The following is a 54,091-nucleotide window of genomic DNA, read 5'->3' as shown; positions in this document are numbered from 1 at the left end:
TGACCTTCGGCGAGTTGAGCACCTCGGCGAACGCGTGGTTGAGTTTGGTCACGCGGTCGGCCGGCGTGCCGGCCGGCGCGACGATGCCGAAGAACACGCTCACGTCGTAGGGCTTGTGCAGCTGCTCGGTGATGGTCGGCACCTCGGGCAGCGCCTGCGAGCGGGCCGAGGTGGCCACGCCGAGCGCGCGCAGCTTGCCGGCCTTGACGTAGGGCAGCGCGGTGAGGATGTCGGTGAAGGTCATGCTGACCTGGTTGCCCAGCAGGTCGTTGAGCGCGGGCCCCGTGCCCTTGTAGGGCACGTGCAGCAGGTCGGTGCCGGCCACCGAGTTGAACAGCACGCCCGCCAGGTGCGACGAGGCGCCGTTGCCCGACGAGGCGTAGCTCAGCTTGCCCGGGTTGGCCTTGGCGTAGGCGACCAGCTCGGCCACGTTCTTCACCGGCAGGGCCGGGTTCACCACCAGGATGTTCGGCAGGTAGCCGACCTGGATCACGGGCGCGAAGCTCTTGGTCGGGTCGTAGCTGATCTTGCGGTACAGGCTCACGTTGATGGCCAGCGGGCCCGAGGTGCCGAACAGCAACGTGTGGCCGTCGGCCTCGGCGCGTGCCACGTAGTCGGCACCGATGTTGCCGCCCGCGCCCGCGCGGTTCTCCACGATCATGGGCTGGCCGAGCTTGTCGCGCAGCTCGGCGGCCAGCGTGCGTGCCATCGCGTCGGTCGGGCCGCCGGGCGGGAAGGGCACGACCAGCGTCATGGGCTTGGTCGGGAAGGCGCCGGGCTGGGCCTGCGCGGTGGGCGTGGCCGCCAGCAGCAGTGCGGCGCAGGCGGTGCCGAGGATGAGGCTGAGTCGTTGTCGCATGGGTGGTTGTCTCCGTTGTTCTCGAAAAGGGGCTCAGGCGGCCGTGCGCACCAGGGCGGCGTGCCAGTCGGCGGGCAGCGCGTCGGGCGCCAGCGGGTCGCGCGGCAGCACGCGGTGCAGCAGCACCAGCTGGGCCCAGCGCAGGCGCGCGGCGGAGCCGCCGGCCGAGGCCTCCCAGGCCATCGCGGCGGCGCTGGTGCAGTGGTACAGGGCCGAGGCGGCCTGGCGCGCGAGCACGTCGCCGCCTTCGCGCGCGGCGGTCTCGGCCAGGGCGCAGGCGCGCGCCATGGTGTCGCGCAGCGCGGCGGCAAAGGCCGGTGTGAGCGTGGTGGCGTCGCTGATGAGCTTCTCGACGTGCGCGCGCAGCACGGGCAGCGAGCCTTCGCGCTTCACGGCGCGGATCACGTCCAGCGCCACGATGTTGCTGGTGCCTTCCCAGATCGAGCCCAGGTGCGCGTCGCGCACGAGGCGCGGATCGCTCCACTCCTCGATGTAGCCGCAGCCGCCGCGCACTTCCATCGCGTCGCCCGTGACCTGGCGCGCATCGCGGCAGGCGCGGAACTTGATGAGCGGCGTGAGGATGCGCAGCAGCGCGTAGGCATCGGGCTCGCCGGCGTCGGAGCGCGCCAGCGCCTGCGCGGTCTGGCAGACCATGGTGCGGGCCTGCTCGGACGGCACGCGCAGCTTGTCGAGCTGGCGCTGCATCAGCGGCATCTGCTCGAGCGCGCGGCCGAAGGCGCGGCGCTCGGAGGCGATGTACTCGGCCTCGGCCACCGCGCGGCGCATCAGGCCGGCGGAACGCACGCCGTTGGACAGGCGCGAGTTGTTGACCATGTCGGCCATCTGCTGGAAGCCGCGGCCTTCCTCGCCCACGAGGTAGGCCACCGCGCCTTCGAGGCGGATCTCGCCGCTGGCCATCGAGCGCGTGCCCAGCTTGTCCTTCAGGCGGATGATGCGGTAGTGGTTGAGGCTGCCGTCGTCGAGTTCGCGCGGCAGCAGGAACAGCGACACGCCCTTCATGCCCGCGGGCGCGTCGTCGGCGCGCGCCAGCACCATCGCAAAGCCGGCGTCGGGGTTGGAGCAGAACCACTTGTCGCCGGCCAGGCGCCAGCTGCCGTCGGCCTGGCGCTGCGCGGTGGTGGCGGTGGCGGCGATGTCGGAGCCGGCGGCCTGCTCGGTCATGAACATCGCGCCCTGCGCGAGCTCGTCGAAGTCCAGCGAGGTCAGGCGCGGCAGGTACTTGGCGACCAGCTCGGGCGCGCCGAACTTCTTCAGCGTGCGCGTGAGCGAGTCGGTCATCGAGACCGGGCAGCACAGGCCGAACTCGGCCTGCACGAAGAGGTAGGTCAGCACGTACTTGACCAGCGGCGGCATCTTGCCGCTCCAGCCCAGCGTCTCGTCGCGGTGCGAGATGGCGGCCAGGCCGAACTCGCTGAGCGCCAGGCGCTCCATCTCGACGTAGGCCGGGTGCTTGATGACCTTCTGCTCGTCGATGCCGGTGCGCGTGCGCTGCTTCAGCGTGGGCGGGTTGCGGTCGGCGGTGCCGGCCAGGTCGTCCAGCAGGCCGCCCGCCAGGCCGCCCAGGCGCTCGAAGTGCGGGCGCATGTGCGTGCGCAGGGCCTCGGGCAGGTACAGCGCGAGCAGCGTGTGCAGCTCGGTGTCGGTGGTGAAGAGGTTCTGGCCGTGGCGATCGGGGATCGGGTGCGCGGCGGCTGTGGCAGCGGAAGCAGCGGGTGTGGGCATGCGGGCGTCTCCTGGTTCGCCGCATTGTTGAGTTGGCAATGATCCGTGTCTAATATTGATTTGGTCTTGTACGATTTGATCTAACTATTCATGGAACTGCGGCACCTGCGCTACTTCTCCGTGCTCGCCGAAGAGCTGCACTTCGGGCGCGCCGCGCGGCGGCTGGCCATTTCGCAGCCGCCGCTGTCGGTGGCGATCCGCCAGCTCGAAGACTCGGTGGGCGCGCGCCTGTTCGAGCGCAACAGCAAGGAAGTGCGGCTCACGCCCGCGGGCGAGGCGCTGCGCGTGTCGGCGCGGCGCGTGCTGTTGCAGGCCGAGGAGGCCGCGCTGGAGGCGCGCGACGTGGCCACCGGCTCGGCGGGCCGGCTGCGCATCGGCTTCGTGGGCGCCATGCTCTACCGCGGCCTGCCGCCCGCGCTGCGCGCGTTCCAGGCGCGGCATCCGGCGGTGCGCATCACGCTGAGCGAACTCAACTCCGGCGTGCAGATTGCCGAGCTGCTGCACGACCGGCTCGACCTGGGCTTTGTCCACACCAGCCGCATGCCGGCCGAGCTGCAGCACCGGCTGCTGCTGTCGGAGCCCTTCGTGGCCTGCCTGCCCGCGGGCCATGCGCTGGCGCGCAAGCGCGTGCTGGCGCCGGCCGACCTGCGCGATCAGCCCTTCGTGCTGTTCTCGCGCGAAGCCTCACCCGATTACCACGAGCGCATCCTGTCGATCTGCGCCGAGGCGGGCTTCCTGCCCGAGGTGCGCCACGAGGTGCGGCACTGGCTGGCCGTGGTGTCGCTGGTGTCGCAGGGCATGGGCGTGGCGCTGGTGCCGCAGGCGATGCGGCACTCGGCGCTGCGCGGGGCGGTGTTCCGCCCGCTCGACCGCGCGGTGGCGCAGTCGGAGGCTCACGGCGTGTGGCGCGCCGGGCCGGTCAATGTGCTGGTCGAGCGGCTGCTCGAAGGCGTGGCGCAGAGCCTGGCCGCGAACGCCGCTCAGTGATCACGCGTAGAGCGGCTCTTCGGCCATCTGCTCGCACTGGTCTTCCAGCACGAGGATCTGGCCTTTCCAGTAGTCGCTGGAGCCGAACCACGGGAAGTTGATCGGGAAGATCGGGTCTTCCCAGCGCCTTGCCAGCCAGGCGCTGTAGTGGATGAGCCGCAAGGTGCGCAGCGGCTCGATGAGTGCCAGCTCGCGGCGGTCGAATTCGCGGAACTGCTCGTAGCCGTCGAGCAGGCCCGACAGCTGCGCCGTGCGCTGCGCGCGGTCGCCCGACAGCAGCATCCACAGGTCTTGCACCGCGAAGCCCGTGCGCGCGTCGTCCAGGTCGACGAAGTGCGGGCCGCCGCCGGGGCGGTCGGTGGGCGTCCACAGGATGTTGCCGGGGTGCACGTCGCCGTGCAGGCGCAGCTTGCGGGGCTTGAAGTCGGAGGCCGGCGGCTGCAGCGCCAGGGCGGTCGCGCGGACCATGTCCAGCGCCTCGTTGCAGATTTTTTCCCAGTCGCGCTGCATGTCGAGCGGGATCTTGTCGTTCTCCAGCAGCCAGTCGCGCGAATCGAGGCCGAAGGTCTGCAGGTCGAGCGCGGGGCGGGCCTCGAAGGGCTTGGCGCTGCCCACCGTGTGGATGCGCGCCAGGAAGCGGCCCACCCATTCGAGCACCTCGAAGTTGTCCAGCTCGGGCGCGCGCCCGCCACGGTAGGGGCTCACGCTGAAGGCAAAGCCCGCGTGGTGGTGCAGCGTCTTGCCGTCGAAGGCCAGCGGCGGCACGGCCGGCACCTCGCCGGCGGCCAGTTCGAGCGAAAAGGCGTGCTCTTCGAGGATCTCGGCCTCGCTCCAGCGGCCGGGGCGGTAGAACTTGAGCACCACCGCGGGATGGGGATTCGGGTCTTCCAGGTAGACCTGGTAGACCCGGTTTTCATAGGAGTTCAGGCCGGTGAGGCGGCCGTCGCCGTGCAGGCCGAGTGTCGCGAGCGCGTCGAGCACCACGTCGGGCGTGAGGCTCTCGTAAGGATGGGTGTTCGCGGGCGCGACAGAAGAAGGGGTCATGCGGCGATTGTCGCCACATGGGCCCCGCGCGGGTCAGCGAGCGCCCGCTTGTTTGTAAAGCGAAAGGATATGGCCGGTGCGCGGGTCGCCCTTGCCCGCCAGCACCTGCGCGTAGGCGGCCTGCACCGCTTCGCCGCCATGGTGGTGCTCGGTGTGCAGCCAGGGGTTGCTGGCGTCGGTCACCGTGGCCAGGAAGCGGTGCCACGCGGCCACCATGCGCCGGCCGAACTCGTCGGCGCCCCATTCGGTGGTGCGCTTCTTGATCTGCGCCGGCGCGAAGAACAGCGTGGCGCGCGGGCCGGTCAGGCTCTTGCCCGCGCCCTTGGCGGCGAGCTGCTCCACGTGCGTGCCGCCGATCGAGCTGCTGTACTTGAGGTTGGTGAAGCGCTCGTGGATCGCAGTGCGCAGCTCGCCGTTGCCGGCGAAGTCGATGTACACGCACGGGGTGTCGGCCGCGATGGTGTCCAGCGCGTCGTAGGTCACCACGCGGTCGTAGCAGCCCAGGCTCTGGCAGAAGGCCACGTTGGCGGGCGAGGTGAGCCCGACCACCTCGATGCCGTCGCGCTGGTGCAGTTGGAAGGCCGTGCCGTAGGCCGTCTTGCTCGAGGCGCTCGACAGCAGCATGGTGGTGGCGCCGAAGAAGTCGTTGTCGGCCATGAAGTCGTCGATGAGCCACGAGGTGATGAACAGCGGGCGTAGCAGCGCCTGCAGGTCTTCGGTGTCGGTGGTGTACAGCGGGTCGGCGTTGCAGCGGAAGTACTGGTTGTAGACCGCGGGCAGCTCGGCGCGGTGCGCCGCCGCGTCGGTGAAGCGCGAGGGCGAGAGCCGGTCGGGGCTGAGCACCGCGCTCGTGGACATCGGCCAGTAGCCGTAGATCCGTTCGCCCACGGCCACGCCCGGGTGCTGCGACTGCACCACGCTGGCAAAGCCCCACACCGGGATGCTGCCCCAGCCTTCTTCCTCGGAGGGAAAGAACTGCCAGTAGCTCATCGCATCGCCGAAGGCGGCGTAGGTGATGTTGTTGGAGGTGAGCGCAAAGCTGTCGATGCGCACGCGCACCTGGCCGTCGGCCAGCGGCCGGTCGGTGGTGTCGGTGTGCAGGCGCGTGGTGGCCAGCTGGTCTTTGCGGATCAGGAGGTGGGTGGTGCTCATGGGGTCGATCTCCACGGGTGTGTGTTGAAGACGGGGGGCGGGACGGGCGAGACGTGCGGCCACATTAGCCAAGCTTGGTGAAAGGCGCTATCTCGGCGTGCGTTTCGGCGTCACCCGTGAGACAGACATGAAAAAAGCGCCCGGGCTTGGGGCCGGGGCGCTTTTTTTTGTGAAACCGTCAGAGCGGAATCAGACGATGGTCAGTTCCACGTCGATGTTGCCGCGCGTTGCGTTCGAGTAGGGGCAGACCTGGTGGGCGGTGTCGACCAGCAGCTTCTTCTGTGCGTCGTCGAGGCCGGGCAGCGAGATCGCCAGTTGCACCGAGATGCCGTAGGCCGCGCCGCCGTTCGTCGGGCCGAGGGAGACCTTCGAGTCGATGGCGACTTCTTCCGGCACCTTGACGCTGATCTTCGGGCCGACGGCCTTCATGGCGCCGATGAAGCAGGCGGCGTAGCCGACCGCGAACAGCTGCTCGGGGTTGGTGCCGGGCTTGCCCGAGCCTGGCGAGCTCAGCTTGACGTCGATGGCGCCGTCGCTGGACTTGCCGGCGCCGTCACGGCCGCCGACGGTGTGGGCTTCTGCGGTGTAGAGAACTTTGTCGAGCTTGGTGGTCATGGTGATTTCCTTTGGTCAGGGGAGTGGTGATGAAAGGGCTTCTTCTCACGAAGCCGGGGAGAACTCTGGATGGGTTGTGTGTCAGGCGGCTTTGCGGATGCGGTCGCGCAGGGTTTGTATTTGCTGCGTGAGGGCGATCAGCTCGGGGACGGAGCATTCGGCGGCGGCCATGAGGCATTCGGGGACGTTGGCGGCACGGGACTTGAGCTTGCGGCCTGCGGTGGTGAGCGTGATGTGGACGCGACGCTCGTCTGCTACGTCGCGGACTCGGGATACGTAGCCGTTGGCTTCGAGGCGCTTGAGGAGCGGGGTGAGGGTGCCGGAATCTAGCGAGAGACGCTCGCCGAGGGCGGAGACGGTGGGGCCGTCTTGCTCCCAGAGGGCGAGCATCACGAGGTATTGGGGGTAGGTGAGCTGGAGCTTTTCTAGCAACGGCTTGTAGAGACGGGTCATTGCCAAGGAGGCGGAGTAGACGGCGAAGCAGAGCTGGTTGTCTAGCTTGAGCAGGTCGTCTGTGTTGGGTTTCGTTGGCATGGGTTGAATTGTAGTTCGCAATTGAATTGTGTGCAATGTAGTTGTTTTGGGTGACTTGGGATGGTGGTCGTTTTGCTTCCCGAGGCCGGGACTCGCCCCGGCGGGCGACTCACTTTCTTTTGCTTCGCCAAAAGAAAGTAAGCAAAGAAAAGGCGACCCCACTGTCTGCGACCCTGCGCTTCGCTACGGGCAACCTGCGGTGCTCACGTTTCGCGGGGTCTCGCAGAACTCGCTTCGCTCAAACAGCTGCGAGCCCTGATCCGCGAAACGCTCCGCTCCTCGGCGCAGCCAGAGGGGCTTTGATACCGGGCGGGCCGTCGCTTCGCTCGGCCTGGGAACTACCAACAGCCGAAGCCTGCGTTTGTGCTCGTGGTGGTGGTGGTGGTGGTGGTCGCAGGCACATCCGCATCTGTATGAACGCACACGCATGCGCTCATGCAAGGACCAACGCCATGACCAATCCTCGCCGCAGCAGGCGCGAAGCGCCTGCTGCGGCCCACTGGCCGAGCGAAGCGATGGCCCGCTGGTATCCAAAGCCCTTCTGGCTGCGCCGAGGAGCGCAGCGTTTCGCGGATCAGGGCTCGCCCTTGTTTGAGCGAAGCGAGTTTGGGCGAGACCCCGCGAAACGTGAGCACCGCAGGTTGCCCGCAGCGAAGCGGAGGGACGCAGACAGCAGGGTCGCCTTTCTTTTGCCTACGTTTCTTTGGCGAAGCAAAGAAAAGTAGGTCGCCCGCCGGGGCGAGACCCGGCCTCGGGAAGCAAACCAGACAACGCCCTAAACATCACCCCCGAAACCTCTTCCGAGTCAACGCCAAAGCAATCCAGAAAGCCACAACCGCATACACAACCAAAACACCCGCATGCACCCACCACCCCTCAGGCCACCGATCCATAAACAGCGGTCGCACCAAAGCAACAGCATTCGTCAACGGCAACCAAGCCGCAACAGAACGCACAACAGAAGGCAACTGCTCCAGCGGAAAAAACACCCCACTCAAAAACATCATCGGCGTCATGAACAGCGTGAAGTAATAGGTAAAAAAGTCATACCCCTTAGCCAACGCATTGAAGATCAACGCCACAGAAGAAAACGTGATCCCACACCCAATCAACACCATCCAGGCCACGATCAACTTCGGGCTGTGACTGATCCCCAACCCCAACATCACAAACAAGATCGCAGTCACAGTAAAAATCGACTTGAACGCCGCCCACAGCATCTCCGCGAGCACGATGTCATCCAGCCCCACCGGCGCATTCATGATCCCGTCCCAAGTCTTCTGCACATGCATCCGAGAAAACGCCGAATACAGCGCCTCGAAGCTCGCCGCATTCATCGCACTCATGCAGATCGACCCACTCGCCAGGAACAGGATGTACGGCACCTGCGTGCCATCCACCGTCACCTGCCCGACGAGAGCGCCCATCCCGTAGCCAAACGCCACCAGCCAGATCAGCGGCTCCGCGATGTTCCCGATCAGGCTCGGCAGCGCCAGCTTGCGCCACACCAGCAGGTTGCGCAAAAACACCGGCCACCATCGCATCGACAGCTCGGGCGCGCGCCACACGGAGGGCGAAGGCGGCACAGGTGTCTCGGGAGAAACGGCAGAAGAAGCTGTGGTTGTGTTCATAGAAAGAAGGCCTAGCCATCTTGGCGAATCTGCCGACCGGTGAGCTTGAGGAAAAGATCTTCCAGATTGGCCGGCCGATGGAAAGTGCGCAGCCCGCCGTGCTGCGTGAGCGCATCGAGCAGACGCCGCGCGTCCTGCGTGTAAAAGAACACCGTCTCCCCGCTCACCTCCACGCGCGCAGCCAGCGCCTGCAGCTCGGCCGATCCGGCCAGCGACAGCGCCCCATTGCCATACACCTCGACCACATCAGGCTCCAGGTGCTCGGCGATCAGGTCGCGCGGCCGGCCCTCGGCGATCTTGCGGCCGTGGTCGAGCACCAGCAGCCGCGAGCACAGGCGCTCGGCCTCGTCCATGAAGTGCGTGGTCAGCAGGATCGACTTGCCCTGCTGCAACAGCACCTGCAACCGTTCCCACATCAGGTGCCGCGCCTGCGGGTCGAGCCCGGTGGTGGGCTCGTCGAGCAGCAACAACTTGGGGTCGTTCACCAGCGCGCGCGCCAGCGACAGGCGCCGGCGCATGCCGCCCGACAGCTCGCCGGGCTTGGCGTCGGCCTTGTGCGAGAGCGCGGCGAACTCCAGCAGCTGGGGCACGCGTGCACGCACATGCGCCTTGCTGAAGCCGAAGTAGCGGCCGTACACCACGAGGTTCTCGGCGCAGCTGAAGTCGGGATCGAGGGTGTCGAACTGCGACACCACGCCCAACTGCGCCTTGATGGCCAGCGCGTCGCGCGGCATCTGCAGGCCCAGCGCCTCGATGCTGCCGCCGTCGGGCGCGGTGAGGCCCAGGCACATGCGGATGGTGGTGGTCTTGCCCGCGCCGTTCGGCCCGATCACGCCCAGGCACTCGCCGGGCGCGATCTCGAACGAGAGATCGTCGACGACCGTGGTCTCGCCGTAGCGCTTGCGCAGCCCACGGACCTGGAACAACGGGGAAGAAGACGAAGAAGAAGGCGAGGAGGGGGTGGTGTGGGATGGCACGCGGCCATTCTGACGCAGCCGGCCGATTGGCGCAGCAGCTACATGCGCAGCCCGCTGAACTCGCTTTTCATCCACTCGATGAAGGCCCGCGTGCGCGCCGGCAGCAGCCGCGCATTCGGGTAGATCACGCTCACGGGCCGGGGCGCGGGCTCGTAGTCTTCGAGCACGAGCTGCAGCCGGCCCTGCGCCACATGCGGCAGCACCTGGTAAGAGAAGAAGGTGCCGAAGCCCATGCCCGCGGCGCAGGCCTCGATGGCGGGCGCGAGGTGGTTGAACTCCAGGCGGTTGTCGGGCGTCACGTGCACGGTCTTGCCGCCGTCGCGGAACGCCCATTGGGCCGGCGCATCGATGCGCCCGCGCACACAGGGCGCACCCGCCAGGTCGCGCGGATGGCGCGGCACGCCGTGCTGCGCGAGGAAGGCGGGGCTGGCCACCACCACACGGCGGATGGTGCCCAGGGTCTGCGCCACCAGCGACGAGTCTTCGAGCGGGCTGATGCGGATGCCGACATCGATGCCCTCCTCGAGCAGGTTCACCGTGCGGTCGTGCAGCCGCACGCTGCAGCGCACCTTCTCGTGGCGCTGCATGAAGCGCACGATGGCGGGCGCCACGTACATGTGGCCGAACAGCACCGGCGCGGTGATGACCAGCTGCCCGGCGGGCTCGCGCGCCTCGGCCTTCAGCGCCTGGTCGGCGGCGTCGGCCGCGAGCAGCACTTCGCGCGCGCTCGGCAGGTAGTGGCGGCCTTCCTCGGTGAGCGAGAGGCGCCGCGTCGTGCGGTGAAAAAGGCGCACGCCCAGGTGCGCCTCGAGCGCGGCGAGCGCGCGCACCACGGCGGGCAGCGAACTGCCGAGCGCCTCGGCGGCGCGGGTCAGGCTGCCCTGGTCGGCAATCTGCACGAAGGTCTGCATGGCTTTGAAGCGATCCATGGCGCGATTAAACCGGAAAACGCAGCAGTCAAATCCGGAAAAGGCTATTCATTCATTTGGTGGAAGAGAGAAGAATCGAGGCCATACCCACCCGAAGGACTCTTCATGACCGAGAACAGCACCAACACCCGCCAGCCCGCCCAGCCCATCCAGCTCTTCGGCAGCGCCATCTCGGGCCACGTGCACCGCGTGCGCTTCTTCCTCTCGGTGCTGGGCCTGCCCTTCGAGATCGTCGAGCTCAACCTGCGCCAGCGTGAGCACCGCACGCCGGAGTTCCTGGCGCGCAACCCCTTCGGCCAGGTGCCGGTGATCGAGGACGGCGAGGTCACGCTGGCCGACTCCAACGCCATCCTCGTGTACCTCAACGAACGCTACGCCCCCGACCCGGCGCGCTGGATGCCGCGCGACCCGGTGGGCGCGGCGCGCGTGCAGCGCTGGTTCTCGGTGGCAGCCGGCCCGCTGGCCTACGGCCCGGCGGCGGCGCGCATCATGGTGCTGTTCGGCGTGGACGCCGACCGCACCGAGACCGTCAAGCGTTCGCACGCGCTGCTCGCGGTGATGGAAACCTGCCTGTCCGAGCAGCCCTTCCTCGCGGGCCCGTCGGCCACGCTGGCCGACATCGCGAACTACGCCTACGTGGCGCATGCACCCGAGGGCAGCGTGTCGCTCGATGCCTACCCGCAGCTGCGCGCCTGGCTGGCGCGCGTGGAAGCCTTGCCCGGGTTCGTGCCGATGGTGCGTTCGCCGGTCGGCCTGGCGGTGGCGTCATGATCGCCGCGCCCTTCCACGCCGGCGAGCGCGCGCTGCAGTCGCTCGTGGGCTCGCGCGAGCAGATGGAGGCGGTGGGCCCGCGCGTGATCCGCGACTACATGCCCGACCAGCACCGCGAGTTCTTCGCACTGCTGCCGTTCCTCGTGGTCGGCAGCCTCGACGCCGACCTGCAGCCGTGGGCCAGCATGCTCGCCGCGCCCGCCGGCTTTGCGCACTCGCCCGACGCGACGCACCTGCGCATCGATGCACTGCCGGGCGCCGGCGATCCGCTCGTCGGCCAGCTCGCGCCCGGTGCCATGCTGGGGCTGCTGGGCATCCAGCCGCACACGCGGCGGCGCAACCGCATGAACGGCACGGTCGAGGCGCTCGACGCGACGGGCTTCATGGTCGAGGTGCAGCAAAGCTTCGGCAACTGTCCGCGCTACATCCAGGCGCGCGAGCCGGTGTTCGCCGCACCGCCGGTCAACGAGCCGGCCGTGCAGTGGCTCGACACGCTCGACCTCGCGGCCGAACGGCTCATCGGTGCGTCCGACACGCTGTTCATCGCCACGGCGTATCCCGACGCGGTGGCGGTGGGCGACGCGGCCGATGCACGCTCGCACGGCGTCGACGTGTCGCACCGCGGCGGACGGCCGGGCTTCGTGCGCGTCGATGCGGGCGGCGTGCTCACGGTGCCCGACTTCAACGGCAACCGCTTCTTCAACACGCTCGGCAACCTGCAGGCGCATCCGCGCGCGGGCCTGCTGTTCGTCGATTTCGACACAGGTGAGTTGTTGCACCTGAGTGCCACGGCAGAGATCGTCACGGACGGCCCCGAGGTGGCGGCGTTCGAGGGCGCGGAGCGGCTCATGCGCTTTCACGTCACGCGCGCACTGCGCCGCCCGGCCGCGCTGCCGCTGCGCTGGGGCGAGGCCGCGTTGTCGCCGCACCTGGCGGGCACGGGGCGCTGGGCTGCGCACTGACTCAGTCGAAGACGGGAATGCGTCCGTTGACTGACGGGCGATAGTGCCAACTGAGCGCATCGAGATCGGGTGCGCTTCGCTGGCTCAGCAGCGCTTCGAGGCCCGCCGCAGCCAGCGTGCAGGCCAGCGCCTGTCCCGGGCACGCATGCAGGCCATGGCCGAAGCCAAGCACGCGGCGCCGCGCGCGCACGGGCATGAAGCGGTCGGGCTCGGGGTTGAATGCCGGATCGCGGTGCGCCGAGGCCAGCAGCACCAGCACCGCATCGCCCGCCGCCAGCGAGGTGCCGGCGATCTCGAGGGGCTCGATCGCGAAGCGGCGCGTGTTCTGCACCGACGGATCGTGGCGCGACGTCTCCTCGACGATGGCGAGCAGCCCGTCGCGCGTGCGCGCCAGCGGGCGCAGCGCGGGCTCGCGCACCAGTGCGATCAGGCTGTTGCCCAGCAGGCCCGCCGTCGCGTCGCAGGTCTGCGAGAGCAGGCCCACGAGGTTCGCCAGCAGCGCGCGCGAGAGCGGCGCGCTCGCCGTGCTTTCGGCCAGCACCGCCGCCAGCAGCGTGCCGTCGCGCGGCGAGGCGTTCGCGCTCAGGGCTTCGAAGCGGTTCATCAGCGCGCCGGCCGCCACGCTCGCCGCCTGCAGCTGGTCGGCGTTCGACAGCGGCGAGAGGCAGGCGACGAAGTCGCGCATCCAGCGGTCCACCTGCGGCAAGGTCGCACCGTCGAAGCCGAGCAGGTGCGCCATCGCCCGCACGGGCAGCGAAAACAACGCCTCGGACAGCAGCGCCTGCGCAGGCAGCTGCCGCGCCACGTCGAGCGCGGCGGCGTGCGCCGCCTGCAGGTCGAGCCCGGCCAGCGCGCGCTGCAAGGCCGGCCGGTGCGCCTGGTGCGCGGGGCCGTCATTCATGCGCACGAGGTGGCCGAACACCTCGCCCGCCGGGCTGCCCACGATCGCGCGCGGCACGGGCTCGGCGGCGGGGCGCACGCGCAGCGGGCCGTGCGCCTGCAGCACCTGCATGACGACATCGGCACGGCTTGCGACCCACACGCGCAAGCCGGCGTGCCACGCGAGCGGCGGGCCGTCGCGCAGCGTGGCGTAGTACGGGTACGGGTCGGCATGCGTGGCGGCGGCGACCGGGTCGGCGGGGTGGTGGGTGAGGGTGGCGGTGTTCATGGCGCGCAGTGTGCGTTCGCGGCCGCCGGCACACTTCGGTCGCGAACGAAGTGTGGGATGCGGCATCGCCTTAGGATGCCCGCATGGACGACACCACCGCTTCCGACTTCCAGCTCGCCCGCCTCGCCGGCGCCATCGCCGAGCCGGCGCGTGCCCGCATGCTGAACTGCCTGATGGACGGCCACGCCCGCACCGCCACCGAGCTCGCCACGGTGGCCGAGGTGGCCGCCTCGACCGCGAGCGCGCACCTCGCGCGCCTGAAGGAGGAGCGGCTGGTCGAGGTGCTCGTGCAAGGCAAGCACCGCTACTTCCGCCTGGCCAGCGACGACGTGGCTGCCGCGCTCGAAAGCCTCATGGTGGTGGCCGGCGCGCCGCGCCCTGCGGCCACCGCCTTCCAGCCCAACACGCCGAGCCGCCTGCGCAGCGCGCGCACCTGCTATGACCACATGGCCGGCACCGCGGGCGTCGCGCTGCACGACCGGCTGCATGCGCAGGGCTGGCTCAGCGGCCTTGCGAGCGGCTCGTACGAACTCACGCCCGACGGCGCGATCGCGCTGGAGAGCCTGGGCGTCGAGGTCGACGCCGTGCGCCGCTCGCGCCGCCGCTTCGCCTGCGCCTGCCTCGACTGGAGCGAACGCCGCCCGCACCTGGGCGGCGCGCTCGGGGCCGCGTGGCTGCAGCTGTCGCTGCGGCGCGGCTGGGTGCGGCAGGAACTCGACGGGCGCGCGCTCACGCTCACGCCGAAGGCGCAGCGCGAGATGCCGGAGTTATTTGCCTGAGGGCGAAGGCGCTCAGGCCTTGAGTTTGAGCAGATAGATCAGCGGGCCCGCCATGGCGGTGTCGAGTTCGAGAAAGCTCTCGAAGTCTTTCCCCGCCATCCAGTACGGGTCCCAGTTGTTGCGCTTGATGGTCTTCTGCCAGAGGTCGTGCGTGGTGGCGCGTTGCACCGCCTCGAGCAGCTGGCCGCGGCGGTAGGGCGGCACCTTCTTGCCGGTCATCACGCCGCGCCAGTTGGCCAGGTCGGCGTCCACGCCCTGCTGGCGCACCGAGGCGATCCCCTGGAACGGGTGCTTGGACGACACGCCGATGGCGCGCAGCTTGCCGTTGGCGATGTTCTCGGCGAACTCGCTGTAGCCCGAGATGCCGACCGCCGCCTTGCCCGTTTCGAGCGCCTCGACCACCTGCGCGCCGCCCGGGTGCGGCTGGTAGTTCAGCGACGCCGAGGCGCCGGCCACGCGCGCCAGCATGCCGGCGAACATGTGGTCCACGCCGCCGGCCGAGCCGCCCGCGATGACCGTGTTGGCGGCATCGGCGCGCAGCTGGGCGACGAGGTCCTTGGGGGTCTTGATGGGCGAGTCGGCCTTGACGGCGACCACCTCGTAGTCGCTGGTCAGGCGCGCCACGGGCGACACATGCGCCAGCGTGACGGCGGGCTTTTGCAGCGCCACCGCGCCGACCATCACCATGCCGCTGACCAGCAGCGCCTCGGGGTCGGCGTCGTACTTCTCGACGTACTTGGCCAGCCCGATGGTGCCGCCCTTGCCGCCGATGTTCTCGTAGGTGACGGTGCCCACGGCGCCCGAGGCCAGCAGGGCGGCGCCGAGGGCGCGGCCGGTCTGGTCCCAGCCGCCGCCTTCGTTGGCGGGAATGACGATGCGCAGCTTGCTGCTCAGTGGCGCGTCGGCCGCGCGGGCGTTGCCGGCCCACAGCGCGGCCTGGCCCGCACCGGCGGCAGCGGCCGAGGCTGCCAGCCAGGTGCCGAAGCGGCGGCGGGACAGGGGAAGGGCGGCGGCAGCAGGCGGCGAAGACGGGCGCATCGTGTTTCCAGTTGTGTACGTGACAGCCAATGATGTCCGCGAAACAAGGCAAACACGCCCTCGCCCGCACAGGGAGAAACCCTGAGGGGCGCGGAGGGGGAAAAGGCGTCGGAGCCTACTGGAAAGCCACTTCCGCGAAGCTTCGCAGCTTGCGGCTGTGCAGCCGGGTGGTGCCTTCCTGGCGCAGGATCTCGATGGCGCGCATGCCGATGCGCAGGTGCTGTTCCACGCGCTCGCGGTAGAAGTGGTTGGCCATGCCGGGCAGCTTGATCTCGCCGTGCAGCGGCTTGTCGCTCACGCACAGCAGCGTGCCGTAGGGCACCCGGAAGCGGAAGCCGTTGGCCGCGATGGTCGCGCTTTCCATGTCCAGCGCCACGGCGCGGCTCTGGCTGAAGCGGCGCTGCGGCTGGTTGCCGGGCAACAGCTCCCAGTTGCGGTTGTCGGTGCTGGCCACGGTGCCGGTGCGCATGATCGTCTTCAGGTCGGGGCCCTCGCACTTCGTGACGTCGGCCACCGCCTGCTCGAGCGCCAGCTGGATCTCCGACAGCGCCGGGATCGGCACCCACAGCGGCAGCTCTTCGTCGAGCACGTGGTCCTCGCGCACGTAGGCGTGGGCCAGCACGTAGTCACCCAGCTGCTGCGTGTTGCGAAGGCCCGCGCAGTGGCCCAGCATCATCCAGGCGTGCGGGCGCAGCACGGCGATGTGGTCGGTGATGGTCTTGGCGTTGGCCGGGCCGACGCCGATGTTGGTCATGGTGATGCCGCTGTAGTCCTCGCGCACCAGGTGGTAGGCCGGCATCTGCGGCAGGCGCGGCGGCGCGGTGCCCTGGCTGCCGTCCAGCAGGTGGGCGAAGGTGTCGCTGTGGCCCGCGGCCAGCCCGCGCCGGCGCGTGATCACGTTGCCGGGCTCGATGAAGGCGATGTACTCGCTGTTCTCGTCGGCCATGGCCTCGTGGCCCAGGCGCACGAACTCGTCGATGTAGAACTGGTAGTTGGTGAACAGCACGAAGTTCTGGAACCACTCGGGCGCCGTGCCCGTGTAGTGGCGCAGGCGGTGCAGCGAGTAGTCGACACGCGCCGCCGTGAACAGCGACAGCGGCTGCGGCTCGCCGGGCAGCGCCTCGAAGGTGCCGTTGGCGATGCCGTCGTCCATGGCGCCCAGGTCGGGCAGGTCGAACACGTCGCGCATGAGGGCGCGGCGCTCGGCGCTCATCGTGCCTTCGATGTGGTCGTTCTCGGCGAACGAGAAGTGGATCGGAATGGGCTGCGTGCTGGTGCCCACCTCGATCTCGACCTGGTGGTTTTCCAGCAGCAGGCGGAACTGGTCCAGGTAGTAGCGCGAGAACAGGTCGGGCCGCGTCAGCGTGGTCTCGTAGCGGCCGGGGCCGGCCACGAAGCCGTAGCTCAGGCCGGCGTTGGCCGGCGGCGTGTGGCGCGAGACGGTGTGCGTGTGCACCCGCACGAACGGGTAGCAGGCCCGCACCCGGCCCGGCAGCGCCTCGCCGGCGACGAAGCGCAGCATCGATTCGCGCAGGTGGGCCAGGCCGCCCTGGTAGATGGCTTTGACCTGGTCGAGCGCCTCGGCGGCGTCGGTGAAGCGGGCGGGAGCAACGAAGGTGGGCATGTAGGGCATGCCGTCATTGTGCAATGCGCCCGTGTCGATGGGGAGGCCGGAAACAGGGTGAGCAGGCCTCAGTCCAGCAGGCAGGCCAGCACCTTGGCCAGCATGTCGTCCACGTCCGTGGCCTGCACCGCGCCGGGCAGGGCGACGTCGCCGTGCATCACGAACACCGGCTTGCCCCATTTCAGCCCCATCGCCATCTCCGACAGCGTGCCCATGTTGCCGCCGATGGCGACCAGGCACACGCCGCTGCGCGCGATGATGCCGTTGCGCATCTCGCCCATGCCGGTGGGAATGGCCACGCTGAGCCATTCGTTGGCATGGCGGTCGTCGTCCTCGGGCAGGATGCCCACGGCGATGCCGCCGGCTTCCACCGCGCCGCGCGAGGCCGCGGCCATCACGCCGCCGCGCCCGCCGCAGACCACCGCCATGCCCGCGCCGGCCAGCGCATGCGCCACCGCGTAGGCGGCCTCGCATTCGGCCGGGCCGCCGTCGCCCGGGCCGAGCATCGCCACCGGCTGGCGGTGGCGCTGCGGCCCCCACTGCCGTTGCGCCAGGCGCGTCAGCGCCTCAGTGACCGGTGCCGACAGCACCGCGCTCGCGCCTTCGTGTAAAGACATCGCCCACTCCCATCACGACCACACACACCACCATCAGCACCAGCGACAGGGCCGCCGCCACCGCGAAATCGGACCCGCCGTCGCCCACCTGCGCGAGCAGCATCAGCGGCAGGATGTTCAGCTGCGTGCCCACCAGCGCCAGCGCCGTGCCGTAGGTGCCCATGGCAATCGCGGCCACCATGCAGGCGTTCGACAGCACCGAGGGCAGCACCTCGGGCAGCACCGTGTCCCGGAAGGCGCGCGCCTTCGAGGCGCCCAGCGTGCGCGCCGCCTGCGCCGGGCGCAGGTCGAGGTTGGCGAACACCGGGTACAGCGACAGCGCCACGCGCGGGATCAGGTAGTAGGCATACGCCAGCCCCAGGCCCGACACGCTGTAGATCCAACTGCCGATCACGGCCGGGTCGGCGCCCAGCCCCGCGAGCAGCTGCGTCACGAAGCCCGCGCGCCCGAACGCGAGGATGAAGCCGTAGGCGATCACCAGCCCCGAGAACGCGAGCGGCAGGCCCAGCAGGGTCATCATCCATTGGCGACGGCCCTCGGGCTGGCGCGCCAGTTCGATGGCGATGCAGGTGCCCACCAGCGCCGAGATCGCGCCCGCCGCCAGGCCCAGGCCCAGCGTGTTGCGCAGCGCGCCCAGGAACAGCGGGTTGCCGAACAGCCGCCCGAAGGCACTGCCGCCCTCGCCGAAGGCCTCGGGCAGCAGCGCCGCCAGCGGCACCGCGAAGAACAGCGCCATGAAGGCCCAGGCGGGCCAGGCGCCAAAGCGTCGCATCACGGCCTCTTACTTGCCCAGCGCGGCCTGCGCCCAGAGCTTGTCGACCTCGGCCTTGCGCTCCGAGGCCTTCACCACGTCGAGCGGCTTGATTTGCGGCGCGGCCGGCATCTTGGCCGCGACGTCGGCCGAGAGCGGCGTGCCCGGCACGGCAGGGCGCACGAAGCCCTGCGCGAACAGCGACTGGCCGGCCTCGCTCATGATGAAGTTGAGCCACAGCTTGCCGGCGTTCGGGTTCGGGCCGTTCTTCACGAGGCTGATGGCGTACGGCGCGGCCACGCTGGCTTCCTTCGGGATCACGACCTCGACCGCGTCGCCCATGCCGTCGACATGCTTGGCCTTGAGGCCGTCGTTCTCGTAGCTGATCCACACCGGGATCTCGCCCTTCAAAAACTTGGCATACGGCGTGGTGCCTTCCACGCGCAGCACATTGCCGGCCGCATGCAGCTTGCCCAGGTAGTCGGTGCCGGGCTGCACGTTGTCGACGCTGCCGCCGTTGGCGTAGGCCGCGGCGAAGGTCAGCACCTGGCCGATGCCGGTGGAGCGCGGGTCGAGGTAGACCACCGTGCTCTTGAACTCGGGCTTGAGCAGGTCGGCCCAGCCGGTGGGCACGTGCTTCACCAGCTTCTTGTTCACGAGGAACGCGATGTTGAGCGTGTGGATGGTGAACCAGCGGCCCTCGGCCTCGCGGAACACGGCCGGCAGCTTGTCGAAGTTGACGGGCTTGAAGGGCGCGACCACGTCCTTCTTCGCGGCATCGACGGCGGAGGCCGCGAAGTAGTAGGCGGTGTCGGCTTGCGGGCGGCGCTTGGTTTTTTCGAGCGCGACCACGGTGGCCGCCGAGCCGATGTCGTTGTAGGTCAGCTCGATCTCCGGGTAGCGCTTCTTGAAGTCGCGGAACAGCGACTTCCAGTTGGCCCACTCGGGGCCGGTGTCGAAGGAGACGCACAGGCCTTCCTTCTGCGCTTCGGCGTACAGCGCCTTCTCGCCCGCGTAGAGCTCGGGGCCGTCGAAGGCGAAAGCGGTGCGCGCGAGCGACAGCACGGGCAATGCGCCGGCGGCCTGGATCAGATGTCTGCGTTGCATGGGGGCTCCTTGAGAGGAAAGGTCAGTGGTCGAGCAGGCGAAGGTGTTCGGGGGCGATGGCGATCGCTTCGCCCGCCGGCGCGGCCGACTCGGCGAGGAAGGGCTTGCCCGCGCCCGCCACGTCGAAGTCGTAGCGCGTGAGCGCGCCCAGGTAGCGCTGCGCGCCGGTGCGGCCGGCCAGGCGGTTCACGCTGTCGGGCGTCGGGTCGGGGCGGATGTGTTCGGGCCGCACCAGCACGTGCACCGGCGTGCCGAAGGGGCGGTTGCCGGTCTCGGCGAAGAGTTCGGCAAAGCCCATGTCGAGCCGGCCCGGCGACGCCACCTTGGCGGGCAGGATCGTCGAGAGCCCGACGAACTCGGCCACCGCGCGGCTCGCGGGGTGCTCGTAGATCTCGCGCGGCGTGGCGATCTGCAGCAGGCGGCCGTCTTTCAGCATCGCCACGCGGTCGGCCATCACCAGCGCTTCTTCCTGGTCGTGCGTGACCAGCAGCGTGGTCGCGTTGAAGCGCTGCTGGATCGACCGGATCTGGTCGCGCAGGTGGCCGCGCACGCTGGCGTCGAGCGCCGACAGCGGCTCGTCGAGCAGCAGCGCACGCGGATCGATGGCGAGTGCGCGGGCCAGGGCCACGCGCTGCTGCTGGCCGCCCGAGAGCTGCGCCACGGCGCGCTGCGCGTGGTCGCCCAGCCCGACGATGTCGAGCAGCTCCTGCGCGCGCTGGCGGCGCGGGGCCGTGTCCACCTTGCGCAGCTTGAGCCCGTAGGCCACGTTGTCGAGCACGCTCAGATGCGGAAAGAGCGCATAGCTCTGGAACACCATGCCGATGTGGCGCTGATGCACCGGCGTGCGCGACATGTCGTCGCCGCCGAGCACGATGCGGCCCGTGTGGCCGGTCTCCAGCCCTGCCACCAGCTTGAGCAGCGTCGACTTGCCCGAGCCGCTGGGCCCGATCACCGCGACGAGCTCGCCCGTGCGCACGTCGAGCGACACGTCGTGCAGGCCGTGCGCGCTGCCGGGGTAGTTGTAGCTGACGTTGTCCAGGAGGAGGCTCATAAGGATTACGCGCGCTGCTTCACGAGGGAGGAAGAAAGAAGGGCCGACGCGCTCGCCAGCACGAGAAGGATGACGGTCGCCGCGCAGGCAAAGCCCGTCGCGCCGTAGAAGGCCTGCAGCAGCACCACCGGGTAGGTGCGGTTCTGGAAGCTCGTGAGCAGGTTCGACAGCCCGAACTCGCCCACCGAGATGGCCGCCACCATCACCAGCCCGCTGATCAGGCTCTGGCGCAGGCTGGGCAGCACGATGCCGGTGAACTGCTGCCAGCCCGAGGCGCCGAGCGTGGCGGCCGCCTGCTCGAGCCGCCCGAGGTCCAGGTGGCGCAGGTCGGTGAGCAGCGTGTTCGTGAGGTAGGGCAGCGTGAGGATCGCGTGCGCGGCGATCAGCAGCGGCATCGAGCCCAGCCACGGTGCGAGGTCGGTGTTGAACACGATCATGTAGCCGAAGGCCAGCGTGATGGTCGGCACCGCGACCGGCGTGGCGCTCACGATGCGCGCCGCGATGCTGCTGCCGCGCCGCGCGCCGTGGTACAGCGCATAGGCCAGCGGCAGCGCCAGCACCGTGTTGATCGCGCAGGCCGCCATCGCCACCACGAGGCTGCTCACGAAGGCCTTGCGGAACGAGGTGTCCAGCCACAGGTCGACATACCACTGCCCGGTGACGCCCGTGGGCAGCAGCGTGTTGGTCCAGTTGCCGCCGAAGCTGCCGATCGCCAGCAGGGCGATGGGCAGCAGCAGGTACAGGCCGTAGACGAGCGAGATGCCGCGAATCAAGGGGGTGTCTCCGAAGGTCTTGCGCACCCGGCATACTTTCCGGATGCTCTACTTTTTGCCCACGGCGGATTGCCGCGTTCTAGCGAATTCTAGGAAGCAGATGCACACTTATGGGTGAAAGTTGGATGACGACACTTGAGCAATCGGCAAGTGTTTTTCACACGACTTTCATCAACCGGAGCCAGGCATGAAACGCGACTGCCCCACCATCCAGGAACTGCTGGCCTTCGACGCCGTGGCGCGCCAGCAGAGCATCACGCTCGCGGCCGGTGCGCTGTGCATCACCGTGAGCGCCGTCAGCAAGCAGATCGCGGGGCTCGAGGCTTTCCTCGGCCGCGAGCTGCTGCAGAAGAACGGCCGCGGCGTGCAGCTCACGCCGCAGGGGCGCGTGTACTGGCAGAAGATCTCGGGCGGCTTGCGCGCCATCGAGACCGCGACCTTCGAGGCGCGCTCGGGCGATGCCGGCGCCGGCCTGCTCACGCTGGCCAGCGTGCCCACCTTCCTCACCAAATGGCTCATTCCGCGCCTGCCGGCCTTCAGCCAGAAAAGCCGCCACGTGATGCTGAGCTTCAGCCGCCACCTGGAGCCCAGCGACGGCATCCCGGCCGGCGTCGATGCCGCCATCCGCTACGGCCCCGACGGCTGGCCCGGCGTGGTCTCCGAATACATCGCGGGGCGCGAGTTCGTGCTGATCGTGGCGCGCGCGCTGGTCGAGGGGCGGCATCGCATCGTGCAGCCCGTCGACATCGTCGGCCACACCTTGCTGCACCACGAGGGCGCGCCCACCGCCTGGCGCCAGTGGGCCGCGCAGCACGGCGTGCCCGAGGTGCAGACCGTGGCCGGCCCGCGCTTCGCGCAGTACTCGGCGCTGATCCAGGCGGCGCTCAACGGGCTGGGCATCGGCCTCGTGCCCAAGCTGCTGGTGCAGGAAGAGCTGGCCGAAGGCGCGCTGCTGAACCCCTGCGGCACGCCGGTGCGCGTGGACCAGGGCCACTACCTGTGCTACCGGCCCGACCGCCTCGACCTGCCGGCCTTCGCGGCGTTTCGCGAATGGATCATGGACGAAGGGCAGAAGTCGCGCGGCGTGGAGACCGAGGCATGAAACGGCCGTCTTCGCTACGCTCTGCCCACGGAACAACCAAGGAATCGAATCGATGAAAGTCGCAGTCATGGGTGCCGGCGCGGTCGGCTGTTACTACGGCGCCATGCTGGCGCGCGCGGGCCACGCGGTGGTGCTGATCGGCCGGCCTTCGCATGTGGAGGCGGTGCGCGCGAACGGGCTGCGGCTGGAGACCAAGGCCTTCGATGAACAGGTGCGCCTCGAGGCCAGCACCGAGGCAGGCGCCGTGCAGGGCGCCGACCTCGTGCTGTTCTGCGTGAAGTCCACCGACACCGAGTCGGCCGCCGCGCAGATCGGGCCGCACCTGGCGCCCGACGCGCTGGTGCTCACGCTGCAGAACGGCGTCGACAACGACGCGCGCGTGCGCGCGGCGCTGCCGTCGCACGACGTGGCCGCCGCCGTGGTCTACGTGGCGACCGAGATGGCGGGGCCGGGCCATGTGAAACACCACGGCCGCGGCGAACTGGTGATCGCGCCCTCGCGCCGCAGCGACGAGGTCGCGCAGGCACTGATCGCGGCCGGCGTGCCTACGCAGATTTCCGACAACGTGCGCGGCGCGCTGTGGGCCAAGCTGGTGCTCAACTGCGCCTACAACGCGCTGTCGGCCGTGTCGCAGCTGCCCTACGGCGAGCTCGTGCAGGGCACGGGCGTGACCGACGTGATCCGCGACGTGGTCGCCGAATGCCTTGCGGTGGCGAAGGCCGAGGGCGTGGTGATTCCGGGCGATGTCGACGCGGCGGTGCGCGGCATCGCGCAGTCGATGCCCTCGCAGTATTCGTCGACCGCGCAGGACCTCGCACGCGGCAAGCGCAGCGAGATCGACCACCTCAACGGGCTGGTCGTGCGACGCGGCGAGGCGCTGGGCGTGCCGACGCCGGCGAACCGGGTGTTGTTCGTGATGGTGAAGCTGCTCGAAGGCAAGCAGCCTCAGGCCGGCGCCTAGCCGGGCATCGGCTCGCGCATCGTCACGAACTCTTCAGCGGCGGTGGGGTGGATACCGATGGTGCTGTCGAACAGCGCCTTCGTCGCACCCGCCCGCATCGCCACCGCGAAGCCCTGCACCACCTCGCCCGCGTCCGCGCCCACCATGTGCAGGCCCACCACGCGGTCGCTCTTCTTGTCGACCACGAGTTTCATGAAGGTGCGCTCGCTGCGGCCCGAGAGCGTGTGGCGCAGCGACTTGAACTCGCTGGAGAACACGGTGACCTCGCCGAACTTCGCGCGCGCGTCGATCTCGCTGTAGCCGCAGGTGCCGATGTTGGGGTGGGTGAACACGGCGGTGGGAATGAACTCGTAGTCCATGCCGCGCTTGCCCTTGCCGAACAGCGCATCGACCACCACCATCGCCTCGGCCAGCGCCACGGGCGTGAGCTGCACGCGGGTCGACACGTCGCCCACCGCGTAGATCGACGGCACCGAGGTGCGGTAGTGCGCATCGACCGCGATGGCGCCCTTGGCGTCGAGCTTCACGCCTGCCGCCTCCAGGCCGAGCCCTTGTGTGTTGGGCACGCGGCCGGTGGCGAAGAGCACGGTGTCGGCCTCGATCTGCTGGCCGCGCGCGAGCGTGACCACGAGGCCGTCGGGCCCGCGCGCGATCGACGAGGCTTCGCAGTTCAGCCGCACGTCGACGCCGGCCTTGCCCATCTCGTTCGCGAGGAACTGGCGCACGTCGTCGTCGAAGCCGGTGAGCAGGTGGGCGCGGCGGTGCAGCTGCGTCACCTTGGAACCCAGGCCGTTGAAGATCGAGGCGAACTCGCAGGCGATGTAGCCGCCACCCACCACCAGCAGGCGCTTGGGGAACGGGTCGAGGTCGAACATCGCGTCGGAGGTCACGATGTGTTCGCGGCCTGGAATCTCGGGCACGAAGGGCGTGCCGCCGGTGGCCACCAGCAGGTGGCGCGCGGTGTGGCGCTTGCCTTCGATTTCCACGGTGTGGGCATCGACCAGCTGGGCCCAGCCGGTGACGAGCGTGACGCCCGAATTTTTCAGCAGCGAGCCGTAGATGCCGTTGAGCCGGCTGATCTCCTTGGCGCGCTGGGCCTTGAGGTGCGCCCAGTCGAACTGCGGCGCCGCGGGCAGCTTCCAGCCGTAGCCTTCGGCTTCCTCGAAAGACTCGGCATAGCCGGCCGCATAGCTGTAGAGCTTCTTCGGGATGCAGCCCACGTTGACGCAGGTGCCGCCGAGCTCGGCGGCCTCGGCCAGCGCGACGCGTGCGCCGGTCTGCGCCGCCATGCGCGCGGCGCGCACGCCGCCGCTGCCGCCGCCAATGACGAAGAGGTCGAAATCGAATGGTTGCATGAGAAAGACGCTCCTTGCGGCCGACTGTAGCGGCGGGCCAGCGTCGGCGCTTTCGGCATGCGCATGGCCGTGAAGCACCGCGGCCTGCGAGGGTCTTTGCCGGGGGGGCGCTTGACCCTGAAGCTGCTTCAGGGAATCCACTGCAGTCAGGCCCGCGGGAATTCATCGCCACCGGCGACGTTGCCACCGGCCTGTTGCACGACGCAAGGGAGAAACACATGGGCATGCTGGAACGACTCTTCGGTGGACATGGCGGCGCGCGCCACGGCGGCGGTGGCGGGCACCACGGTTCGCAAGGCGGTTATGGATACGGCCGCGACGCACCGCCGCCACCCGGCGGCAGTGCCTGCCCGGCCTGCCGCGCGATGAACGCAGCCGGCGCGCGCTTCTGCCAGCAATGCGGCACGTCGATGCTGCCCGCGGCCTGCCGGCAGTGCGGCACGGCGATGGCGCCCGGCGCGAAGTTCTGCGCGCAATGCGGCCAGTCGACGCAGGCGACGTAGCGCGGCTGACGCGCGAAAAAAGGGGCGGGCCGCCAGCGAGAATTCGCGCTTGTCGGCAATGAGGGAGGGGCCCCATGAAGAACGATTCCAACAGGCAGAAGAAAAAGGACGGCGCGGCACTGGCGTGGCTGCCGGTCCTGGCGCTGTGCGCGACGGCCGTCGCGCCGGCCGGCGCGCAGCTCGCGCGCAAGCCGTCGTACTACCAGCAACAGAACCAGTCGCAGCCCGAAGGGCCCGCCGCGCAACTCGTGCCGCGCCCCGCCGTGCCCGCCTCGCTGCCGGCACTGCGCAGCCAGGGCGATTTCGACACGCTGGCGCGCGTCTACGACGCCGGCACGCCGATGCAGCTGGCCCATGTGCTGTTCGCGATCGACCGGCAGGCCAAACCGGCGCGCATGCACTACATCGACACGCCGCGCTTCCAGCTGCATGTGCGCTTTTTGCGCGACACGCGGCTCACGCCGAACACGGTCAAGCGCGAGATCGACCGCAACTACCTTGTGCCCGACCGCCGCTTCCTGTTCGGCACGCTGAGCTGGCAACAGAACATCGGCACCTTCACCTACGAGTTCTGGGAAGGCGACCGGCTCACGGTGCCGCTGCTGCGCGGGGCCGAGGCGCAGGTGAAGGCCAGCTTCTTCGCGCCGGTGAAGTTTAAGACGAACTCCACGCTGCACGAGCGCATCGCGAAGGAGGCCGGCATCGACTTCGTGAGCCAGGAGGCGCTGATCCGCGAACAGCCCTTCCTGCCGATGAACCTGGGCACGGCCACGGGCCGCGTGCGCATCGTGAACGACGCCTCGGGCCTGAATGCGCTGCTGCCCGACGACATTGCCGTGCTGCGCGAGGTGCCGATCAACCTGCCACCGGTGGCCGGCGTGCTGACCGAGCGGCCGTCCACGGCGCTGTCGCACGTCAACCTGCTGGCCAAGGGCTGGGGCATTCCGAACGCCTACGTGCGCGATGCCGCCACGGTGCTGAAGGCGCACGCGGGTCAGTGGGTGGCGCTGAAGGTGGCGGCCTCGGGCTACCAGCTGCGCCGCCTCACGGCGGAAGAAATCGCCGCGCTGCCGCCGCGCGCCGTGCGTGCCGCCGCCACCAGCGCGCTGCCCGGCAGCAAGGCCGCGAAGCCGGACCTGCGCGAAACGCGCCTGCTGCCGCTGGCCTCGCTGCGCGCGCGCCACAGCGTGCAATGCGGCTCGAAGGCGGCCAACCTCGGCGCGGTGCTGGCCGCGCGCATTCCCTCGACCACCGTGCCCGACGGCTTCTGCATACCGTTCGCGCACTACGACCGCTTCATGCGGTCGAACGGGCTGGCCGAGCGCATCGCGCGCATGCAGCAGCAGCCCGGCTTCGCGGGCGACCCGCAGGTGCGGCAGAAGGCGCTGGCGCAGCTGCGCGACGAGATCGTGCAATGGCCCGTCGAGCCCGCCACTGCGGCGGCCTGGCGCGCGGCGTGGCAGGCGCAGTTGGGCGGGGGCGGCGTGTTCGTGCGCAGCTCGTCCAACTCGGAAGACCTGCCGGGCTTCAGCGGCGCGGGGCTCTACACGACGGTGCCCAACGTGAAGACCGGCGACGCGCTCGAGCTCGCGGTGAAGAAAGTGTGGGCCTCGGTGTTCAACCCCGAGGCCTGGGAGGCGCGCAGCGCCGCGGGCTTCGGTGCCGAATCGGTGCTGATGGGCGTGTTCGTGCAGACCGCCATCGACTCGACCAACGCTGGCGTGATGATCACGCGCGACCCCTTCGACGCGGGCCACCCGCACGTCACCTACATCTCGGCCAAGCGCGGCATCGGCATCCGCGTGGTCGAGGGCAAGCGCGTGGCGGAGCAGGTGATGTACTCGAGCTGGTCGAAAGCCATCCAGGTGCTCAGCCGCTCGGCCGAAGAGACGGCGCTGCAGCTGGACAAGGACGGCGGCGTGAAGGAAGTGCCCGTGGAAGTCGGCCGCCACGTGCTGACCGACGAGCTGGTGGTGCGGCTCGCCGCCGTGGGCGCGGCGGTGAAGCGCACGTTCAACGCGGTCGACCAGGACATCGAGTGGGCGACGGTGGGCGACAAGATCGTGCTGCTGCAGGCGCGGCCGTATGTGGAGCGGCGGCGCTAGTTCACGCAGGCCTCAGCCCGGCGCGGCACGCGGGCGGTGGCCCGGCAGTGTGTTCAGCGGAATGCGCAGGTAGGCCACGCCGTTGTCGTCGGGTGGCGGCAGGCGGCCGCCGCGCACGTTGACCTGCATCGACGGCAGGATCAGCGTCGGCACTTCGAGCGTGGCGTCGCGCGCGGTGCGCATGCGCACGAACTCCTCTTCGCCGATGCCGTCGCGCACGTGGATGTTGTGGGCACGCTGCTGCGCCACCGTGCTCTGCCAGCGCGGCTCGCGCGTGGCGGGTGGGTAGTCGTGGCAGACGTACAGCGTGGTCTCGGGCGGTAGCGCGAGCAGCCGGCGCATCGAGCGGTAGAGCTCGCGCGCGTCGCCGCCCGGAAAGTCGGCGCGCGCGCTGCCCAGGTCGGGCATGAAGAGCGTGTCGCCGACGAAGACCGCATCGTCCACGAGGTAGGCCATGTCGGCCGGCGTGTGGCCGGGCACGCGCAGGGCCTGCGCCTCGATCTCGCCGATGTGAAAGCGCTCGCCGTCCCGGAACAGGTGGTCGAACTGGCTGCCGTCGGGCAGGAAGTCGCGTTCCAGGTTGTAGAGGCTGCGGAAGGTGGCCTGCACCGTGCGGATGTGCTCGCCGATGGCGATGCGCCCGCCGGCCTGCGACTGCACATGGCGCGCGCCCGAGAGGTGGTCGGCGTGCGCGTGGGTCTCCAGGATCCAGTCGACCTGCAGGGCCTGCGCGCGCACGTACGCCAGCAGGCGGTCGGCCGATGCGGTGTCGGTGTGGCCGGAGCGGAAGTCGTAGTCGAGCACGGGGTCGATGACGGCGGCGCGCTTCGTCGCACGGTCCCAGACCACGTAGGACACCGTGCCCGTCGCGGGATCGAAGAAGGCCTGGGTGGTGGCGCGTGGGGGCATGGGGGTCGGGGTCATCGGCGCTCCTTCTGCGGTGCCTGGAGGCCAGGCACTCATTCAATCAATCAAGCGACAAATATTATATGAATTAATATAATGTTATTTCGCGAACTGTCATCCCCCCATGAAGACCTCGACCCACGCCATCGACCCCCAACTGCTGCGCAGCGCCGCCGGCCAGGCCGTCGCCGTGCTCAAGCTGCTGGCCCACGAGGCCCGGCTGCTGCTGCTGTGCCAGCTCTCGCAGGGCGAGATGTGCGTGAGCGACCTCGAGAGCACGCTGGGCATCCGCCAGCCCACCCTGTCGCAGCAGCTGTCGGTGCTGCGCACCGAAGGCGTGGTGGACACCCGCCGCGAGGGCAAGAACATCTACTACCGCGTGGCCGACCCGGCCCTGCTCGAGATCCTGGCGGTGCTGTACCGCCTCTACTGCCCGAAGGAGAACTGAAGATGCCCACCATCGACTGGCCTCATTTCACGCCCTGGGCCGCACTGGCCGGCGGCGTGCTCATCGGTCTTTCCGCCGCGATGTTCGTGCTGCTCAACGGCCGCATCGCCGGCGTCAGCGGCGTGCTGGGCGGCTTGCTGCGCCCCATGAAGGGCGACATGGCCTGGCGCGCGGCCTTCGTGCTCGGGCTGGTCGGCGCACCGCTCGTGTATGGGCTGTTCGCCGTGCTGCCTGCGGCGCAGATCGACGCGGGCTACGGCACGCTCGCGCTGGCCGGCCTGCTGGTGGGCGTGGGCACGCGCTACGGCGCGGGCTGCACCAGCGGCCACGGCGTGTGCGGGCTGGCGCGGCGCTCGCCGCGTTCGCTGGCCGCCACGCTGGCTTTCATCGCCGCAGGGGTCGCCACGGTGTTCGTGATGCGCCACCTGCTCAACCTGTCGTGAACCGGGAGACCTGCCATGTGGACCGCCATTGCTTCCTTGCTCGCCGGCCTTGTCTTCGGGCTCGGCCTCATCGTCTCCGGCATGGCCAACCCGGCCAAGATCCTGGGTTTTCTTGACGTGGGCGGGGCCTGGGACCCGTCGCTCGCCTTCGTGATGGCCGGCGCGGTGGCGGTGAGCACCGTCGGCTTCCTGCTGGCCGGCCGTCGCAAGGAGTCGCTGCTCGGTGGGCCGCTCGCGCTGCCCAGCCTGCGCCACATCGACCGCCGCCTGGTCGGCGGCAGCCTGCTGTTCGGCGTCGGCTGGGGCATCGCGGGCTTCTGCCCCGGGCCCGCGCTGGTCTCGCTCGGCACGGGCGAGGTCAAGGCGCTGGTCTTCGTGGGCGCCATGCTGCTGGGCATGGGCCTGTTCGAGCTGCTCGAGCGCCGCCGCTTCGCGCGGCGCCCGGCCTCAGCCTGAGAAGGCGCGCGCGTTCAGCCGTACAGGTACTGCGGCAGCCACAGCGTCAGCCCCGGCCAGATGTACATGAACACCATGCACAGGATGACGATCAGCATGTACGGCATCATCCCCGCGAAGATCTGGTTGATCGTCACGTGCGGCGGCGACACCCCCTTCAGGTAGAAGGCCGACATCGCCACCGGCGGCGACAGGAACGCCGCCTGCAGGTTCACGAACACCAGCACGCCGAACAGCAGCGGATCGATCTGGAAGTGCGCCAGCAGCGGCAGGAAGATGGGCACGAAGATCACGATGATCTCGGTCCACTCCAGCGGCCAGCCCAGCACGAAGATGATCGCCTGCGACAGCAGCAGGAACTGCAGCGGGCTGAGGTTCATGCTCAGCACCCACTCCTCGACGATGCGCTGGCCGCCCAGCAGCGCGAACACCGCCGAGAACAGCGCCGAGCCCACGAACAGCCAGCAGACCATCGAGGTGGTCTTGAGCGTGAGGAACACCGCCTCCTTGATCTTCTTGAAGTTCAGCGTGCCGGCCTGCCACGCCATCAGGAAGGCGCCGGCCGCGCCGACCGCCGCCGACTCGGTGGCGGTGGTGATGCCGAACAGGATCACGCCCAGCACCACCAGCGTGAGCGTGGCCAGCGGCATCACCGACGACACCAGCATGCGCAAAATTTCGAACTGCTCCGCGTCCATGCGCCAGTAGTACCAGCCCAGCAGCGCGAGCGTGAAGAGGCAGGCCACCCAGAAGCCGGTGTAGAAGGCATCGGGCACCGCGGCGGTCTTGGGTGCCTCGACCGCGTCGCCCAGCTGCTGCAGGCCGCCTTCACTGGCAGGGGCTGCGGCGGGCTCGCTGCCCGGAGGCTCCTCGACGCCGCCGGGGGGCTCCTGCAGGCCGCTGCTTTCGGTGGTGTTCGCGGGTTCGTCGGTGCTCGGCGGCTCGGCCAGACCGGTGCCGGACGGCTCGGCGACGGCCGGCGCGGCGGCTGCGGGCTCGCCGGTCTTCTGCGTCGCCTGCTGCGTGGCCACCGGGGCGGCCGCGTTGTTGTCCTTCTGCGAGTAGATGGTCACGTACCACCACACCGAGCCCAGCGTGACCGCGGCCAGCGCCAGCGGCACCAGCGCGCTGAGCAGGCCTCGCAGCAGCATCCACCAGCTCAGGCGCACGCCTTCGACCGCGCCGCGCAAGGCACGCCCCGGCGCCACCACGGCCGCGGCGAGCGCGGGCAGCATGCGCGGGGAGTAGCTGGCGGCGAGATGGGCCACCCACGGCGTGATCGGTGCGCGTTGCTGGTCGATCGGCATCTTGGGCGCCACCTTCGGTTGCAGCACGGCCCAGCCGATCACGTAGATCAGGTACAGCAGGGCGAGGAAGAAGCCCGGGAACATCGCCGCCGCATAGAGCTTGACCACCGACTGCCCGGCCACGGCCGCGTACACGATGATCATCACCGAGGGCGGAATGAGAATGCCCAGCGTGCCGCCGGCCGTGATCACGCCGGCTGCCAGGCGCGTGTCGTAGCCTGCGTTGAGCATCGGGCGCATCGCGATCACGCCCATCAGCACCACCACGGCGCCCACCAGGCCGCTCGCGATGCCCCAGAAGGTGCACACGATGAGCGTGGTCACCGCCAGCGAGCCTGGCACGCGGCGGAAGGCGAGCTGCACGCTGTGGAACATCTTGTCGACCAGCGCGCCGCGCTCCATCACGTAGCCCATGAGCACGAAGAGCGGAATGGACAGCAGCGTCTCGTTGGTCATGGCCCCGAAGGCGCGCTGCACCATCAGGTCGAAGACCTTGTTGTCGAGCCAGGGCGAGGCGGGGTCGTAGAAGGCGATGAAGCCGAAGAACATGCCCAGGCCCATCAGCGTGAACGCCGTGGGAAAGCCGAGCATGATCACGAAGACGATCAGGCCCAGCATCAGCAGGCCGAGTGCCGGTTCGCTCATGCCGCGCCTCCCGTCGTGTCGCTCTTGCGCTGCTGCGCGGCCTGTTCGATGGCGTGGGCCTTCTCGATCACCTCGCGCTTGTCGGCTTCGTTCACGTAGCTGCTGCTGGCAAGCTGGTCGCCGACCACGTCCATTTCTTCGGCGTCTTTCAGGCGCGGCGTCCACACGCCGGTCTTCAGGCACAGCACGCAGCGCACCATCTCGGCGAGGCCCTGCACCAGCAGCACCGCGCCGGCCACGGGAATCACGAACTTGAAGGGGTACACCGGAATCGGGTCGGCGTTGAAGGTCTGTTCACGCATCGCGAGCGATTCACCGAAGTAGGTCCAGCCCGACCAGGTGAGTGCCACCACGCCGGGCAGGAAGAAAACCGCGAACAGCACGAGGTCGAGCGCGGCCTGCGTGCGCGGCTTCATGCTGCCGTAGAAGAAATCGCCGCGCACATGGCCGGCCTGCGAGAGCGTGTAGGCGCCACCCATCATGAACAGCGTGCCGTACAGCATGTTGTTGGCATCGAAGATCCAGGCCGTGGGCGCGTTCAGCGCATAGCGCTTGAACACCTCGCCGCACACCAGCAGCATCAGCGCGACGATGAGCCACGAGAAGGTCTTGCCCACCAGCATGCTGAACCGGTCGACGGCGTGGAGGAGGCGTTGGATGGTCATGTTGTGATGGGCGGGGCCCATTCCAGAAACACCGTGGAACCGGCTTTGCCGGGCCACAGGTGTTGCCCCCTGAAAGGGGGTTGGCGAAGCGACACGAAGTGCGCGAAGACTGGGGGTTAGCTTTTCTTCTTGCCGAAGTAGTGGTTGTAGGCCATCTTGAAGTCGACGCCATAGTCGTTCTGCCACTGCAGCGCACGCTCGGCGAACACGCGCTGCGACTCCAGCACCTTCTTGAAGAGCGGGTTCTCGCCGGCCTTCTTTTCCACCGTCTTGTCCCAGGCCGCGAGCTGCGCGCGCAGCACGGCGTCGGGCGTCTTGTAGAACTTGATGCCGGCCTTCTTCATGTCGGCGTAGTCCTGCGAGTTGCGCTGCACCGCCTTCCAGCTCATGTCGGCGCTGGCGGCCTGCACGGCATAGTCGATGATGGAACGCAGCTCCTGCGGCATCGCGCTGTACTTGCCCTTGTTGAACAGCACCTCGAACTGCTCGCCCGACTGGTGAAAGCTCTGCAGCATGCAGTTCTTCACCACGTCGGGGAAGCCCAGCACGCGGTCGCTCGAGGCGTTGTTGAACTCGGCCGCGTCGATCAGGCCGCGGTCCAGCGCAGGCACGATCTCGCCGCCGGGCAGCGGGTTCACCGCGGTGCCCATCTCGGTGAACATGTCCACGGCCAGGCCCACGGTGCGGAACTTCAGGCCCTTCATGTCCTCGACCTTGGCCACCGGCTTCTTGAACCAGCCCAGCGGCTGGGTGGGCATGGGGCCGTACAGGTACGACACCACTTCCATGTTCAGGCTCTTGTAGATCTCGTCGAGCAGCGCCTTGCCGCCGCCGTAGTTGTGCCAGGCCAGCACGGTGTTGGCGTCCATGCCGAAGCCGGGGCCCGAACCCCACAGCGCCAGCGCCGAGTTCTTGCCGTAGTGGTAGGCCACCACGCCGTGGCCGCCGTCGAGCGTGCCCTTGTTCACGGCCTCGAGCAGCTGGAAGGCGGGCACGACGGCGCCCGAGGGCAGCACCTCGATCTTCAGGCGCCCGCCCGCCATGTCGTTCACCTTCTTGGCGAAGTCGTTGGCGTACTCGTGGAAGATGTCCTTGGCTGGCCAGGTGCTCTGGAAACGCAGCGACGTGGTTTGGGCCATGCTGACCATCGGCGCGGACATCGCGCCTGCGGCCACCGCCGCGCCCTTGAGAAGGCTGCGACGGCGGGGCGATTTGCTGTCTGTCATGTGTCTCTCCATATAGTTCTCTGACCGGAACACCCAGGCCGTCGTCTTCACGTTATGGTTTCGACTGGCCGCGACCGCCATCTTTGGCGCGCCACACCTTGTGACAAACAGGGTTTTCACGAACCGGTGAAAAATTCCATCATCCGGCGTGCAGATCGATCGCCCGCAGTCGCCAAAGGCTCCGGGCTTACCCTAGAGATTCGAGAGAGAAAGCAACCATGAGTGAACCCGTTGGAGAAAAAGGCTACGCCGGCGACGTGACGCCCGAGCAGGCGGCGCAGTGGATGGCGAGCGGCGAGGCCGTGCTGGTGGACGTGCGCACCGACGCCGAGCGCGAGTGGGTCGGCTACGTGCCCGGCGCCGTGCCGCTGGCCTGGAAGCAGTGGCCGGGCATGGCGATCAACCCGGCGTTCGACGACGGCGTGCGTGCCGCCGCGGAGGGCGGCAAGAAGCTGGTGCTGCTGTGCCGCAGCGGCGTGCGCTCGATCGCCGCGGCGAAGCGGGCGACCGAGCTGGGCGCGCAGGCCTACAACATCCTCGAAGGCTTCGAGGGCAACCCGGACGAGAACGGGCACCGCGGGTTGACCGGCGGCTGGCGCAAGCGCGGGCTGCCCTGGCGCCAGAACTAGAGCGCGCTGCCCGCCTCACTCGGCCGTGGCCGGGTCGATGACGCTGTACACCCGGTCCACGCGGTTGGCCGGGAAGCCACCGAGCTCCGCGTGCCGGCGCACCAGGGCCTCGTCGGTGGCCTGGTAGACGCAGTAGATCCGGTCGTCGCTCACGTAGCTGTGGATCCACTGGATGTCGGTGCCCATGCTGCTGAGCACGCCGCAGGATTTTTGCGAGATGGCTTTCAGGTCCGCCGCGGTGAACTGGCCGGCGCCGGGAATCTCTCGCTCGATGACGAACTTGGGCATGGCGGTACTCCTGTCTAGAATCGGTCGAAGGCGACCAGGATCGATGGTGCCGACGCGAAGCCGTCCTGTATTGCCCGTCTCGCCGGACTTGTTGTCCGAAACCCCGCCCTCGCTTGCCGGGAGGTGACCATGGATGTCTTGTCGGACGTGCTGCGGACCATCCGCCTGGAGGGCGCGCTGTTCCTGAACGGGGACATGTATGCACCCTGGTGCTTCAAGGTACCCAGGGGCGCGGACATCGCGCAGGTGCTCAGGCCCGGCGCACAGCGCCTGGCCATCTGCCACCTCGTGCTGCAAGGCGAATGCTGGGCCCAGGTCGAAGGCGAGGCGCCGGTGCGCGCGCACGCCGGCGACGTGATCGCCGCGCCGCATGGCGATTCGCATGTGCTGGGCAGCGGCCTGCAGCATGCGGCGGTGGACATGTCGCATGTGGTGAGCCCGCGAGCGCCCGAACTGGCGCGCGTGCGCTACGGCGGCCAGGGCGACCGCACCTTGCTGGTGTGCAGCTGGTTCGCGTACGAAGGCGACGCGCCCAACCCTGTCATGGCGAACATTCCGCGCCTGTTCACCACGCCCTTGCGCAGCAGGCCGGCGGGCCCGTGGATCGAGCAGTCGGTCAACTTCGTCCTGGGGGATGCGGCTTCGCACACGCCCGGTTCGGAGATGGTGGCCGCCAAGGTGGCGGAAGTGCTGTTCACCGAAGTGCTGCGCGGCTACATCGAATCCATGCCGGCCAACAACCCGGGCTGGCTGGCGGGCCTGCGCGACCCGCACGTGAGCCGCTGCCTGGCGCTGATGCACGCCGAGCCCGCGCGCAACTGGACGGTCGACGCGCTGGCGCAGGAAACCCACATCTCGCGCAGCGTGCTGGCGGACCGCTTCACCGAACTGGTGGGCGCGCCGCCCATGCATTACCTGGCGCGCTGGCGCATGGTCCTGGCCGCCGGCATGCTGCGCAAGGACCAGGGCAACCTGGCGCGCATCGCCGAAGGCGTGGGCTACGAATCGGAAGCCGCTTTCAACCGCGCGTTCAAGCGCGAGTACGGCGTGTCGCCAGGGGCCTGGCGGCACAACGGCGCCTAGCGAGGCGCCGTTGCGGTGATCAGAGCGCCGGAATGCGCAGCTTCTGCCCCGGATAGATCTTGTCGGGGTGCGACAGCATCGGCTTGTTCGCCTCGAAGATCGCGTTGTACTTGTTGGCGTCGCCGTAGTACTTCTTCGAGATGGCCGAGAGCGTGTCGCCGCGCACCACGTCGTGGTACTGGGCGGGCGGCGCGGCCGGGGCGACGAGGTTGTTGTCCACGCTCGTCACGTTGGCCACGTTGCCCGCGGCGAGCGCGGCTTTCTCGCTGGCTTCCTGCGAGGGCGCCTGGCCCGCGAGGGTGACGACGCCGCTGCTGGCGGTGTAGGTCACTTCCAGTCCGGTGAGGCCGAGGTTCTGGGTCTCGATGTAGGTCTTGATGGCCGCGGCAGCTGCCGTGTTCGCATCGGGCGTGGCCGCCTGGGCCGACGAACCGCCGAACAGTTTTTCACCGGCTTCCTTGATGAAGCTGAGCAATCCCATGGTTTTCTCCTTGTGCCGTGGTGGATGGAAAAGGCGAATGTAGCGGTGGAACCGGGGCCCTCCGCGTAGGCCCGCGCCGCGACTGTCAAAGAGGCGCCAGCAGGAATAACAACAAAGTCGCAATAATCGCGCGCATGTCTTCCCCCTTCCTCGCCATCGACATCGGCAACACCCGGCTCAAGTGGGCGCTTTACGAGGGGGCCTTCCCCGGTGCGGCACTGCAGGCCCATGGTGCCGAGTTTCTCGACCACATCGAACGCCTGGCCGACGGCCCCTGGGCCGAGCTGCCGGCGCCCGGTTCCATGCTGGGCTGCGTCGTGGCCGGCGACACGCTGCGGCGGCGCGCCGAAGAGCAGATCACCGAACGCTTCGACTGCGCCCCGCGCTGGGTGGTGTCGAGCGCGGGCGAGGCCGGCATCGTCAACGGCTACGACCATCCGACGCGGCTGGGCGCCGACCGCTTCGTGGCCATGATCGGCGCGCGCCACCGCATGCTGTCGCAAGGGCCCGAGCGGCCGATGGTGGTGGTGCTGATCGGCACGGCCGTCACCGTCGAGGCGATCGATGCCAGCGGCAAGTTTTTGGGCGGCCTCATCCTGCCGGGCCACGGCATCATGCTGCGCGCGCTCGAGTCGGGCACGGCGGGCCTGCACGTGCCCACCGGCGAGGTGCGCGAATTTCCCACCAACACCAGCGACGCGCTGACCAGCGGCGGCACCTACGCCATCGCGGGGGCGGTCGAGCGCATGGTGCAGCACGTGCGCTCGCACTGCGGCGCCGAGCCGGCCTGCTTCATGACCGGCGGCGCGGGCTGGAAGATGGCGCCCGCCATGAACGGGGACTTCGAACTGGTCGAGAGCCTGATCATGGACGGCCTGCTCGTCATCGCGAAGGCACGGGCCCCGGCGGCGGCCGGCTGACCCGTCTTCCTTCTTCTCACCGCCTCATCAGGGCTCGGGCTTCATCAGCGCCTCGCCCATGGCCTGGAAGGCGGGCAGGGTGAGCGGGTCATTGCCCGCGTTGGCGGCGATCGGGTGCGCGGCGTAGCGCACGATCACCATCTCGGCCTTCGGATCGACATAGATGCTCTGGCCGTGGATGCCGCGCGCCATGTACGCGCCGTGCGGGTTGTGCGAGACCCACCACATGTTCCGGTAGCTCCAGCCCGGCAGCAGCGCGTAGCCCGCCTTTGCGAACTTCGCCGGGTCGGCGCCGCGCTGGATGTCGTCGACCACCGCCTTGGCGATCGCCTGCTGCCCGTTGGGCGCGCGCCCGCCGTTGCGCAGCGTTTCGCCGAAGCGTGCGATGTCGCGCAGCACGGTGTTCAGGCCGCCGCCGCCCGACTCGGTGCCGATGCGGTCGACCATGAAATACGCGTCCTGCTCGGCGCCGATGCGGCGCCAGATCTTCTCGCTGAGCAGGTCGGCCAGCGAGCGGTTGGACGCGCGGCGCACGATCCAGGCCAGCACCTCGGCGTTGACCGTCTTGTAGGCAAAGGCGTCGCCGTGCGTGCCTTCCTTCTTGAGCGTGGCCAGGAATTCGTAGAACGACTTCGGGCCCGTGTAGTTGGCGCCCTGGGTGAGCATGCCGCCGGCGCGCGCATAGTCCCAGACCTCGGCCTTCGGGTCGGCGTAGTTCTCGGAGTAGCGCACGCCGATGGTCATGTCCATCACCTGGCGCACGGTGGCGTCGCCGTAGGCCGTGTCCTTGAGCTCGGGCAGGTACTTGGTGACCGGCGCCGACGGGTCGAGCGTGCCCTCGTTGGCGAGGATGGCCGCCAGCGTGCCCACGAACGACTTGGTGACCGACATCGCCAGGTGCGGCCGCTCGGGCGTGAGCGCGCCGAAGTACTTCTCGTAGACCACTTGGCCGCGGTGCAGCACCAGGATGCCGTCGGTGTAGGTGCGCGCGATCATCTGGCTGAAGGTCTGCGCCTCGCCGCCGCCCATGGGCTGAAAGCGCACGGCCTCGATGTCGAAGCGGGGCTTGGCCGCCGGCAGCGGGCTGGCGGCGCCGGGGCCGCGCCACACGTTGGCCGTGGGCACCGTCTCGCGCACGTGCGAGAAGCTCCAGCGGATGCGCGGGTACACGCCGCCGACCGGGTTGTCGAAGGTGATCTGCTTGTCGGGCGGCGGCGGAAAGCCCTGCATCCAGCCCAGCGCCTCGACCGAGGTGGCGGCGGGATCGGGCAGCGCGGGCGCCGGCGGGGTCTGGGCGAGGCTGGTGTTCACGGCAAGAAGGGTGAAGGCGGCGGCCAGCGCCGTGCGTTGAAAGAAGAGAAACGACGACACAGAAGAAGAGGGCATGCAACGGGCTCCAGTGGACGACAGAAACGGAATGGAAATCAACAGCCTCAGCGGCCGCTGAACCGCGCAGGCCGGCGCTCGATGAAGGAGCGCACGCCCTCGGCCGCGTCCTCGCTGTTCGACAGGCGTTTCTGCGTCTCGATGAATTCCGCCACGGCCGCCAGCGGCCCGTGTTCGATCGCCTTGAGCACGTTGAGCCGCGTGGCCTGCACGGCCAGCGGCGCCTGGGCCGCGATGCGCTGCGCGATCTGCAGCGCCGCGTCGAGCTCCTGGCCGGCCGGCACCACCTTCTGCACGAAGTTCAGGCGATAGGCCTCGGCGCTGCCGAACTCGTCGGCCGTGAGCAGGTGCAGCATTGCGTTGCCCAGCCCCGCGCGCTCGGCCATGCGCAGCGTGGCGCCGCCCGTGGCCATGATGCCGCGCTGCACTTCCATCTGCGAGAAGCGGCAGTTGTCGGCCGCCACCACGATGTCGGCGCCCAGCATCAGCTCGATGCCCACCGTGAAGCAGATGCCCTTGACGGCCGCCACCATCGGCTTGGTGCGGCGGCGGTAGCCCTCCAGGCCGAAGTCGTGCGGCTCCACCAGCCCGGCCGGAATCGCCTTCTCGCCGCGCTTCATGTACTCGGTGACCGCCGGCAGGTCCAGGCCCGCCGTGAAGTGGTCGCCGAAGGCATGCAGCACGCCCACGTGCAGGCTCGGGTCATCGTCCAGCCGCGTGTAGGCCTCGGCCAGCTGCTTGAACATCGGCGGCGTCCAGCCGTTGCGCTTGGCGGGGCGGTTGATGCCGATCAGCAGCACGTGGTCGAGCACCTGGGTGTCGATGCAGCCTTCGGCGGGCGGGGTGGTGGGGGTGGCGGTCATGGCGTTGCTTGTCTCCTTGTTTTTATGGAATGCCGGATCAGTACGTGTAGACGCCGCGGCCGGTCTTGCGACCGAGCTGGCCGGCGGCGACCATTTCCTTGAGCAGCGGGCAGGGGCGGTACTTGGAATCGCCGAACTGCTCGAGGTACACCTCCATCACGGCCAGGCACACGTCCAGGCCGATCATGTCGGCCAGGGCCAGCGGGCCGATGGGCTGGTTGCAGCCCAGCTTCATGCCGGCGTCGATGTCCTCGGCCGTGGCCAGGCCCTCGGCCAGCACGAAGAAGGCCTCGTTGATCATCGGCACCAGGATGCGGTTGACCACGAAGCCCGGCGCGTTCTTCACCGTGATGGGCGACTTGCCCAGCTTCTCGGCCAGCGCCTTCACCGCGTCGTGCGTGGCGTCGCTCGTGAGGTAGCCGCGGATCAGCTCCACCAGCGCCATCATCGGCACCGGGTTGAAGAAGTGCATGCCGATGAAGCGGTCGGCGCGCGAGGTGGCGGCGGCCAGCTGCGTGATCGAGATCGACGAGGTGTTCGACGCAATGATCACCTCGGGGCCCACCAGCTCGTCCACCTGCTTGAGGATTTTGAGCTTGAGCGCGTGGTTCTCGGTGGCGGCCTCGATGACGAGCTGCGCGCCCTTCAGGTCGTTGTAGTCGGTCGAGCCCTTGATCAGCGCCAGCGCGGCGGCCTTCTGCTCGGCCGTGAGCTTTTCCTTCTTGATCAGGCGGTCGAGGCTGCCCGAGATGGTGGCGATGCCCTTGTCGACGGCGGCCTGGGCCACGTCGATCATCACCACGTTGACGCCCGATACCGCGCAGGCCTGGGCAATGCCGTTGCCCATGGTGCCGGCGCCGATGATGCCCACAGTCTGAATCGTCATGAAAAATGCTCCTTGAAACAAAAAAAGAAAATCGGAGGCGAGGGCGGGCGCAAGGCCGCCGTCGCGCAATGGCGGTCATTGTGAATCAGCCCGGAGGGGCCGCCGTTCCCGTGGGCGACACCGGCCCGGGGTGGCTTACAGTGCTGCGATTGTTTTCAACCCCATTTTTTCGAGCCCTCGCATGACCACCCTCGGCACCCCCCTGTCCCCTTCCGCCACCCGCGTGATGCTGCTCGGCTCCGGCGAGCTCGGCAAGGAGGTGCTGATCGCCCTGCAGCGCCTGGGCGTCGAGACCATCGCCGTCGACCGCTACGAGAACGCCCCCGGCCAGCAGGTGGCGCACCACGCGCGCACCATCACCATGAGCGACCCCGACCAGCTCAAGGCGCTCATCGAGGCCGAGAAGCCCGCGCTGGTGGTGCCCGAGATCGAGGCCATCGCCACGCCCATGTTGCAGCAGCTGGAAGACGCGGGCGTGGTGCGCGTGATTCCCACGGCCCGCGCCGCCCGCCTCACGATGGACCGCGAAGGCATCCGCCGCCTGGCCGCCGAGACGTTGGGCGTGCCCACCAGCCCCTACAAGTTCTGCGACTCGCTGGCCGAGCTGCAGGCCGCGATCGACGCCGGCATCGGCTACCCCTGCATCGTCAAGCCCGTGATGAGCAGCTCCGGCAAGGGCCAGAGCAAGATCGACGGCCCCGCCGATGTGCAGAAGGCCTGGGACTACGCCATGGCCGGCGGCCGCGTGAGCCACGGCCGCGTGATCGTCGAAGGCTTCATCGACTTCGACTACGAGATCACGCTGCTGACCGTGCGCGCCAAGGATGCAGCTGGTGCCGTCGAAACGAAGTTCTGCGACCCCATCGGCCACGTGCAGGTCAGCGGCGACTACGTGGAAAGCTGGCAGCCCCACCCCATGGCACCGGCCGCGTTGCAGAAGGCGCAGCAGATCGCGCAGGCCGTCACGGCCGACCTGGGCGGCCAGGGCCTGTTCGGCGTGGAGCTGTTCGTGAAGGGCGACGAGGTCTGGTTCAGCGAGGTCAGCCCGCGCCCGCACGACACCGGCATGGTCACCATGGCCACGCAGTGGCAGAACGAGTTCGAGCTGCACGCGCGCGCCATCCTCGGCCTGCCGGTCGACACCTCGCTCAAGAGCCCGGGCGCCAGCGCCGTGATCTACGGCGGCGTCGACGCCACCGGCATCGCCTTCGACGGCGTGGCCGAGGCGCTGCAGGTGCCGGGCAGCGACATCCGCCTGTTCGGCAAGCCCGAGAGCTTCGTCAAGCGCCGCATGGGCGTGGCGCTGGTGCATGCGGCCGACACCGACACGGCCCGCAAGCTGGCCAAGGAAGCCGCTTCGCGCGTGAAGCCCCGCACGGCCTGAGCGACCGAACCCTCCGGGTGAACCCGCGAGCCGGGCCCCGGTAGCCAGTTTTCGCAAGCGACCCCGCAGCGGTGCGGGCATGGTGCGGGTCTTGTCGCCAGGACGCCGGTCGGGTGCGGGTGCATGCGGATACCCCGCAGGCGCCCCGCCCTCCACACTGAGCGCTCCGTTCGATTCACCGGAGACACCATGCTGCATCCCCAGGCGCGCGCCTTGCTGGATTTCATCGAAGCGCGCGGCATTCCGCCGACCCACACCCTGTCGCCCGCCGACGCGCGGGCCTACTACCGCGAGCGCCGCACCGCCACGCAGCCGCTGCCGGCCGAGGTCGCCGAGGTGCGCGACCTCGCCGCCGACGGGCCGCACGGCACCATTGCGGTGCGGCTGTACAAGCCGCTCGGCGCAGGCCCGGGCCCGCTGCCCGTGCTCGTGTACTACCACGGCGGTGGCTGGGTCATCGGCGACCTCGACACGCACGACGTGCTGTGCCGCGAACTGGCCAACGGTGCGGGCTGCGCGGTGGTCGCGGTCGACTACCGCATGGGCCCCGAGCACCGCTTTCCCACCGCCGTGGACGACGTGCTCGCCGCCACCCGCTGGGTGCGCCGCGAAGCTGCCGCACTGGGGCTCGATGCCAGCCGCCTTGCGGTGGGCGGCGACAGCGCGGGCGGCAACCTCGCGGCCGTGGCGTCGATCGCCGCGCGCGATGCGGGCGACCTGCCGATCATGTTCCAGCTCCTGATCTACCCGGCCACCGACATGCGCCGCGGCCATCCGTCGCATCAGGCGAACGGGCAGGGCTACCTGCTCACGCGCGACACGATGACCTACTTCCACGACCACTACATCACCGACGCGAAGCACGACCTCGACTGGCGCGCCTCGCCGCTGCTGCACACCGACCTGTCGGGCCTGCCGCCGGCGCTCGTGCTCACGGCCGGCTACGACCCGCTGCGCGACGAAGGCGCGGCGTATGCCGAGGTGCTCACGGCCGCCGGCAACCGCGCGAACTACGTGTGCTTCGAGCGCCAGATCCATGGCTTCATCACCATGGGCAAGGTGCTCGACGAGGCCCACACCGCCGTCGCGTTGTGCGCGGCGGAACTGCGCCGCGCGTTCGCGCCGGCCTAGGGAAAGTCCCCGCGCAAATGGATGCCGCGCCCAAGGCCCCCGCCGCTACGATCCAGCGAACACGACGCCACCCCCCGGTCGGACGTCGTCGACCGATGCAGGAGACAGACACCATGCAGCGAACCAGGACGTCGACGCCTTCGGGCGGCGATGCACGGCAGGGCGAACGCCTCATGTGGCTCACGCCGCAGCGCGTCTTCTACGCCGGGCTGCTCGGCGCCGCGGCCGAGCGCGCCATGGGCGGGCACGGCGTGTACGTGTCGCCCGCCGGTGCGCCGCCCAACCGCATCCGCATCGGCGGCGGGGCCTGGCAAAGCGGCGAGTTCATCGTGGTGCCGCCGCACGTGCCGCACCAGGTCGAGAGCGCCTGCCCGCTGATCTTCAACCTGCTGATCGAATCGGAGTCGGTCGATCCCGCGCGCATGCCGGCCTTTTTGCAGCACTGCGGCCCGGTCGATGCGCCGGCCTTCGTGCAGCGCATGCGCGAGGTCCATGCCCACCTGCTGGCGGCCTCGGCGCGCGGCATCGACTTCGACGGCTTCGATTTCGACGCGCTGTTCTTCGACGGCCCGCTCACGCCGCGCCCGCTCGACGCGCGCATCCGCAAGGTGGTCGACATGCTTGTGGCCGACCCGGCCGCGCCCGCCTCGGCGGAAGACTGTGCGGCCTCGGTGCACCTGTCGTTCTCGCGCTTTTTGCACCTGTTCAAGCAGGAGACGGGCATGGCGTTTCGCGGCTTCCGGGCCTGGAAGCGTGCGCGCAGCCTGCTGCGCTACGTGCACCAGAGCGGCACGCTGACCGACATCGCGCTGGACACCGGCTACCCCGACTCCACGCACTTCAGCCATTCGATCCGCCAGGTCTACGGGCTCAAGCCCAGCGACATCGTGGCGGGCTCGCGCCGCCTCGCGCTGCACGACGCGGCCGGCGGGTTCCGGCAGTAAGCGCAGGCGGGACGGCATCGCATGCAGATCCTCCAACTCCTGCTGTCGGGCATCGCACAAGGGTGCATCTACGGGCTCATCGCACTGGGCTTCGTGCTGATCTACAAGGCCACCGAAACGGTGAGCTTCGCGCAGGGCGACCTGATGATGCTCGGCGCGTTCGGTGCCTTCGCGGGCATGTCGCTGTTCGGCATGCCGTTCTGGCTCGCGGCGCTGCTGGCCGTGGTGGCCATGGCGGCCTTCGGCGTGCTGCTCGAGCTGGTGGTGATCCGCCCGATCCTCGGGCAGCCGCAGTTCTCGATCGTGATGCTGACCATCGGCATCGCCTACGTGGCGCGCGGCCTCATCACCATGGTGCCGGGCATCGGCACCGACACCCACACGCTGGCGGTGCCCTACAAGGACCAGATCTGGAAGCTCGGCGAGCTGGTGGTGAACCTCGAGCAGTTCGTGATCATCGTGGCCACAGCGATCCTGTGCGGCCTGCTGTACGCCATGTTCCGCTACAGCAAGCTGGGCATCGCGATGCAGGCCTCGTCGCAGAACCAGCTCGCGGCCTACTACATGGGCATTCCGGTGAAGCGGCTCAACGGGCTGGTGTGGGGGCTTGCCGCAGCGGTGGCCGCCATTGCCGGCATGCTGCTGGCGCCCATCACCTTCGTGCACGCCAACATGGGCTTCATCGGCCTGAAGGCCTTTCCGGCGGCGGTGGTGGGCGGCTTCGGCAGCCTGCCGGGCGCGATCGTCGGCGGGCTGGTGATCGGCATCGTCGAGTCGTTCGCGGGCTTCTATCTGCCCGACGGTTTCAAGGACACGGCGCCGTACATCGTGGTGCTGCTGATGCTCATGATCAAGCCGAACGGATTGTTCGGCGAGAAGCTGCGCAAGAAGGTCTGAACATCCCATGCGCTTCATCTTCAAGACCAGCTACGACCAGGACATCCGCCTCGCGCGGCACGGCGGCCACGTGCTCTGGTACAGCCTGCTCGTGGCCTTCCTGCTCGTCGCGCCGTGGGTCATCGACGAGTACTGGCTCGCACAGCTGACCTTCGTGCTGATCTACGGCATCGTCGGCCTGGGGCTGATGCTGCTGGCGGGTTTCACGGGGCAGTTCTCCATCGGGCATGCGGCCTTCCTCGGAACGGGCGCCTACACGCAGGGCGTGCTGACGAACATGGGTGTGCCGTTCCCGCTCGCGCTGCTGGCGTCGGCGGCGCTCTCGGCGGCGGTAGGCGTGGTGGTGGCGATGCCGGCGCTGCGCGTGAAGGGCATCTACCTGGGCATCGCGACGCTGTCGTTCGGCTTCATCGTCGAGGAAGTGTTCGCGCGCTGGGAAAGCGTGACGGGCGGCAACGCGGGCCTGCATGTGAAGTCGCCGCAGCTGTTCGGCTGGTCGCTGGGCTCGGGCGAAGGCTTCTACTTCCTGTGTCTGGTGGTCGCAGTGGTGTCCACGCTGGGCATCCTGAACCTGCTGCGCTCGCCGACGGGGCGTGCCTTCGTGGCGATCCGCGATTCGGAGATTTCGGCGCAGAGCATGGGCATCCACCTGGCGCGCTACAAGACGATGTCGTTCGCGATCTCGGCCGCGCTCGCTGGCTTGGGCGGTGCGCTGTATGCGCACAAGCTGAGCTTCATCTCGCCGGACCAGTTCAACATCCTGCAGTCGATCGACCTGCTGCTGATGGTGGTGATCGGCGGGCTGGGCTCGGTGCACGGCGCGTTCCTCGGCGCGATTTTTCTCATCGCGATGCCGCAGCTGATCTCGATGGGCAAGGACTGGCTGCCGGCGGTGGTCGGGCAGGCGCCCGGCCTGCAGGGGCTGGTGTACGGGCTGGTGCTGATCGCCTTCGTGCTGTTCGAGCCGTTGGGGCTGTACGGGCGCTGGCTCAAGATCCGCACCTGGCTGCAGCTCTTTCCGTTCTACCGCAAGGGCCTGTTCAAGCGGCAGAAGTCGTTCACCAAATCGGACCGGCTGAGATGAGCAACGACGTCCTTCTTTCCGCGAAAGACCTGAGCGTGCGCTTCGGCGGCGTGCTCGCGGTCAACAAGGTGAGCTTCGACGTGCGGCGCGGCGAGGTGTTCACGCTCATCGGCCCGAACGGCGCGGGCAAGACGACGGTGTTCAACCTGATCAGCCGCATCTACACGCCGACCACGGGCGAGATCACCTGGCATGGCGAGGCGGGCGGGGCGATCGCGCTCACGCAGCAGGCGCCGCACGCCATTGCGGCACTGGGCATTGCGCGCACCTTCCAGAACATCGAGCTGTTCGAGCATGCGACCGTGTTGCACAACCTGCTGATCGGGCGCCACACGCACCGGCAGACGGGCTTCTGGAGCGAAGTGTTCTTCACGCCGGCCACGCGCCGCGCCGAGATCACGGCACGCGAGAAGGCGGAGCAGGTGATCGACCTGCTCGACCTGCAGCACTACCGCGACTCGATGGTGGCGGGGCTGCCGTACGGCGTGCGCAAGGTGGTGGAGCTGGCGCGCGCGCTGTGCACCGAACCCAAGCTGCTGCTGCTCGACGAGCCTTCTTCAGGACTCAATGTCGAGGAGACGGCGGACATGGCGTTCTGGATTCAGGACATCCAGCATGAGCTGGGGGTGTCGGTGTTGATGGTCGAGCACGACATGTCGCTGGTTTCCAAGGTGTCGGATCGCGTGCTGGCGATGAACCAGGGGGAGGTGCTGGCTACGGGGTCTCCGCGTGAGGTGCAGGCGGATTCGCGTGTCATCGAGGCTTACCTTGGGACTGTGGATGACGTGAGCAGTTTGCGGAGGGTGGTGGCGTGACTTGCTTCTTCGTTACCTCTTTGGAGACGCCCGGTGCGCGGCACGGCGCGGTCGCCCCCACTGTGCCGGCCGCTGCGCGGCTCCCCTGTGGTGCTCGCGTTTCGCGGGGTCTCGCAGAACTCGCTTCGCTCAAACAGCTGCGAGCCCTGATCCGCGAAACGCTGCGCTCCTCGGCGGCACAGAGGGGGCGCCCACGCCGCACCGCGCACCGGGCTTCGTGGTGGCGTGAGTGTTCTGTGCGTTTCGAATGTTCAGCCTCGAACCAGGGGGTGCGCGCATGAGCGATGTCGTGCTTCAACTGCTCAACGTCGAAAGCGCCTATGGCCCGATCAAGGCCATCCGCGGCGTGAGCCTGAAGGTGCGCAAGGGCGAGATCGCCACCGTGCTCGGCTCCAACGGCGCGGGCAAGACGACGATCCTCAAGACCATCTCGGGGATCATCGATCCGCGCAAGGGCAGCATCGAGTTCCAGGGGCAGGACATCACGGCGAAAGACCCGGCCTTCATCGTGCAGCAGGGGCTGAGCCACGTGCCCGAAGGGCGCGAGGTGTTCCCGCTGCTGTCGGTGAAGGACAACCTGCTAATGGGCGCCTACACGCGCAAGGATCGCGACGGCGTGGCGCGGGACATCGAGACCGTCTTCACCTACTTCCCGATCCTGCGCGAGCGCGCCACGCAGGACGCCGGCCTGCTCTCGGGCGGGCAGCAGCAGATGCTGGCCATCTCGCGCGCCATCATGGCGGCGCCGCACCTCATTCTCCTGGACGAGCCCAGCCTGGGCCTGAGCCCCAAGCTCACCAAGGAGATCTTCGAGATCGTGGTGCGCATCAACCGCGAGCGCGGCACCACCATCCTGCTGGTGGAACAGAACGCCAACATGGCGCTCAACGCGGCCGACCACGGCTACGTGCTGGAGAACGGCCGCATCGTGATGGAAGACTCGTGCGAACGCCTGCGCGAGAAGGACGACATCAAGGAGTTCTACCTGGGTGTCAAGGACGACGGCGTGCGCGGCGAGCGGCGCTGGAAAAAGAAGAAGACCTGGAGGTAGCCGTCGCCATGCAAGGACTCTGGGATCTGCGAACCATCGAACCCGGCCACGACATCCTCGTGCCCGGCGAGACGCTCTCGGCCATGTTCTGGAACGCCGTGCGCCAGCGCGGCGACAACATCTGGATGCGGCAGAAAGAGCTGGGCATCTGGCGCAGCTGGAGCTGGCGCCAGACGGCCGAGGCCGTGCGCGAGATCGCTGGCGGGCTGCAGGCCATCGGCTTCACGCGCGGCGAGTGCGCGTCCATTCTTTCGAACACCGTCATCGAATGGGTGCTGGCCGACCTGGCCGTGCTGAGCTGCGGCGGCGTGTCCAACGGCATCTACCCGACCGACGCCGCCTCGCAGGTGCAGTACCTGTGCGAAGACTCGCGCACCACGGTGCTGTTCGTGGAAGACGACGAGCAGCTCGACAAGGCGCTCGAGGTGCGCGCCCGCCTGCCCGGCCTGCGCCGCGTGGTCGTGTTCGACATGGAAGGCCTGCGCGAGCTCGACGACCCGGGCGTGATGAGCCTGGACGCGCTGCGCGCTCTCGGCCGCACGCACCTGGCGGGCGACCCGCAGGCGGTGGAGCGCAGCGTGGCCGCGTGCCGGCCCGAAGACCTGGCCATTCTGGTCTACACCTCGGGCACCACCGGCAAGCCCAAGGGCGCCATGCACAGCCACGCGGGGCTGGTGTACACCGCGCGCGGCTACAACACGCTCATCGCGCAGGACGAGAAGGATGAGCGCATGTGCTTCCTGCCGCTGTGCCACATCGCCGAGCGCATGGGCGGCGAGTACTTCGCGATGTACACCGGCTCGATCCTCAACTTCGTCGAGAACCCCGAGACGGTGCCCGAGAACGTGCGCGAGATCGCGCCCACGGTGTTCACGGGCGTGCCGCGCGTGTGGGAGAAGTTCTATTCGGGCGTGATGATCGCGCTGAAGGAGGCCAGCCCGCTGCAGCAGGCCGCCTACCACTGGAGCATCGGCGTGGGCGAGACTATCGCCAACAAGGTGCTCGCGGGGCAGGAGATCGGCACGGGGCTGCGCCTGAAGTTCCGGCTGGCGCGGCTGCTGGCGCTGGACAACGCGCGCAAGCTCATCGGCATCCACCGCGCGCGCTTTCTCGTGACCGGCGCGGCGCCCATCTCGCCTGAGCTGGTCAAGTGGTACCTCGCGCTGGGCGTGCCCATGCTCGAGGTGTGGGGCATGACGGAGTCGTGCGGTGCTTCCACGGCCGTGCCCGTCACCCGCATCAAGCCCGGCTCCATCGGCCCGGCCACGGGCTACAACGAGGTGCGCATCGATCCGGCCACCAGCGAGATCCTGGTGCGCGGCCCCAATGTCTTCATGGGCTATTTGAATCTGCCGGAGAAGACCGCCGAGACCATCGACGCCGACGGCTGGCTGCACACGGGCGACGTGGGCGTGATGGACGAGGACGGGTATTTCCGCATCACCGACCGGATGAAAGACATCATCATCACGGCAGGCGGCAAGAACGTGACCCCGAGCGAGCTGGAGAACGAGCTCAAGTTCAGCCTCTACATCACCGATGCCGTGGTGATCGGCGACAAGAGGCCCTACCTCACGGTGATCGTCATGATCGACCAGGAGAACGTCGAGAAATTCGCGCAGGACCACGACGTGCCGTTCAGCAACTACGAGAGCCTGACACGCACGCAGGAAGTGCAGGACCTGATCCAGGGCGAGATCGATCGCGTCAATGCCAAGTTCGCTCGTGTCGAGCAGATCAAGAAATTCTTCCTGCTCGAGACGCAGCTCAGCGCCGAGGACGAGGAGCTCACGCCCACGATGAAGCTCAAGCGCAAGCTGGTGCAGACCAAGTACGCGCAGCGCATCGACGCCATGTACCGCTGACCTCTTTTTTGCCAACCCGAGGAGACAACGCTATGACGAAGCTCAAGACATTGACGACGCTGGCCGTGCTGGGCTTGATCGCGACGCTCGCGTCCGCGCAGCAGCAGGGCGTGAGCAAGGACGAGATCCGCATCGGCACGATCCAGGACCTGTCGGGTCCGCTGGCGGGCTTCGGCAAGCAGGCGCGCAACGGCATGCAGCTGCGCGTGGACGAGCTCAACGAGCAGGGCACGCTGAACGGCCGCAAGCTCAAGCTCTTCGTGGAAGACTCGGGCTACGACCCGAAGAAGGCGGTGCTGGCGGCGCAGAAGCTGGTCAACCAGGAAAAGATCTTCATCATGGCCGGCCACATCGGCACGGCACAGAACATGGCGGCGATGCCGGTGCAGTTCGACAAGAACGTCGTCAACTACATGCCGATCACGGCGGCGCGCGAAATGTACGAGCCGCTGAACCGGCTGAAGTATTCGTTCGCGGCCACCTACTACGACCAGATCCGCCTGGCGCTGCCCAAGATGATCAAGGACAAGGGCGCCAAGAAGGTCTGCACGATCTACCAGGACGACGAGTTCGGCCTCGAAGTGCAGCGCGGCGCCGAGGCCGGCCTGAAGGCCGCGGGCATGGAGCTGGCCGAGAAGACCTCGTTCAAGCGCGGCGCCACCGACTTCAGCTCGCAGGTCGCGAAGATGAAGGCGGCCAACTGCGACCTCGTGGTGCTCGGCACCATCATCCGCGAGACCATCGGTACGGTGGGCGAGTCGCGCAAGACCGGCTTCAATCCGACCTTCCTGGGTTCGAGCGCGGCCTACACCGACCTGATCCACAAGCTGGGCGGCAAGGCCATGGACGGCGTGTACGCCACCATGACGGTGCAGAACCCCTACACCGACGAGCAGTCGCAGCCGCTGCGCTTCTGGGCCAACAAGTACAAGACCAAGTTCAACGAAGACCCGACCGTGTTCTCGGTGTACGGCTACGTGATCATCGACTCGTTCATCAAGGCCGCCACCAAGGCCGGCCCGAACCTGACGACCGACAGCTTCATCAAGGCGATGGACAGCATCACCTTCGAGCCCGACATGTTCGGCAGCCCGAAGAGCACCTACACCGCCACCAAGCGCCTGGGCAACGACCAGTCGCGGCTGTCGCAGATCAAGGACGGCAAGTGGGTCGTCGTGTCTGACTACGTGACACCGTAAGCCAGCGCCGCCCCGGTACCGTGCCGGGGCGAGCGGCTATATTCCGCGAAATCCCCTTCGCGAGACTGCCGCCATGCCCCAGTACTGGTTGATGAAATCCGAGCCCGACGAGGTCTCGATCGACGATGCCCTCGCCGCGCCCGACGCCACCGTGGCGTGGACCGGCGTGCGCAACTACCAGGCACGCAACTTCATGCGCGACGGCATGAAGGTCGGCGACGGCGTGCTGTTCTATCACTCGAGCTGCCCCGAGCCCGGCATTGCCGGCATCGCGCGCGTGGCCTCGGGCATCCAGCCCGACCCGACGCAGTTCGACCCCAAGTCGCCGTACTACGACGCCGGTGCGAAGAAGGAAGACCCGCGCTGGCTGCTGGTCGACGTGCAGGCGCTGCGCAAGACCCGGCTGCTGGCGTTGCCCGAGCTGCGCGCCAGGCCCGAGCTGGCCGATCTGGTCATTCTGCGCAAGGGCAACCGGCTGTCGATCACGCCGGTGGAGCCGGCGCACTGGAAGGTCATCGAGAAGATGCTGGCCTGAACCTGTTCAGGCGACTTTCGACAGGATCGGGAACAGCTTGCCGAGCCCGTCGGCCATCACCTCGACGGCGAGCGCCGCGAGGATCAGGCCCATCAGCCGCGTCATGATGTTGATGCCGGTCTTGCCGAGCACCCGCGCGATCGGCTGCGCGAGCGAAAACGCCAGTGCGGTCGCCAGCGCCACCACCACGCCGTAGCCGACCAGCAGCCCCAGCTCCCACAGGTGCTGCGTCTTGTCGGCGTAGATCACTACGGTGGATATGGCGGCCGGGCCGGTGAGCAGCGGAATCGTGAGCGGCACCACCGCGATGGAGGCGCCCATCGACGCCTTCACTTCGGTGGCGCGCAACTCGTCGACGTTGGTCTTGCTCTCGGCCGGTTGCGCGTTGAGCATCGAGATCGAGCTCATGAGCAGCAGCAGCCCGCCGCCGACCTGGAAGCTCGCGATCGAGATGCCGAAGAAGGACAGCAGCTGCAGCCCGATGAGCGCGCTCACGGCAATCACCACGAAGGCGCTGAAGGCCGACATGCGCACCGTGCGCTTGCGCTGGGCGTCGGAGTAGTCCTGCGTGTAGTGGATGAAGAAGGGCACGATGGCCAGCGGGTTGACGATGGCCACCAGCGTGACCAGCGGCTTGATGAGGTCCATGGAGGTGCTCATGGCTCAGCGTCCTCCGGTCACGTCGAGCAGGGCCATGGTGGTGTAGCTGGCCTCGGGCGAGAGCAGCCACAGGACGGCGCCGGCAATTTCTTCGGCGGTGCCGCTGCGCTTCATCGGCACGCCTGGGCCCATCTCGGCGGCGCGGCCAGGCTGGCCTCCGGAGGCGTGGATGTCGGTGTCGATCACGCCGGGGCGCACCGCGTTCACGCGGATGCCTTCGTCGGCCACTTCCTTGGCCAGGCCGATGGTCAGGGTGTCGATGGCTGCCTTGCTGGCCGCGTAGTCGACGTACTGGCCGGGCGAGCCGATGCGCGCGGCGCCGCTGGAGATGTTGACGATGGCGCCGCCTTCGCCGCCGTGCTTCGTGCTCATGCGGCGCACGGCTTCGCGTGCGCAGACGAAGCTGCCGATCACGTTGACGCGGAACATGCGCTCCAGCCGCGCCACGCTCATCTCGTCGACGCGCGCCTGCACGTCGACCACGCCGGCGTTGTTCACGAGCGCCGTGAGGCGCCCGAGCTTGGCGTCGACCTTCGCGAACATCGCGAGCACCTGGGCCTCGTCGCCCACGTCGGCCTGCACCGCCATGGCGGTGCCGCCGCCCGCGCGGATGGTGCGCACCACCTCGTCGGCGGCCAGCGAGTTGCTGGCGTAGTTCACCGCCACGGCGTAGCCGCGCTTCGCGGCGAGCAAGGCCGTGGCGGCACCAATGCCGCGCCCACCGCCGGTGATCAAGAGCACCTGGTCCAAATCCCACCTCCTGCAGAGAAACTGTGCGTCAGTTAAAACCGACGGCCTGGATTACATCACCGAGGGCTGGCGCATGAGCACGAGCATGAGCACCGCACCGCGCCGCGCCGCGCCGCGCCGCCCCAAGCCAGCTCGCACCGCAGTGCGAAGCACGGAGGTTACTGAATGCACAAGACCATCGACTATTACTTTGCGCCACAGAGCCCGTGGACCTATCTGGGGCATACCCGCTTTGCCGCCATCGCCGCGGCCGCCGGTGCCACCGTGCGCGTGCGGCCCATCGACATGGGCAGCGTGTTCCCGGTGTCGGGCGGGCTGCCGCTGGGCAAGCGCGCGCCGCAGCGCCAGGCCTACCGGCTGCTCGAACTGGCGCGCTTCTCCAAGCACCTGGGCCTGCCGCTGAACCCGAAGCCGAAGTTCTTTCCGGTGGCCGGCGACGATGCGGCGCGGCTGATCATCGCGGTCGACATGCACGACGGCACCGAGGCCGCGATGCGCATCAGCGCCGCGGTGTTCGCGGCCGTGTGGGTGCAGGAGCGGAACATCGGCGACCCGAACCTGCTCGAAGCCCTGGTCGCGGAATGCGGCCTGCCGGCCAAGCGCGCCGAGCAATCGCAGAGCCAGGCGGTGCAGGAGCGTTACGAGGCTTACACGCAGGAAGCGATCGACATCCAGGTGTTCGGCGCGCCGAGCTACGTGATCGACGGCGAGATCTTCTGGGGCCAGGACCGGCTCGATTTCGTCGAGCGGGCGCTGCGCGCTTGACGGCGCGCAAGCCGACTCGTTCTTTTCTTTTTTTCATTCCATCGTTTCAGGAGAACCCCATGGGCCAATTCATCGACCTCACCGCCAAGGACGGCTTCACCTTTCCCGCCTACGTGGCCGAGCCCGCGGGCACGCCGCGCGGCGCCGTGGTGGTGGTGCCGGAAATCTTCGGCGTGAACTCGCACATCCGCTCGGTGGCCGACGGCTACGCGGCCGACGGCTACCTGGCTGTTGCGCCGTCGACCTTCCACCGCGTCAAGCCCGGCGTCGAGCTGGGCTACAGCGACGACGACATGAAGACCGGCTTCGGCTACAAGACCGCGGTCGAGGCGCTGCCCGCGCCCGGCGTGCTGCAGGATCTCGAGGCCGCGATCGCCTACGCCTCGAAGGCGGGCAAGGTCGGCATCGTCGGCTACTGCTGGGGCGGCCTGCTGGTCTGGCGCGCCGCGAGCCTGCTGCCGGGCCTGGCCGCTGCCGCACCTTATTACGGTGGCGGCATGACGACGCCGGAAGAAAGCGCACGCCAGCCGAAGGTGCCGGTGCTCGCGCAGTTCGGCAACCGCGACCACTGGATTCCGCTGGACACCATCGAGGCCTTCAAGAAGGTGCACCCCGAGGTGGAAGTGCATGTCTACGAAGCCGACCACGGCTTCAACTGCGACCAGCGCGGTTCGTACAACGCCGAGGCGGCGAAGCCGGCGCGTGAGCGTGTGCTGGCCTTCTTTGCCAAGCACGTCGGCTGATCCGGCACGCTTCAATCAAAAAGCCCGGCAGTGCCGGGCTTTTTTCATGGGTTACTTCTTGGCGCCGACCCGCGTCTGCAGGAAATCGAGCAGCGCGCGCAGCGCCGCGCTGTTGTGGCGCCGCTGCAGGTAGGCGGCCGACAGCCACATGTCCTTGCGCGCATAGCCTTCGAGCACCGGTACCAGCTCGCCGCTGTCGATGTGCGACTGCACGAGCAGCGAGGGCAGGTAGATCACGCCGAAGCCGCGCATCGCGACGCGGATCAGCGGCGCGCCTTCGGTGCAGTCCATGCGGCTCTTGACCTGCACGTCCAGCGGCTGGCCGTTGTCATCGAAGCGCCACGCGGGCTGCGTGCCCAGCAGCGAATGGGTCAGCGCCTCGTGGTGGGCGAGCTCCTGCGGGTGCGCGGGCTTGCCGTGCTTCTTCCAGTAGACCGGCGAGGCGCAGACCACCATGTGGATGAGCCGCAGCTTGCGCACGATGAGGTTGGCGTCTTC

General features: G+C 68.6%; 56 protein-coding genes (2 of these 56 only partly in view). 26 read left to right on the top strand and 30 right to left on the bottom strand.

Annotated elements, in window-relative coordinates:
- Positions 1-859: the 5' portion of a Bug family tripartite tricarboxylate transporter substrate binding protein gene (locus AC07SQ_RS22260; protein WP_495272840.1), read on the bottom strand. 131 nt of this gene lie to the left of the window's left edge; the window shows 859 of its 990 coding nt (coding positions 1-859); its start codon is at positions 857-859; its stop codon lies off the left edge, out of view.
- A 33-nt stretch (positions 860-892) separates the two neighbouring features.
- Complete coding sequence (locus tag AC07SQ_RS22255) at positions 893-2,602, bottom strand: acyl-CoA dehydrogenase family protein (RefSeq protein WP_495272839.1); 1,710 nt, start codon at positions 2,600-2,602, stop codon at positions 893-895.
- Between the two features lie 90 nt (positions 2,603-2,692).
- Here AC07SQ_RS22255 and AC07SQ_RS22250 point away from each other — a divergent pair, with 90 nt between their 5' ends.
- Positions 2,693-3,589: a LysR family transcriptional regulator gene (locus tag AC07SQ_RS22250; protein WP_495272838.1), complete on the top strand. Its 897-nt coding sequence runs from the start codon at positions 2,693-2,695 to the stop codon at positions 3,587-3,589.
- Here AC07SQ_RS22250 and AC07SQ_RS22245 read toward each other — a convergent pair whose 3' ends face one another.
- The 7 genes from AC07SQ_RS22245 to AC07SQ_RS22215 all read right to left on the bottom strand — a co-directional run bounded on the left by AC07SQ_RS22245 (position 3,590) and on the right by AC07SQ_RS22215 (position 10,471).
- On the bottom strand, positions 3,590-4,633 hold the full coding sequence (locus AC07SQ_RS22245) for a serine/threonine protein kinase (RefSeq protein WP_070063054.1): 1,044 nt from the start codon (positions 4,631-4,633) through the stop codon (positions 3,590-3,592).
- Positions 4,634-4,666: 33 nt separating this feature from the next.
- Complete coding sequence (locus AC07SQ_RS22240) at positions 4,667-5,785, bottom strand: DUF2855 family protein (RefSeq protein WP_495272837.1); 1,119 nt, start codon at positions 5,783-5,785, stop codon at positions 4,667-4,669.
- A gap of 189 nt (positions 5,786-5,974) precedes the next feature.
- Positions 5,975-6,400 (bottom strand): organic hydroperoxide resistance protein, encoded by a 426-nt coding sequence (locus AC07SQ_RS22235; RefSeq protein WP_062481095.1) that lies wholly within the window; start codon positions 6,398-6,400, stop codon positions 5,975-5,977.
- A gap of 81 nt (positions 6,401-6,481) precedes the next feature.
- A complete protein-coding gene (locus AC07SQ_RS22230) occupies positions 6,482-6,934 on the bottom strand; it encodes a MarR family winged helix-turn-helix transcriptional regulator (protein WP_062481097.1) in 453 nt (150 codons plus the stop codon).
- A gap of 782 nt (positions 6,935-7,716) precedes the next feature.
- The gene (locus tag AC07SQ_RS22225; protein WP_095747082.1) at positions 7,717-8,565 is read right to left on the bottom strand and encodes an ABC transporter permease; all 849 of its coding nucleotides are present in this window, start codon (positions 8,563-8,565) and stop codon (positions 7,717-7,719) included.
- Positions 8,566-8,576: 11 nt separating this feature from the next.
- Positions 8,577-9,542, bottom strand: a complete 966-nt coding sequence (locus AC07SQ_RS22220; RefSeq protein ID WP_062481101.1) for an ATP-binding cassette domain-containing protein — start codon at positions 9,540-9,542, stop codon at positions 8,577-8,579.
- A 38-nt stretch (positions 9,543-9,580) separates the two neighbouring features.
- The gene (locus tag AC07SQ_RS22215; protein WP_495261500.1) at positions 9,581-10,471 is read right to left on the bottom strand and encodes a LysR family transcriptional regulator; all 891 of its coding nucleotides are present in this window, start codon (positions 10,469-10,471) and stop codon (positions 9,581-9,583) included.
- Positions 10,472-10,576: 105 nt separating this feature from the next.
- On the opposite strand from AC07SQ_RS22215, the gene AC07SQ_RS22210 reads away from it, so the two are divergent.
- Together AC07SQ_RS22210 and AC07SQ_RS22205 are read left to right on the top strand one after the other, a co-directional pair.
- Positions 10,577-11,242 carry a glutathione S-transferase family protein gene (locus AC07SQ_RS22210; protein ID WP_095950277.1) on the top strand — a complete coding sequence of 222 codons (666 nt, stop codon included), beginning with the start codon at positions 10,577-10,579 and terminating at the stop codon, positions 11,240-11,242.
- Positions 11,239-12,204 carry a flavin-nucleotide-binding protein gene (locus AC07SQ_RS22205; protein ID WP_495272836.1) on the top strand — a complete coding sequence of 322 codons (966 nt, stop codon included), beginning with the start codon at positions 11,239-11,241 and terminating at the stop codon, positions 12,202-12,204. The genes AC07SQ_RS22210 and AC07SQ_RS22205 overlap by 4 nt, the downstream gene beginning before the upstream one ends.
- Position 12,205: 1 nt before the next feature.
- Here the strand turns inward: AC07SQ_RS22205 and AC07SQ_RS22200 are convergent, their stop codons facing one another.
- Positions 12,206-13,372, bottom strand: a complete 1,167-nt coding sequence (locus tag AC07SQ_RS22200; RefSeq protein WP_095950275.1) for a cytochrome P450 — start codon at positions 13,370-13,372, stop codon at positions 12,206-12,208.
- Positions 13,373-13,455: 83 nt separating this feature from the next.
- Here AC07SQ_RS22200 and AC07SQ_RS22195 point away from each other — a divergent pair, with 83 nt between their 5' ends.
- A complete protein-coding gene (locus AC07SQ_RS22195; RefSeq protein ID WP_070061854.1) occupies positions 13,456-14,151 on the top strand; it encodes an ArsR/SmtB family transcription factor in 696 nt (231 codons plus the stop codon).
- A gap of 12 nt (positions 14,152-14,163) precedes the next feature.
- Here the strand turns inward: AC07SQ_RS22195 and AC07SQ_RS22190 are convergent, their stop codons facing one another.
- The 7 genes from AC07SQ_RS22190 to AC07SQ_RS22160 all read right to left on the bottom strand — a co-directional run bounded on the left by AC07SQ_RS22190 (position 14,164) and on the right by AC07SQ_RS22160 (position 21,112).
- Positions 14,164-15,189: a Bug family tripartite tricarboxylate transporter substrate binding protein gene (locus tag AC07SQ_RS22190; protein WP_167395071.1), complete on the bottom strand. Its 1,026-nt coding sequence runs from the start codon at positions 15,187-15,189 to the stop codon at positions 14,164-14,166.
- Between the two features lie 115 nt (positions 15,190-15,304).
- A complete protein-coding gene (locus AC07SQ_RS22185) occupies positions 15,305-16,822 on the bottom strand; it encodes an AMP nucleosidase (RefSeq protein WP_062481401.1) in 1,518 nt (505 codons plus the stop codon).
- A 59-nt stretch (positions 16,823-16,881) separates the two neighbouring features.
- Positions 16,882-17,430: a TIGR00725 family protein gene (locus tag AC07SQ_RS22180; protein WP_062481403.1), complete on the bottom strand. Its 549-nt coding sequence runs from the start codon at positions 17,428-17,430 to the stop codon at positions 16,882-16,884.
- Positions 17,381-18,202: an ABC transporter permease gene (locus tag AC07SQ_RS22175; protein WP_495272835.1), complete on the bottom strand. Its 822-nt coding sequence runs from the start codon at positions 18,200-18,202 to the stop codon at positions 17,381-17,383. The genes AC07SQ_RS22180 and AC07SQ_RS22175 overlap by 50 nt, the downstream gene beginning before the upstream one ends.
- Positions 18,203-18,211: 9 nt before the next feature.
- On the bottom strand, positions 18,212-19,288 hold the full coding sequence (locus tag AC07SQ_RS22170; protein WP_495272834.1) for an extracellular solute-binding protein: 1,077 nt from the start codon (positions 19,286-19,288) through the stop codon (positions 18,212-18,214).
- A gap of 22 nt (positions 19,289-19,310) precedes the next feature.
- A complete protein-coding gene (locus AC07SQ_RS22165) occupies positions 19,311-20,339 on the bottom strand; it encodes an ABC transporter ATP-binding protein (protein WP_495272833.1) in 1,029 nt (342 codons plus the stop codon).
- A gap of 5 nt (positions 20,340-20,344) precedes the next feature.
- Positions 20,345-21,112 carry an ABC transporter permease gene (locus AC07SQ_RS22160; protein WP_070061918.1) on the bottom strand — a complete coding sequence of 256 codons (768 nt, stop codon included), beginning with the start codon at positions 21,110-21,112 and terminating at the stop codon, positions 20,345-20,347.
- A 187-nt stretch (positions 21,113-21,299) separates the two neighbouring features.
- Here AC07SQ_RS22160 and AC07SQ_RS22155 point away from each other — a divergent pair, with 187 nt between their 5' ends.
- Complete coding sequence (locus tag AC07SQ_RS22155; RefSeq protein WP_495272832.1) at positions 21,300-22,214, top strand: LysR substrate-binding domain-containing protein; 915 nt, start codon at positions 21,300-21,302, stop codon at positions 22,212-22,214.
- Between the two features lie 52 nt (positions 22,215-22,266).
- Positions 22,267-23,175 carry a ketopantoate reductase family protein gene (locus AC07SQ_RS22150; RefSeq protein WP_495272831.1) on the top strand — a complete coding sequence of 303 codons (909 nt, stop codon included), beginning with the start codon at positions 22,267-22,269 and terminating at the stop codon, positions 23,173-23,175.
- Here the strand turns inward: AC07SQ_RS22150 and gorA are convergent.
- Positions 23,172-24,530: a glutathione-disulfide reductase gene (gorA, locus tag AC07SQ_RS22145; RefSeq protein ID WP_495272830.1), complete on the bottom strand. Its 1,359-nt coding sequence runs from the start codon at positions 24,528-24,530 to the stop codon at positions 23,172-23,174. The genes AC07SQ_RS22150 and gorA overlap by 4 nt on opposite strands.
- A gap of 224 nt (positions 24,531-24,754) precedes the next feature.
- On the opposite strand from gorA, the gene AC07SQ_RS22140 reads away from it, so the two are divergent.
- Together AC07SQ_RS22140 and AC07SQ_RS22135 are read left to right on the top strand one after the other, a co-directional pair.
- Entirely contained in the window at positions 24,755-25,033 is a 279-nt protein-coding gene (locus tag AC07SQ_RS22140; RefSeq protein WP_495272829.1) for a double zinc ribbon domain-containing protein, read from the top strand.
- A 74-nt stretch (positions 25,034-25,107) separates the two neighbouring features.
- On the top strand, positions 25,108-27,138 hold the full coding sequence (locus tag AC07SQ_RS22135) for a PEP/pyruvate-binding domain-containing protein (protein WP_495272828.1): 2,031 nt from the start codon (positions 25,108-25,110) through the stop codon (positions 27,136-27,138).
- Between the two features lie 12 nt (positions 27,139-27,150).
- On the opposite strand, the gene AC07SQ_RS22130 is transcribed toward AC07SQ_RS22135, so the two are convergent.
- Entirely contained in the window at positions 27,151-28,062 is a 912-nt protein-coding gene (locus tag AC07SQ_RS22130) for an MBL fold metallo-hydrolase (RefSeq protein WP_495272827.1), read from the bottom strand.
- Positions 28,063-28,168: 106 nt separating this feature from the next.
- On the opposite strand from AC07SQ_RS22130, the gene AC07SQ_RS22125 reads away from it, so the two are divergent.
- The 3 genes from AC07SQ_RS22125 to AC07SQ_RS22115 are packed head-to-tail and all read left to right on the top strand — an operon-like array spanning position 28,169 to position 29,391.
- Positions 28,169-28,492 (top strand): ArsR/SmtB family transcription factor, encoded by a 324-nt coding sequence (locus AC07SQ_RS22125; protein WP_369645473.1) that lies wholly within the window; start codon positions 28,169-28,171, stop codon positions 28,490-28,492.
- 2 nt (positions 28,493-28,494) lie between these two features.
- Positions 28,495-28,935, top strand: a complete 441-nt coding sequence (locus AC07SQ_RS22120; RefSeq protein ID WP_307581853.1) for a YeeE/YedE family protein — start codon at positions 28,495-28,497, stop codon at positions 28,933-28,935.
- A 15-nt stretch (positions 28,936-28,950) separates the two neighbouring features.
- On the top strand, positions 28,951-29,391 hold the full coding sequence (locus AC07SQ_RS22115) for a DUF6691 family protein (RefSeq protein WP_487847432.1): 441 nt from the start codon (positions 28,951-28,953) through the stop codon (positions 29,389-29,391).
- A gap of 14 nt (positions 29,392-29,405) precedes the next feature.
- On the opposite strand, the gene AC07SQ_RS22110 is transcribed toward AC07SQ_RS22115, so the two are convergent.
- The 3 genes from AC07SQ_RS22110 to AC07SQ_RS22100 form a co-directional block, all read right to left on the bottom strand.
- Positions 29,406-31,343 carry a TRAP transporter large permease subunit gene (locus AC07SQ_RS22110; protein ID WP_495272826.1) on the bottom strand — a complete coding sequence of 646 codons (1,938 nt, stop codon included), beginning with the start codon at positions 31,341-31,343 and terminating at the stop codon, positions 29,406-29,408.
- Entirely contained in the window at positions 31,340-32,008 is a 669-nt protein-coding gene (locus AC07SQ_RS22105; RefSeq protein ID WP_492737137.1) for a TRAP transporter small permease subunit, read from the bottom strand. The genes AC07SQ_RS22110 and AC07SQ_RS22105 overlap by 4 nt, the downstream gene beginning before the upstream one ends.
- Before the next feature lie 116 nt (positions 32,009-32,124).
- Positions 32,125-33,234, bottom strand: coding sequence for a TRAP transporter substrate-binding protein (locus AC07SQ_RS22100; protein WP_062478828.1), 1,110 nt, complete (start codon positions 33,232-33,234; stop codon positions 32,125-32,127).
- A 218-nt stretch (positions 33,235-33,452) separates the two neighbouring features.
- Between AC07SQ_RS22100 and AC07SQ_RS22095 the strand changes: the two genes are divergently transcribed.
- A complete protein-coding gene (locus AC07SQ_RS22095) occupies positions 33,453-33,863 on the top strand; it encodes a rhodanese-like domain-containing protein (RefSeq protein ID WP_139700445.1) in 411 nt (136 codons plus the stop codon).
- Between the two features lie 15 nt (positions 33,864-33,878).
- On the opposite strand, the gene AC07SQ_RS22090 is transcribed toward AC07SQ_RS22095, so the two are convergent.
- A complete protein-coding gene (locus tag AC07SQ_RS22090) occupies positions 33,879-34,151 on the bottom strand; it encodes a DUF4242 domain-containing protein (protein WP_062478823.1) in 273 nt (90 codons plus the stop codon).
- A 129-nt stretch (positions 34,152-34,280) separates the two neighbouring features.
- Here AC07SQ_RS22090 and AC07SQ_RS22085 point away from each other — a divergent pair, with 129 nt between their 5' ends.
- The gene (locus tag AC07SQ_RS22085; RefSeq protein ID WP_495272825.1) at positions 34,281-35,234 is read left to right on the top strand and encodes an AraC family transcriptional regulator; all 954 of its coding nucleotides are present in this window, start codon (positions 34,281-34,283) and stop codon (positions 35,232-35,234) included.
- A gap of 19 nt (positions 35,235-35,253) precedes the next feature.
- Here AC07SQ_RS22085 and lysM read toward each other — a convergent pair whose 3' ends face one another.
- Positions 35,254-35,715 carry a peptidoglycan-binding protein LysM gene (gene lysM / locus AC07SQ_RS22080; RefSeq protein WP_062478819.1) on the bottom strand — a complete coding sequence of 154 codons (462 nt, stop codon included), beginning with the start codon at positions 35,713-35,715 and terminating at the stop codon, positions 35,254-35,256.
- A gap of 134 nt (positions 35,716-35,849) precedes the next feature.
- Here lysM and AC07SQ_RS22075 point away from each other — a divergent pair, with 134 nt between their 5' ends.
- Positions 35,850-36,635, top strand: coding sequence for a type III pantothenate kinase (locus tag AC07SQ_RS22075; RefSeq protein ID WP_062478816.1), 786 nt, complete (start codon positions 35,850-35,852; stop codon positions 36,633-36,635).
- Between the two features lie 27 nt (positions 36,636-36,662).
- On the opposite strand, the gene AC07SQ_RS22070 is transcribed toward AC07SQ_RS22075, so the two are convergent.
- From AC07SQ_RS22070 to AC07SQ_RS22060, 3 genes are read right to left on the bottom strand one after another with little or no spacing between them, the layout of a single operon-like run.
- Positions 36,663-38,021 carry a serine hydrolase domain-containing protein gene (locus AC07SQ_RS22070; protein WP_495272824.1) on the bottom strand — a complete coding sequence of 453 codons (1,359 nt, stop codon included), beginning with the start codon at positions 38,019-38,021 and terminating at the stop codon, positions 36,663-36,665.
- 47 nt (positions 38,022-38,068) lie between these two features.
- Positions 38,069-38,884 carry a crotonase/enoyl-CoA hydratase family protein gene (locus AC07SQ_RS22065; protein ID WP_159274740.1) on the bottom strand — a complete coding sequence of 272 codons (816 nt, stop codon included), beginning with the start codon at positions 38,882-38,884 and terminating at the stop codon, positions 38,069-38,071.
- 37 nt (positions 38,885-38,921) lie between these two features.
- Positions 38,922-39,770 (bottom strand): 3-hydroxybutyryl-CoA dehydrogenase, encoded by an 849-nt coding sequence (locus tag AC07SQ_RS22060; protein WP_062478806.1) that lies wholly within the window; start codon positions 39,768-39,770, stop codon positions 38,922-38,924.
- A gap of 181 nt (positions 39,771-39,951) precedes the next feature.
- Here AC07SQ_RS22060 and purT point away from each other — a divergent pair, with 181 nt between their 5' ends.
- From purT to AC07SQ_RS22010, 10 genes are all read left to right on the top strand, one after another.
- Positions 39,952-41,154 carry a formate-dependent phosphoribosylglycinamide formyltransferase gene (gene purT / locus AC07SQ_RS22055; RefSeq protein WP_495272823.1) on the top strand — a complete coding sequence of 401 codons (1,203 nt, stop codon included), beginning with the start codon at positions 39,952-39,954 and terminating at the stop codon, positions 41,152-41,154.
- A 189-nt stretch (positions 41,155-41,343) separates the two neighbouring features.
- Complete coding sequence (lipP1, locus tag AC07SQ_RS22050) at positions 41,344-42,285, top strand: LipP1 family hormone-sensitive lipase (RefSeq protein WP_495272822.1); 942 nt, start codon at positions 41,344-41,346, stop codon at positions 42,283-42,285.
- 113 nt (positions 42,286-42,398) lie between these two features.
- Positions 42,399-43,229, top strand: coding sequence for a helix-turn-helix domain-containing protein (locus AC07SQ_RS22045; protein ID WP_095950254.1), 831 nt, complete (start codon positions 42,399-42,401; stop codon positions 43,227-43,229).
- Between the two features lie 21 nt (positions 43,230-43,250).
- Positions 43,251-44,126 carry a branched-chain amino acid ABC transporter permease gene (locus AC07SQ_RS22040; RefSeq protein WP_070061875.1) on the top strand — a complete coding sequence of 292 codons (876 nt, stop codon included), beginning with the start codon at positions 43,251-43,253 and terminating at the stop codon, positions 44,124-44,126.
- A gap of 7 nt (positions 44,127-44,133) precedes the next feature.
- Entirely contained in the window at positions 44,134-45,210 is a 1,077-nt protein-coding gene (locus AC07SQ_RS22035; RefSeq protein ID WP_062478791.1) for a branched-chain amino acid ABC transporter permease, read from the top strand.
- Positions 45,207-46,025 carry an ABC transporter ATP-binding protein gene (locus AC07SQ_RS22030; RefSeq protein WP_495272821.1) on the top strand — a complete coding sequence of 273 codons (819 nt, stop codon included), beginning with the start codon at positions 45,207-45,209 and terminating at the stop codon, positions 46,023-46,025. Before AC07SQ_RS22035 ends, AC07SQ_RS22030 begins: the two co-directional genes overlap by 4 nt.
- A 277-nt stretch (positions 46,026-46,302) precedes the next feature.
- Positions 46,303-47,076, top strand: a complete 774-nt coding sequence (locus AC07SQ_RS22025) for an ABC transporter ATP-binding protein (RefSeq protein ID WP_056576626.1) — start codon at positions 46,303-46,305, stop codon at positions 47,074-47,076.
- Between the two features lie 8 nt (positions 47,077-47,084).
- The gene (locus AC07SQ_RS22020) at positions 47,085-48,941 is read left to right on the top strand and encodes an AMP-dependent synthetase/ligase (RefSeq protein ID WP_495272820.1); all 1,857 of its coding nucleotides are present in this window, start codon (positions 47,085-47,087) and stop codon (positions 48,939-48,941) included.
- A gap of 32 nt (positions 48,942-48,973) precedes the next feature.
- A complete protein-coding gene (locus AC07SQ_RS22015; protein ID WP_062478783.1) occupies positions 48,974-50,140 on the top strand; it encodes an ABC transporter substrate-binding protein in 1,167 nt (388 codons plus the stop codon).
- Between the two features lie 73 nt (positions 50,141-50,213).
- Entirely contained in the window at positions 50,214-50,675 is a 462-nt protein-coding gene (locus AC07SQ_RS22010) for an EVE domain-containing protein (protein ID WP_062478778.1), read from the top strand.
- 6 nt (positions 50,676-50,681) lie between these two features.
- On the opposite strand, the gene AC07SQ_RS22005 is transcribed toward AC07SQ_RS22010, so the two are convergent.
- Complete coding sequence (locus AC07SQ_RS22005; protein WP_099793548.1) at positions 50,682-51,335, bottom strand: MarC family protein; 654 nt, start codon at positions 51,333-51,335, stop codon at positions 50,682-50,684.
- Between the two features lie 3 nt (positions 51,336-51,338).
- Complete coding sequence (locus AC07SQ_RS22000) at positions 51,339-52,085, bottom strand: SDR family oxidoreductase (protein ID WP_495272819.1); 747 nt, start codon at positions 52,083-52,085, stop codon at positions 51,339-51,341.
- A gap of 165 nt (positions 52,086-52,250) precedes the next feature.
- Here AC07SQ_RS22000 and AC07SQ_RS21995 point away from each other — a divergent pair, with 165 nt between their 5' ends.
- Both AC07SQ_RS21995 and AC07SQ_RS21990 read left to right on the top strand, forming a co-directional pair.
- The gene (locus AC07SQ_RS21995; protein ID WP_062478772.1) at positions 52,251-52,850 is read left to right on the top strand and encodes a 2-hydroxychromene-2-carboxylate isomerase; all 600 of its coding nucleotides are present in this window, start codon (positions 52,251-52,253) and stop codon (positions 52,848-52,850) included.
- A gap of 59 nt (positions 52,851-52,909) precedes the next feature.
- On the top strand, positions 52,910-53,593 hold the full coding sequence (locus tag AC07SQ_RS21990; protein ID WP_495272818.1) for a dienelactone hydrolase family protein: 684 nt from the start codon (positions 52,910-52,912) through the stop codon (positions 53,591-53,593).
- Positions 53,594-53,644: 51 nt separating this feature from the next.
- Here AC07SQ_RS21990 and AC07SQ_RS21985 read toward each other — a convergent pair whose 3' ends face one another.
- Positions 53,645-54,091: the 3' portion of a LysR family transcriptional regulator gene (locus tag AC07SQ_RS21985; RefSeq protein WP_070061881.1), read on the bottom strand. Its footprint extends 444 nt past the window's final position; the window shows 447 of its 891 coding nt (coding positions 445-891); its start codon lies beyond the right edge, outside the window; it ends in the stop codon at positions 53,645-53,647.

This window comes from Variovorax sp. GW821-FHT06D12 (assembly GCF_059419205.1).
Note: the sequence above shows the minus strand (reverse complement) of the source record. Positions and strands in the feature narration are given on the sequence as shown.

Coding starts and splice junctions, on each gene's coding strand:
- AC07SQ_RS22070 (WP_495272824.1), bottom strand. CDS start 38,021: ATGCCCTCTTCTTCTGTGTCGTCGTTTCTCTTCTTTCAACGCACGGCG.
- AC07SQ_RS22210 (WP_095950277.1), top strand. CDS start 10,577: ATGACCGAGAACAGCACCAACACCCGCCAGCCCGCCCAGCCCATCCAG.
- AC07SQ_RS22195 (WP_070061854.1), top strand. CDS start 13,456: ATGGACGACACCACCGCTTCCGACTTCCAGCTCGCCCGCCTCGCCGGC.
- lipP1 (WP_495272822.1), top strand. CDS start 41,344: ATGCTGCATCCCCAGGCGCGCGCCTTGCTGGATTTCATCGAAGCGCGC.
- purT (WP_495272823.1), top strand. CDS start 39,952: ATGACCACCCTCGGCACCCCCCTGTCCCCTTCCGCCACCCGCGTGATG.
- AC07SQ_RS22030 (WP_495272821.1), top strand. CDS start 45,207: ATGAGCAACGACGTCCTTCTTTCCGCGAAAGACCTGAGCGTGCGCTTC.
- AC07SQ_RS22175 (WP_495272835.1), bottom strand. CDS start 18,202: ATGCGACGCTTTGGCGCCTGGCCCGCCTGGGCCTTCATGGCGCTGTTC.
- AC07SQ_RS22115 (WP_487847432.1), top strand. CDS start 28,951: ATGTGGACCGCCATTGCTTCCTTGCTCGCCGGCCTTGTCTTCGGGCTC.
- AC07SQ_RS22005 (WP_099793548.1), bottom strand. CDS start 51,335: ATGAGCACCTCCATGGACCTCATCAAGCCGCTGGTCACGCTGGTGGCC.
- AC07SQ_RS22245 (WP_070063054.1), bottom strand. CDS start 4,633: ATGACCCCTTCTTCTGTCGCGCCCGCGAACACCCATCCTTACGAGAGC.
- AC07SQ_RS22110 (WP_495272826.1), bottom strand. CDS start 31,343: ATGAGCGAACCGGCACTCGGCCTGCTGATGCTGGGCCTGATCGTCTTC.
- AC07SQ_RS22045 (WP_095950254.1), top strand. CDS start 42,399: ATGCAGCGAACCAGGACGTCGACGCCTTCGGGCGGCGATGCACGGCAG.
- AC07SQ_RS22235 (WP_062481095.1), bottom strand. CDS start 6,400: ATGACCACCAAGCTCGACAAAGTTCTCTACACCGCAGAAGCCCACACC.
- AC07SQ_RS22105 (WP_492737137.1), bottom strand. CDS start 32,008: ATGACCATCCAACGCCTCCTCCACGCCGTCGACCGGTTCAGCATGCTG.
- AC07SQ_RS22205 (WP_495272836.1), top strand. CDS start 11,239: ATGATCGCCGCGCCCTTCCACGCCGGCGAGCGCGCGCTGCAGTCGCTC.
- AC07SQ_RS22035 (WP_062478791.1), top strand. CDS start 44,134: ATGCGCTTCATCTTCAAGACCAGCTACGACCAGGACATCCGCCTCGCG.
- AC07SQ_RS22085 (WP_495272825.1), top strand. CDS start 34,281: ATGGATGTCTTGTCGGACGTGCTGCGGACCATCCGCCTGGAGGGCGCG.
- gorA (WP_495272830.1), bottom strand. CDS start 24,530: ATGCAACCATTCGATTTCGACCTCTTCGTCATTGGCGGCGGCAGCGGC.
- AC07SQ_RS22150 (WP_495272831.1), top strand. CDS start 22,267: ATGAAAGTCGCAGTCATGGGTGCCGGCGCGGTCGGCTGTTACTACGGC.
- AC07SQ_RS22200 (WP_095950275.1), bottom strand. CDS start 13,372: ATGAACACCGCCACCCTCACCCACCACCCCGCCGACCCGGTCGCCGCC.
- AC07SQ_RS22090 (WP_062478823.1), bottom strand. CDS start 34,151: ATGCCCAAGTTCGTCATCGAGCGAGAGATTCCCGGCGCCGGCCAGTTC.
- AC07SQ_RS22020 (WP_495272820.1), top strand. CDS start 47,085: ATGCAAGGACTCTGGGATCTGCGAACCATCGAACCCGGCCACGACATC.
- AC07SQ_RS22230 (WP_062481097.1), bottom strand. CDS start 6,934: ATGCCAACGAAACCCAACACAGACGACCTGCTCAAGCTAGACAACCAG.
- AC07SQ_RS21990 (WP_495272818.1), top strand. CDS start 52,910: ATGGGCCAATTCATCGACCTCACCGCCAAGGACGGCTTCACCTTTCCC.
- AC07SQ_RS22135 (WP_495272828.1), top strand. CDS start 25,108: ATGAAGAACGATTCCAACAGGCAGAAGAAAAAGGACGGCGCGGCACTG.
- AC07SQ_RS22120 (WP_307581853.1), top strand. CDS start 28,495: ATGCCCACCATCGACTGGCCTCATTTCACGCCCTGGGCCGCACTGGCC.
- AC07SQ_RS22095 (WP_139700445.1), top strand. CDS start 33,453: ATGAGTGAACCCGTTGGAGAAAAAGGCTACGCCGGCGACGTGACGCCC.
- AC07SQ_RS22170 (WP_495272834.1), bottom strand. CDS start 19,288: ATGCAACGCAGACATCTGATCCAGGCCGCCGGCGCATTGCCCGTGCTG.
- AC07SQ_RS22060 (WP_062478806.1), bottom strand. CDS start 39,770: ATGACGATTCAGACTGTGGGCATCATCGGCGCCGGCACCATGGGCAAC.
- AC07SQ_RS22140 (WP_495272829.1), top strand. CDS start 24,755: ATGCTGGAACGACTCTTCGGTGGACATGGCGGCGCGCGCCACGGCGGC.
- AC07SQ_RS22130 (WP_495272827.1), bottom strand. CDS start 28,062: ATGACCCCGACCCCCATGCCCCCACGCGCCACCACCCAGGCCTTCTTC.
- AC07SQ_RS22125 (WP_369645473.1), top strand. CDS start 28,169: ATGAAGACCTCGACCCACGCCATCGACCCCCAACTGCTGCGCAGCGCC.
- AC07SQ_RS22180 (WP_062481403.1), bottom strand. CDS start 17,430: ATGTCTTTACACGAAGGCGCGAGCGCGGTGCTGTCGGCACCGGTCACT.
- AC07SQ_RS22025 (WP_056576626.1), top strand. CDS start 46,303: ATGAGCGATGTCGTGCTTCAACTGCTCAACGTCGAAAGCGCCTATGGC.
- AC07SQ_RS22010 (WP_062478778.1), top strand. CDS start 50,214: ATGCCCCAGTACTGGTTGATGAAATCCGAGCCCGACGAGGTCTCGATC.
- AC07SQ_RS22040 (WP_070061875.1), top strand. CDS start 43,251: ATGCAGATCCTCCAACTCCTGCTGTCGGGCATCGCACAAGGGTGCATC.
- AC07SQ_RS22225 (WP_095747082.1), bottom strand. CDS start 8,565: ATGAACACAACCACAGCTTCTTCTGCCGTTTCTCCCGAGACACCTGTG.
- AC07SQ_RS22155 (WP_495272832.1), top strand. CDS start 21,300: ATGAAACGCGACTGCCCCACCATCCAGGAACTGCTGGCCTTCGACGCC.
- AC07SQ_RS22165 (WP_495272833.1), bottom strand. CDS start 20,339: ATGAGCCTCCTCCTGGACAACGTCAGCTACAACTACCCCGGCAGCGCG.
- AC07SQ_RS22255 (WP_495272839.1), bottom strand. CDS start 2,602: ATGCCCACACCCGCTGCTTCCGCTGCCACAGCCGCCGCGCACCCGATC.
- AC07SQ_RS22190 (WP_167395071.1), bottom strand. CDS start 15,189: ATGCGCCCGTCTTCGCCGCCTGCTGCCGCCGCCCTTCCCCTGTCCCGC.
- AC07SQ_RS21995 (WP_062478772.1), top strand. CDS start 52,251: ATGCACAAGACCATCGACTATTACTTTGCGCCACAGAGCCCGTGGACC.
- AC07SQ_RS22065 (WP_159274740.1), bottom strand. CDS start 38,884: ATGACCGCCACCCCCACCACCCCGCCCGCCGAAGGCTGCATCGACACC.
- AC07SQ_RS22015 (WP_062478783.1), top strand. CDS start 48,974: ATGACGAAGCTCAAGACATTGACGACGCTGGCCGTGCTGGGCTTGATC.
- AC07SQ_RS22240 (WP_495272837.1), bottom strand. CDS start 5,785: ATGAGCACCACCCACCTCCTGATCCGCAAAGACCAGCTGGCCACCACG.
- AC07SQ_RS22185 (WP_062481401.1), bottom strand. CDS start 16,822: ATGCCCTACATGCCCACCTTCGTTGCTCCCGCCCGCTTCACCGACGCC.
- lysM (WP_062478819.1), bottom strand. CDS start 35,715: ATGGGATTGCTCAGCTTCATCAAGGAAGCCGGTGAAAAACTGTTCGGC.
- AC07SQ_RS22075 (WP_062478816.1), top strand. CDS start 35,850: ATGTCTTCCCCCTTCCTCGCCATCGACATCGGCAACACCCGGCTCAAG.
- AC07SQ_RS22250 (WP_495272838.1), top strand. CDS start 2,693: ATGGAACTGCGGCACCTGCGCTACTTCTCCGTGCTCGCCGAAGAGCTG.
- AC07SQ_RS22215 (WP_495261500.1), bottom strand. CDS start 10,471: ATGGATCGCTTCAAAGCCATGCAGACCTTCGTGCAGATTGCCGACCAG.
- AC07SQ_RS22100 (WP_062478828.1), bottom strand. CDS start 33,234: ATGACAGACAGCAAATCGCCCCGCCGTCGCAGCCTTCTCAAGGGCGCG.